The 57,210-nt window shown below is 72.0% G+C and carries 54 protein-coding genes, 1 other RNA gene and 1 pseudogene (2 of these 56 running past the window's edge); 34 read left to right on the top strand and 22 right to left on the bottom strand.

The window, feature by feature from the left end; translation table 11 throughout:
• The 4 genes from OMK64_RS01705 to OMK64_RS01690 all read right to left on the bottom strand — a co-directional run.
• Window positions 1-1,533, bottom strand: partial view of a hypothetical protein gene (locus OMK64_RS01705; protein WP_272726227.1) — the 5' portion only. 1,260 nt of this gene lie to the left of the window's left edge; 1,533 of the gene's 2,793 nt are visible here — the first part of the coding sequence; the start codon lies at window positions 1,531-1,533; its stop codon lies beyond the left edge, outside the window.
• The gene (locus tag OMK64_RS01700) at window positions 1,526-1,738 is read right to left on the bottom strand and encodes a hypothetical protein (RefSeq protein ID WP_272726226.1); all 213 of its coding nucleotides are present in this window, start codon (window positions 1,736-1,738) and stop codon (window positions 1,526-1,528) included. Before OMK64_RS01700 ends, OMK64_RS01705 begins: the two co-directional genes overlap by 8 nt.
• A complete protein-coding gene (locus tag OMK64_RS01695; RefSeq protein ID WP_272726225.1) occupies window positions 1,735-3,234 on the bottom strand; it encodes a hypothetical protein in 1,500 nt (499 codons plus the stop codon). The genes OMK64_RS01700 and OMK64_RS01695 overlap by 4 nt, the downstream gene beginning before the upstream one ends.
• A 555-nt stretch (window positions 3,235-3,789) precedes the next feature.
• The gene (locus OMK64_RS01690; RefSeq protein WP_272726224.1) at window positions 3,790-4,701 is read right to left on the bottom strand and encodes a hypothetical protein; all 912 of its coding nucleotides are present in this window, start codon (window positions 4,699-4,701) and stop codon (window positions 3,790-3,792) included.
• A 134-nt stretch (window positions 4,702-4,835) separates the two neighbouring features.
• Here OMK64_RS01690 and OMK64_RS01685 point away from each other — a divergent pair, with 134 nt between their 5' ends.
• Together OMK64_RS01685 and OMK64_RS01680 are read left to right on the top strand one after the other, a co-directional pair.
• Complete coding sequence (locus OMK64_RS01685; protein WP_272726223.1) at window positions 4,836-5,543, top strand: DUF2637 domain-containing protein; 708 nt, start codon at window positions 4,836-4,838, stop codon at window positions 5,541-5,543.
• Entirely contained in the window at window positions 5,540-5,755 is a 216-nt protein-coding gene (locus OMK64_RS01680; protein ID WP_272726222.1) for a hypothetical protein, read from the top strand. Before OMK64_RS01685 ends, OMK64_RS01680 begins: the two co-directional genes overlap by 4 nt.
• A 275-nt stretch (window positions 5,756-6,030) precedes the next feature.
• Here OMK64_RS01680 and OMK64_RS01675 read toward each other — a convergent pair whose 3' ends face one another.
• The 4 genes from OMK64_RS01675 to OMK64_RS01660 form a co-directional block, all read right to left on the bottom strand.
• Window positions 6,031-6,816, bottom strand: a complete 786-nt coding sequence (locus OMK64_RS01675) for a hypothetical protein (protein WP_272726221.1) — start codon at window positions 6,814-6,816, stop codon at window positions 6,031-6,033.
• A 232-nt stretch (window positions 6,817-7,048) separates the two neighbouring features.
• The gene (locus tag OMK64_RS01670; protein ID WP_272726220.1) at window positions 7,049-7,882 is read right to left on the bottom strand and encodes a hypothetical protein; all 834 of its coding nucleotides are present in this window, start codon (window positions 7,880-7,882) and stop codon (window positions 7,049-7,051) included.
• A complete protein-coding gene (locus OMK64_RS01665) occupies window positions 7,879-9,945 on the bottom strand; it encodes a DNA/RNA non-specific endonuclease (protein ID WP_272726219.1) in 2,067 nt (688 codons plus the stop codon). Before OMK64_RS01665 ends, OMK64_RS01670 begins: the two co-directional genes overlap by 4 nt.
• A 102-nt stretch (window positions 9,946-10,047) precedes the next feature.
• On the bottom strand, window positions 10,048-10,506 hold the full coding sequence (locus OMK64_RS01660; protein ID WP_272726218.1) for a hypothetical protein: 459 nt from the start codon (window positions 10,504-10,506) through the stop codon (window positions 10,048-10,050).
• A gap of 138 nt (window positions 10,507-10,644) precedes the next feature.
• Between OMK64_RS01660 and OMK64_RS01655 the strand changes: the two genes are divergently transcribed.
• The 3 genes from OMK64_RS01655 (at window position 10,645) to OMK64_RS01645 (ending at window position 14,223) form a co-directional block, all read left to right on the top strand.
• Window positions 10,645-11,526: a DUF8453 domain-containing protein gene (locus OMK64_RS01655; RefSeq protein WP_272726217.1), complete on the top strand. Its 882-nt coding sequence runs from the start codon at window positions 10,645-10,647 to the stop codon at window positions 11,524-11,526.
• 1,006 nt (window positions 11,527-12,532) lie between these two features.
• Window positions 12,533-13,072 carry a hypothetical protein gene (locus tag OMK64_RS01650; RefSeq protein WP_272726216.1) on the top strand — a complete coding sequence of 180 codons (540 nt, stop codon included), beginning with the start codon at window positions 12,533-12,535 and terminating at the stop codon, window positions 13,070-13,072.
• A gap of 419 nt (window positions 13,073-13,491) precedes the next feature.
• Window positions 13,492-14,223 (top strand): hypothetical protein, encoded by a 732-nt coding sequence (locus OMK64_RS01645; protein ID WP_272726215.1) that lies wholly within the window; start codon window positions 13,492-13,494, stop codon window positions 14,221-14,223.
• A gap of 48 nt (window positions 14,224-14,271) precedes the next feature.
• Here the strand turns inward: OMK64_RS01645 and OMK64_RS01640 are convergent, their stop codons facing one another.
• Window positions 14,272-14,832 carry a hypothetical protein gene (locus OMK64_RS01640; RefSeq protein ID WP_272726214.1) on the bottom strand — a complete coding sequence of 187 codons (561 nt, stop codon included), beginning with the start codon at window positions 14,830-14,832 and terminating at the stop codon, window positions 14,272-14,274.
• 213 nt (window positions 14,833-15,045) lie between these two features.
• Between OMK64_RS01640 and OMK64_RS01635 the strand changes: the two are divergent.
• From OMK64_RS01635 to OMK64_RS01610, 6 genes and pseudogenes are all read left to right on the top strand, one after another.
• Window positions 15,046-15,207 (top strand): annotated as a pseudogene (locus tag OMK64_RS01635) (type II secretion system F family protein); the annotation flags it as partial.
• 153 nt (window positions 15,208-15,360) lie between these two features.
• Entirely contained in the window at window positions 15,361-15,540 is a 180-nt protein-coding gene (locus OMK64_RS01630) for a hypothetical protein (RefSeq protein ID WP_272726291.1), read from the top strand.
• Window positions 15,537-15,947: a TadE/TadG family type IV pilus assembly protein gene (locus tag OMK64_RS01625; RefSeq protein WP_272726290.1), complete on the top strand. Its 411-nt coding sequence runs from the start codon at window positions 15,537-15,539 to the stop codon at window positions 15,945-15,947. Before OMK64_RS01630 ends, OMK64_RS01625 begins: the two co-directional genes overlap by 4 nt.
• A gap of 137 nt (window positions 15,948-16,084) precedes the next feature.
• Window positions 16,085-16,552, top strand: coding sequence for a pilus assembly protein (locus OMK64_RS01620; RefSeq protein WP_445292844.1), 468 nt, complete (start codon window positions 16,085-16,087; stop codon window positions 16,550-16,552).
• A 206-nt stretch (window positions 16,553-16,758) separates the two neighbouring features.
• Window positions 16,759-17,253: a pilus assembly protein TadG-related protein gene (locus OMK64_RS01615; protein ID WP_272726212.1), complete on the top strand. Its 495-nt coding sequence runs from the start codon at window positions 16,759-16,761 to the stop codon at window positions 17,251-17,253.
• A gap of 172 nt (window positions 17,254-17,425) precedes the next feature.
• Window positions 17,426-17,758, top strand: a complete 333-nt coding sequence (locus OMK64_RS01610; protein ID WP_272726211.1) for a hypothetical protein — start codon at window positions 17,426-17,428, stop codon at window positions 17,756-17,758.
• A 67-nt stretch (window positions 17,759-17,825) separates the two neighbouring features.
• Here OMK64_RS01610 and dinB read toward each other — a convergent pair whose 3' ends face one another.
• Window positions 17,826-19,028, bottom strand: coding sequence for a DNA polymerase IV (gene dinB, locus OMK64_RS01605; RefSeq protein WP_272726210.1), 1,203 nt, complete (start codon window positions 19,026-19,028; stop codon window positions 17,826-17,828).
• Window positions 19,029-19,134: 106 nt separating this feature from the next.
• Window positions 19,135-19,572, bottom strand: coding sequence for an NUDIX hydrolase (locus OMK64_RS01600; protein WP_272726209.1), 438 nt, complete (start codon window positions 19,570-19,572; stop codon window positions 19,135-19,137).
• Window positions 19,573-19,613: 41 nt separating this feature from the next.
• Here OMK64_RS01600 and prfB point away from each other — a divergent pair, with 41 nt between their 5' ends.
• The 12 genes from prfB to OMK64_RS01540 all read left to right on the top strand — a co-directional run bounded on the left by prfB (window position 19,614) and on the right by OMK64_RS01540 (window position 32,515).
• Window positions 19,614-20,726: a peptide chain release factor 2 gene (gene prfB / locus OMK64_RS01595; protein WP_272726208.1), complete on the top strand. Its 1,113-nt coding sequence runs from the start codon at window positions 19,614-19,616 to the stop codon at window positions 20,724-20,726.
• A 380-nt stretch (window positions 20,727-21,106) separates the two neighbouring features.
• Complete coding sequence (chvE, locus tag OMK64_RS01590) at window positions 21,107-22,234, top strand: multiple monosaccharide ABC transporter substrate-binding protein (protein ID WP_272726207.1); 1,128 nt, start codon at window positions 21,107-21,109, stop codon at window positions 22,232-22,234.
• A 77-nt stretch (window positions 22,235-22,311) separates the two neighbouring features.
• Entirely contained in the window at window positions 22,312-23,859 is a 1,548-nt protein-coding gene (gene mmsA, locus OMK64_RS01585) for a multiple monosaccharide ABC transporter ATP-binding protein (RefSeq protein WP_272726206.1), read from the top strand.
• Complete coding sequence (gene mmsB, locus OMK64_RS01580) at window positions 23,856-25,088, top strand: multiple monosaccharide ABC transporter permease (protein WP_272726205.1); 1,233 nt, start codon at window positions 23,856-23,858, stop codon at window positions 25,086-25,088. Before mmsA ends, mmsB begins: the two co-directional genes overlap by 4 nt.
• Before the next feature lie 39 nt (window positions 25,089-25,127).
• Window positions 25,128-26,339, top strand: coding sequence for an ROK family transcriptional regulator (locus tag OMK64_RS01575; protein ID WP_272726204.1), 1,212 nt, complete (start codon window positions 25,128-25,130; stop codon window positions 26,337-26,339).
• Between the two features lie 78 nt (window positions 26,340-26,417).
• Entirely contained in the window at window positions 26,418-27,197 is a 780-nt protein-coding gene (locus tag OMK64_RS01570) for an ATP-binding cassette domain-containing protein (protein ID WP_272726203.1), read from the top strand.
• Between the two features lie 177 nt (window positions 27,198-27,374).
• A complete protein-coding gene (gene ftsE / locus OMK64_RS01565) occupies window positions 27,375-28,064 on the top strand; it encodes a cell division ATP-binding protein FtsE (RefSeq protein ID WP_272726202.1) in 690 nt (229 codons plus the stop codon).
• 9 nt (window positions 28,065-28,073) lie between these two features.
• Entirely contained in the window at window positions 28,074-28,988 is a 915-nt protein-coding gene (gene ftsX / locus OMK64_RS01560; protein ID WP_272726201.1) for a permease-like cell division protein FtsX, read from the top strand.
• 2 nt (window positions 28,989-28,990) lie between these two features.
• Window positions 28,991-30,286, top strand: coding sequence for a peptidoglycan DD-metalloendopeptidase family protein (locus tag OMK64_RS01555; RefSeq protein WP_272726200.1), 1,296 nt, complete (start codon window positions 28,991-28,993; stop codon window positions 30,284-30,286).
• 141 nt (window positions 30,287-30,427) lie between these two features.
• Window positions 30,428-30,898 (top strand): SsrA-binding protein SmpB, encoded by a 471-nt coding sequence (gene smpB, locus OMK64_RS01550; RefSeq protein ID WP_124342253.1) that lies wholly within the window; start codon window positions 30,428-30,430, stop codon window positions 30,896-30,898.
• Window positions 30,899-30,980: 82 nt separating this feature from the next.
• Entirely contained in the window at window positions 30,981-31,766 is a 786-nt protein-coding gene (locus OMK64_RS01545; RefSeq protein ID WP_272726199.1) for an alpha/beta fold hydrolase, read from the top strand.
• Window positions 31,763-32,515, top strand: coding sequence for an esterase/lipase family protein (locus OMK64_RS01540; protein ID WP_272726198.1), 753 nt, complete (start codon window positions 31,763-31,765; stop codon window positions 32,513-32,515). Before OMK64_RS01545 ends, OMK64_RS01540 begins: the two co-directional genes overlap by 4 nt.
• A 45-nt stretch (window positions 32,516-32,560) precedes the next feature.
• Here OMK64_RS01540 and OMK64_RS01535 read toward each other — a convergent pair whose 3' ends face one another.
• The 6 genes from OMK64_RS01535 to OMK64_RS01510 all read right to left on the bottom strand — a co-directional run bounded on the left by OMK64_RS01535 (window position 32,561) and on the right by OMK64_RS01510 (window position 37,076).
• Complete coding sequence (locus OMK64_RS01535) at window positions 32,561-33,625, bottom strand: ATP-dependent DNA ligase (protein ID WP_272726197.1); 1,065 nt, start codon at window positions 33,623-33,625, stop codon at window positions 32,561-32,563.
• A gap of 49 nt (window positions 33,626-33,674) precedes the next feature.
• The gene (locus OMK64_RS01530; RefSeq protein WP_272726196.1) at window positions 33,675-34,472 is read right to left on the bottom strand and encodes a hypothetical protein; all 798 of its coding nucleotides are present in this window, start codon (window positions 34,470-34,472) and stop codon (window positions 33,675-33,677) included.
• A gap of 142 nt (window positions 34,473-34,614) precedes the next feature.
• Complete coding sequence (locus OMK64_RS01525) at window positions 34,615-34,914, bottom strand: hypothetical protein (protein ID WP_272726195.1); 300 nt, start codon at window positions 34,912-34,914, stop codon at window positions 34,615-34,617.
• 100 nt (window positions 34,915-35,014) lie between these two features.
• Window positions 35,015-35,287 (bottom strand): hypothetical protein, encoded by a 273-nt coding sequence (locus tag OMK64_RS01520; protein WP_272726194.1) that lies wholly within the window; start codon window positions 35,285-35,287, stop codon window positions 35,015-35,017.
• Window positions 35,284-36,756, bottom strand: a complete 1,473-nt coding sequence (locus OMK64_RS01515) for a hypothetical protein (protein ID WP_272726193.1) — start codon at window positions 36,754-36,756, stop codon at window positions 35,284-35,286. Before OMK64_RS01515 ends, OMK64_RS01520 begins: the two co-directional genes overlap by 4 nt.
• Entirely contained in the window at window positions 36,753-37,076 is a 324-nt protein-coding gene (locus OMK64_RS01510; protein WP_272726192.1) for a DUF6507 family protein, read from the bottom strand. Before OMK64_RS01510 ends, OMK64_RS01515 begins: the two co-directional genes overlap by 4 nt.
• A gap of 270 nt (window positions 37,077-37,346) precedes the next feature.
• On the opposite strand from OMK64_RS01510, the gene OMK64_RS01505 reads away from it, so the two are divergent.
• Together OMK64_RS01505 and OMK64_RS01500 are read left to right on the top strand one after the other, a co-directional pair.
• Window positions 37,347-38,978: a S1C family serine protease gene (locus tag OMK64_RS01505; RefSeq protein ID WP_272726191.1), complete on the top strand. Its 1,632-nt coding sequence runs from the start codon at window positions 37,347-37,349 to the stop codon at window positions 38,976-38,978.
• A 215-nt stretch (window positions 38,979-39,193) separates the two neighbouring features.
• Window positions 39,194-39,754: a GNAT family N-acetyltransferase gene (locus OMK64_RS01500; protein ID WP_272726190.1), complete on the top strand. Its 561-nt coding sequence runs from the start codon at window positions 39,194-39,196 to the stop codon at window positions 39,752-39,754.
• Between the two features lie 16 nt (window positions 39,755-39,770).
• Here the strand turns inward: OMK64_RS01500 and OMK64_RS01495 are convergent, their stop codons facing one another.
• Entirely contained in the window at window positions 39,771-42,497 is a 2,727-nt protein-coding gene (locus OMK64_RS01495; RefSeq protein ID WP_272726189.1) for an AAA family ATPase, read from the bottom strand.
• Between the two features lie 114 nt (window positions 42,498-42,611).
• On the opposite strand from OMK64_RS01495, the gene OMK64_RS01490 reads away from it, so the two are divergent.
• Window positions 42,612-43,700 carry a class I SAM-dependent methyltransferase gene (locus tag OMK64_RS01490; protein WP_272726188.1) on the top strand — a complete coding sequence of 363 codons (1,089 nt, stop codon included), beginning with the start codon at window positions 42,612-42,614 and terminating at the stop codon, window positions 43,698-43,700.
• A 104-nt stretch (window positions 43,701-43,804) separates the two neighbouring features.
• A complete protein-coding gene (locus OMK64_RS01485; protein WP_272726187.1) occupies window positions 43,805-46,156 on the top strand; it encodes an alpha/beta fold hydrolase in 2,352 nt (783 codons plus the stop codon).
• Between the two features lie 117 nt (window positions 46,157-46,273).
• Here the strand turns inward: OMK64_RS01485 and OMK64_RS01480 are convergent, their stop codons facing one another.
• Window positions 46,274-47,191: a hypothetical protein gene (locus tag OMK64_RS01480; RefSeq protein WP_272726186.1), complete on the bottom strand. Its 918-nt coding sequence runs from the start codon at window positions 47,189-47,191 to the stop codon at window positions 46,274-46,276.
• Complete coding sequence (locus OMK64_RS01475) at window positions 47,188-47,841, bottom strand: DUF6318 family protein (protein WP_272726185.1); 654 nt, start codon at window positions 47,839-47,841, stop codon at window positions 47,188-47,190. The genes OMK64_RS01480 and OMK64_RS01475 overlap by 4 nt, the downstream gene beginning before the upstream one ends.
• A gap of 185 nt (window positions 47,842-48,026) precedes the next feature.
• Between OMK64_RS01475 and ssrA the strand changes: the two genes are divergently transcribed.
• From ssrA to OMK64_RS01460, 3 genes are all read left to right on the top strand, one after another.
• Window positions 48,027-48,395: a transfer-messenger RNA gene (ssrA, locus tag OMK64_RS01470) on the top strand.
• A 179-nt stretch (window positions 48,396-48,574) separates the two neighbouring features.
• Window positions 48,575-49,222: a helix-turn-helix domain-containing protein gene (locus tag OMK64_RS01465; protein WP_272726184.1), complete on the top strand. Its 648-nt coding sequence runs from the start codon at window positions 48,575-48,577 to the stop codon at window positions 49,220-49,222.
• On the top strand, window positions 49,219-50,181 hold the full coding sequence (locus tag OMK64_RS01460) for a hypothetical protein (protein ID WP_272726183.1): 963 nt from the start codon (window positions 49,219-49,221) through the stop codon (window positions 50,179-50,181). The genes OMK64_RS01465 and OMK64_RS01460 overlap by 4 nt, the downstream gene beginning before the upstream one ends.
• On the opposite strand, the gene poxB is transcribed toward OMK64_RS01460, so the two are convergent.
• Window positions 50,100-51,818, bottom strand: coding sequence for a ubiquinone-dependent pyruvate dehydrogenase (gene poxB, locus OMK64_RS01455; RefSeq protein WP_272726182.1), 1,719 nt, complete (start codon window positions 51,816-51,818; stop codon window positions 50,100-50,102). The two genes, OMK64_RS01460 and poxB, sit on opposite strands and share 82 nt — an antisense overlap.
• A 34-nt stretch (window positions 51,819-51,852) precedes the next feature.
• Entirely contained in the window at window positions 51,853-52,470 is a 618-nt protein-coding gene (locus OMK64_RS01450; RefSeq protein ID WP_272726181.1) for a TetR/AcrR family transcriptional regulator, read from the bottom strand.
• Between the two features lie 157 nt (window positions 52,471-52,627).
• Between OMK64_RS01450 and arr the strand changes: the two genes are divergently transcribed.
• The 4 genes from arr to OMK64_RS01430 all read left to right on the top strand — a co-directional run.
• A complete protein-coding gene (arr, locus tag OMK64_RS01445) occupies window positions 52,628-53,056 on the top strand; it encodes an NAD(+)--rifampin ADP-ribosyltransferase (protein WP_272726180.1) in 429 nt (142 codons plus the stop codon).
• A 105-nt stretch (window positions 53,057-53,161) separates the two neighbouring features.
• Window positions 53,162-53,638, top strand: a complete 477-nt coding sequence (locus tag OMK64_RS01440) for a CoA-binding protein (protein ID WP_272726179.1) — start codon at window positions 53,162-53,164, stop codon at window positions 53,636-53,638.
• 204 nt (window positions 53,639-53,842) lie between these two features.
• Window positions 53,843-57,067 carry a [FeFe] hydrogenase, group A gene (locus OMK64_RS01435; protein ID WP_272726178.1) on the top strand — a complete coding sequence of 1,075 codons (3,225 nt, stop codon included), beginning with the start codon at window positions 53,843-53,845 and terminating at the stop codon, window positions 57,065-57,067.
• Window positions 57,064-57,210: the start of an ABC transporter substrate-binding protein gene (locus tag OMK64_RS01430; RefSeq protein ID WP_272726177.1), read on the top strand. It continues 906 nt past the right edge of the window; 147 of the gene's 1,053 nt are visible here — the first part of the coding sequence; the start codon lies at window positions 57,064-57,066; its stop codon lies beyond the right edge, outside the window. The genes OMK64_RS01435 and OMK64_RS01430 overlap by 4 nt, the downstream gene beginning before the upstream one ends.

The raw sequence follows: 57,210 nt of genomic DNA, 5'->3' as shown, positions 1-57,210 counted from the left end.
ACGGTGCGCCTTCGCCGCCTCGGCGTCCACCGCGTCGTACGCGGCCAGGGCCTCGGCCGCGCCGAGGTAGTTCATGCCACTCTTCTCGACGAGCGCCATGATGCGATCGTGCTGCTGCTGACCGCTCTCGATCAGGCGCAGCTCCCTGGCCGCCAGCGTTGCGACGGCCATCGCCTTCATCGCCTCACGCATGCTCATCCCGTTCGCCTCCGCGAACAGCGCGATGCGCGCCCTCGCGGACCCGGTGCGGGTGCGTCGTGCGGTCTCCCGCGAGCGGAGCCTCGCGTTGACCTTGTGCTGCGCCCACAGACCGCGGCTGCGGCCGGACGACCGGCGCATCGACGACGTGCTGGTGGCCGGACGGACCACCGGCGACCCGGCGACCCGCGGCGTCCGTGTGGTGCCCGTGTGCTCCCGTTGCCTGCTCGCGGTGTCCCGGCTACGCGTCCCGGCGACCCGACGACGGCCGGTGCTGGCTGGGCGAGTGACAGGGCGTGCCGACGGCGTCCCGGCCTCGGCGGCGGTCGGCAGGCCCGCTCCCACCTCGACCGCGCGACGACGAGCGACCTGCTCATCCTGCCGACGTGCGCGAGCGGCGCGCTGGCCCGCGACGTTGGCCCGGTAGGCGCGCTCGTTGGCCTCGAAGATGGCCCGGACGCGGGCGTCTCGTTCCGCGCGAGCGGTGGCCTGGGCCCGCTTCATCCCGAGGTTGGCCTGGTGCCTGCGCTCGTTCGTCTCGAACGTCGCCAGCCCCGCCAGGTGGCGCTCCTCGCTGGCGTTGGCCTGGGCGCGCCTGCGCCCCTCGGACGCGTGGTGCTGGCGATCGGCGAGCGCACGGTTATCAGCGCGCACCTCGTCGCGCTCGGCACGGCGGGTCTGGCGGACCTGCTCGCGCACGTTCCGCGCACGTCGCTCGCGGCGGTCCTGCTCGCCGCGCGCGTAGTCATCGCGGGCGCGCTGGTCGGAGCGCATGTCGTCAGCGATCTCGTTCTTGCGGTGTCTGCGTTGGTTCTCCTCGAAGACGGCCCGGCCGTGCGCAGCCTGCTCCTCGCGTCGCGTCTGGCGCTGTTCGTCCGCGAGCTCGCGGGCGCGCGCAGCACGGGTCTCCTCGTCCCGGCGGGCGGCTCGGCGACCCCTCTCGGCGAGCGCCGCCTCGCGCTTCTCGTGCTCGCGACGGGCCGCGTTGCGTGCCGCCTCGATGTCCCGATCGGAGACGTCCGTGGTCCGGCTCGGCGTCCCGCTGGGCCGCGGCGTCTGTCCCGCGCTGTCCCGCTGCTTCGGCCCACGCTGGCCCGTGTGGGCCACGGCGGGGCGTCCCGCCGGGACACCACGAGCCGGAGGAGTGGGCCGCGTCTGGCCCGCCGAGTTCCCGCCGGTGAGCGCGTCGAGCGCATCATCGAGCAGGGACGGGACGGGCTCGGCCGCGGCGGGCACGACGAAGGCCGCGCCGTCGGTGGCCTCGGGCGCGGTCTCCTCGATCCACGTCTGCACGTCGGGCTCGCCCGCCGCGTTGACCTGCGTCTCGTCAGTCATCGGTGCGCGTCTCCTCGTCGACGTCGTCCGGCTGGAGCGCTGGGTACCCGAGCCGACGCTGCCGGACGCGCTCCGGCGCGATGCGGTCACGCCAGGCGGCGAGCTGATCCGGCCCGTCGTGTTCGGTGTCGCTGTCCCACGGGTCGTTCTCGGTGTCCCACGGCTGCGAGGCGGTGGTGTCCCACGGGTCGTTCGGCTGGCTCATGCGGCGCGCTCCTCCTCGGTCTCGGTCTGCCTCTCCGGCCCGTGAGTGGGCCGAGGGTCCGGCACCCGGCCCGTCTCGCGACTCCACCGGCCGACGAACCTCTTGGCGTCGTCGTCATCCCAGCCATCACGCACGAGAACGCGACGGGCGGCGTTCGCCGCGACGCGGGGAGTGGCGGCGAGCTCCGCCTGGCCGTTCCGCAGCCACGCGGCGGTGGCCTCGTCGCTGCCCTCGCCGTGCTCGTCGTCCGCGGCGGCGGCGTCTGCCCGAGCGGCGAGCACCTCGTCCCCGGTCGCCTGGTCGGCGGCCTCCCATGCGACCGTGAGCCACGCGGCGGCGGCGTCGACGTCGTCCGGGCCGTCCGGCGCTTCACCAGCCGCCTTCACCATGACCCGCGCGACCGTCTTGACGGCGAGCCTGTACGCCTCGCGCTCGGCCTGCTGCTCGGCCTTCTTCTCGGCCGCACGCCTCCGGCGCTCGGCGAGAGCCTCGACGCGGTTAGCTGCGGTGGCGGCGCGACGCTCAGCGTCGCGCGCCTCAGCCTCGGCCCGGCACTCGTTCGCTCCCGTGCTCGCGGCAAGCTCGTCGAGCGTGGCGAACACGTCGAGCTCCGAGTCGTCGGACCAGCCTGGTAGGTGCGTGTCCAGGGCCTTGCGCAGCGCCCGTCGTCCCGTGACGCCGATGCCGTAGGCGGTCGGGTCGAGCCCGGCCGTCGTTGCGGCCCACAGGCACCACGCGCGCGGCGACAGGCCGCCGGGGGAGGCATACGTGATCGCCGCATGGTCGGCCGCGAGGATGATGTCGGCCAGCCGATCGATACCGCGGTCACCGCGGGCGAGCGCGACGACGGTCCGGTGCCGCGCGGCGACGGTCGCAGCCTCGACAGCTCGCGCGGGTTCGATCTTCCAGACCCACGCCCGGCCGCGAGACATCTGAGTGACGTGCAACCAGCGCTGCGCACGGGCGAGGTTCAGAGCCTTGCGCGCGGTGTTGTCGCTGCCGAGTCCGGCGAGGAACGCGAGCCGATCGCGACCCATGATCACCGTGTCGAAGCCTCGGTTGCGCGCTGTGTCGAGCGACGCGAGGGCGAGCACGGCGAACGCATGCCGTGCCGTCGAAAGGGCGCGCGGCGCGGGCACCTTCTCGCCGTCGAGAATGACGCGCGGGTACGCGATGAGTTTTGCCAGTGCGCGCTCGGCGACGAACTCAGCCACCCCACCCTGCCCCCCGCGGGAGGAGGAATGAGCGGCATACCGACGGGCTTCCCGGTCCAGTGCGTACCAGGCCGGGGAACCGATCAGCGCTTCGAGCTCCGTGCCGTGGGCGTGACGTCGGATGAACGATGCGACGTGTTCTTGGGTGGCTCCCTTGACGTGGGTCGCGGCGAGCAGCAGGGCGAGCGCACGGGGCTCCGGGAGCTTGGGAGCAGTCGCGGCGAGCAGGGGCAGCAGGGCAGCTTCGAGCTGCTCGTAGACGTTGGCTCGGCGATGGGGCATGGGGTACCTGGCCTCGCTGGTGTGATCGGGCTTTCGGAGGCTTACTGAGGACGTGTTATGCCGTTCCCTGACGGGAACGTCAGGTAGAACGGCATAGGTCACGGAGTTCAAGTAGGTCTCGCGCTTCGCTACCGCATCGCTTGCCTTGACGTGGTCCGGAGTGATCCTCGTGACGACGTCGTTGTGCGTGACGGTGTGCGTGCATGGCTAGGTGCTGGCCTCGCGTTCCACCTGTTCGTCCGAGGCCGTGCCTCACCGGGCTCCACATGGGTTGTGACGCGGGTCGATGGCCACGCTGATCGGTGTGCACCTCATCGGAGGAGGGTGACGTCCCGCTGGCTCACGGAGTGCTGTTGTGGATCTCCGGCTGTTGTGCCTTCGGCTCGATGCTCGTCGCGGTCGTCGGCTCGTTCGGCGGGGCGTAACGATGGTCGGATCGAAGAACACCCATTCGGAGAATGCTGCGCATTCCGACTCGCTCCTACCTCGCCTTTGACCTTTACCCCGCCCGTCGCGCGAAAATCGTCGCCGCCGCCGGGTCCGGCTGAACGACCGCTATCCCTCATCCGCCGTGCAGGCCCCATCGCCGAACACCGAACGGGCGAGCTCGACGTCCGAGGCCAGGTAGCCGTAGCCCTCCTTGGCGCTCGTCGTCCACGGGTAGCCCGGCGCGCGCATCAGTCCGTAGGCGGTTGCATCAGCCAGCCGCTCCAGGTTGCCGCCACTGACCTCGTCGCCCGCGTCGGCGCATCCGGCCTCGACGATCAGGACGTGCGCGAGCTCGTGCAGGACGGTCGAGACGAGGTGGTCGACGTACTGGCTTGCCTCGTCCTCGGAGAGCCCGGTCAGAGCGTCGAGGTCGCCACCCATCAGTTCGACGAACGGGGACTCGACGTCGATAGCCCACGCGCGACCCGCGACGAACAACGAGCCCGGCTCGGTCGAGCCCTCGATGTCGCCAACGGGCTCTCCCCACCACCACCGCACGCCGTATGCGTCAAGGATTACGTCGGCTATGTGGGTGGCCCCGTGCTTGTTGAGCGGGTAGCTCCAGACTCGCAGCGGGTGTCCCTCGCGCTGCCAGCGGATGACGGCCAGGCTCTCGTGGGCCAGGTCGAGCGCTACGTGAGCAGCGTCCGCGTCACCAGCGATGAAGGCGGCGCTGGCGACGGAGAGGCGCTCGTACAGCGTCGTCCGGAGTCGTGCGTAGCCCGGCCACGTGTCCTCCACAGGAAGGTCGTTCGCCCGCGAGCGAAGGTGCTCCAGTCGTGATCCGACCTCCGCCGGTTCGGCGACGGTGGTAGCCGACTCGCCAGGCGCGGGCGGCGCGGCAGGCGCGATGGTGGCCGCCGGGAGATGCTCCGGCCTCGGCTGGGTCGCCGTCGTCTCGGTGACCTCTGGCGCGAAGCACGCGACGGTGAGCGCGACGGCCGCGGCCCCCGCGATGACGCAGCGGCGGTGGTGCACGAGCGGTCTCCTCAGGTCGTGGGGTGGTCCGACCGGGGCTGTTCGGTGATGCCGAAGTGGGGTGCCGGTCCGACCTCCGGGTGGGACGGCGGCGCGCCGTCGGCACCGCATCGAGACTCCTGAGGACGCCCGCGATGAGCACCCAGACCGCCACCCGCAAGCCCGCCCGCAAGCCGCGCACCGGCTCGCCGATCAGCCGTCGCGCCCGCAACGCCGCGCTCGTCCTGACGGTCGTCATCGCGCTCGCGTCGATGGCCCTGTCGTACGTCGGGCTCGCCGGGCTCGGCGTCCTCATGGGCTGGTCGCCCCAGCTCTCGGTGCTGCTGCCGGTCCTGGTCGACGGGCTGCTGATCGCGGCGACGATCGCGGTCGTGGCCAAGGCCGAGCACCCGCGCCGGGAGCTCGCCTACTCGTGGGTTGTCCTCTCGTTCGCCGCCGTGCTCTCCGTCGTCGGCAACGCCGCGCACGCCGCCCTCACGTACTCGGGTGCGGCCCCGCTGGCGATGGTGCTCACGGTCCAGTCGCTGCCGCCGGTCGTCCTGCTTCTCTCGACCCACCTGCTCGTTGACCTGACTCGTGCGGCCAAGCCGAAGGCCGCCAAGAGTGCGCCTGTCGTCGTGAACGAGCCAAAGACCGACGTCGCGCCCGACGCTCCGGCCAACGCGGTAGCGGTGACCGAGCCGCCCGCCCGCCGGTCCGCAGCCGAGCTTCGCGCGGCCGTCGCCGAGGCTCTCGCCGCCGAACCCGACCTCTCGCGCCGTGCGCTCGCCGAGCGACTGGGGGTCGGCAAGTCCACGATCGACCGTGCCGTCGCGGCGCTGTCCGAGGCGGTGGCCGCGTGAACCTTAGATGGGACATCACGACGGAGGGTGCAGTCGAGTACGAGCGTCTGATCCGGTCGCTCGCGGCACGTCGGCCTGACCTGCACGACGCGCTCCTCGACGATGTCCGCGACCGGCTGGAGCGCGATGACGAGGACGAGGACGACGCGGCGTTCGAGGCACGTGCCCGCCACTGCCTCGCTTGCCTCGACTGCATGAGCACGCTCGACTGAGGCAGCGCTCGACGCGCAGTCCTCCTGCCTTAGCGACGACCGCCACGCCGACCTGGCCTAGCGGCCAGCGCGCGCCCGCGTCCGAACCGGCCACCTAGTCGGCAACCTGTCGGGCAGTGCACCTACCGTCGACCGATAACGAAGCTGCCCGGTCACGGACCGCGTGGCCCGTCGCGCTCGGACCGCGATCCGGCGATATCTGCGAATACGAGGCGACGGCTTGATTGCGGCCTACACGATCGAGCCTGGTGCTGCGAGACCGAAAGGCGGGGTGTCTAGCTGCTCAAGCGAGAGACCACGTTTACCGCGCGCGTCGCGAGGATCGCCTCCACGATCTCGTCGATCTCGCGCTTCCTCTGCTCGACGATCGGGCTCTGGATGATCTCGTGCGAGATCGCCGTCACGATGACGGCGCGGCTCGCGAAGAGTTTCGTCATGCCCTGCCAGAAAAGCAGCACAGCGACGACCACACCGAACAGCGCCCAGGGGGTCCACTCGAAGGCGAGCGCGACGGAGAGCACAGCGACCGGCAGCGCGAGGTTGAGCCGGAGGTCCGCCTCCGACTCCTCGCGGTCCATCTCGTCGTAGAGGTCGCGGCTCGCGACGAGCAGGCGAGGGCGGAGGCTCTCGGGGGTCGTCAGCGCTCGCTCGCCGTCGGCGGCGCGCAGGTCGAAGGACTCCGAGAGGCGTCCTCGCTCAGAGTCAGAGAGCTGGTTCTTCTCGCACACGCGGCGAAGGTGGGCGTCGAGCTCCCGCATGAAGTGGCGCTGGAGGATCGCCGCCTGGCGACGCTGTGAGAGCGAGACGAACCGCTTGATCGCCTGGCCAACGATGCCGACGTAGAGCGACCCGAAGAGGTAGCAGACGAACGACGCAACGGCGAGTGTGACCGTCGCGCCGAGGGCCCCGAACGTGTCGTAGGCACGTGCCAGGAAGCCTGTGGCCTCCGCCTCCGTCGGGAAGGCGTCACCCCACCGGATCCAGACGATCGCCCCAAGGCAGATGCCGACGGCGAGCGGTGTCCGCAGCTCGCGCGCGCCGGGCAAGATCGACGCCAGCACCTTGGCCCCCCTTCGAGGTTGTAACTCCGACCCACTCGATGGTCCTCGCCACGACCGGCGCCCGACAGGTTGAAGTTGCCTGCGAGCCGCCCGAGGCTACCGAGCCGAGCGCGGTCGACGGTCCTCGACACGGCGCGCGCTGCGCGGCGCGTCGTCCCGAGCCTCCGTCAGCACCTCTCTGAGGCGGCAGCGCTCGTCAGCTGCTCGATGTCGGGAACGGGCGCAGTGGCGGCTAGGCCGCGAAGCCCAAGAGTCGCTGCTCGTAAGGCGCTAGGGGCACGCTCGGTGCGTAGCCAGTGACCTCGCGGACGGAAGTCAGCACGGCACGCGCCGTCGCTATGAACGTCGCTTCGTCGACCTGATCGGCGAACACGTCGGCTGACCAGAAGATCAGGTCGCGCCAGAACGCCAGCGCCATGTAGCCCTCGCCAACGTCGACCACGAGTTCGTCGTACTGAACCTCATTGCCCTCGGGGTCCCGCCCAACGTCAGCGCCTCGCTCGACACCATGCCCGCCAGCGCGAAGTCGCGCAGCGATCAGGGTTGACCACTCGCGCGCCTCGGCGGTCGTCGTCGCGTCGAGCGGCCGAGAGGGGTCCCGATCCACTCCGCCAGGCGTGAGGTCGATCTGCCACCGGGCGCCGAGCCAGCCCGCGGGCTGTGCCTTTGCCGCGAGCCAATCCGGTGTGTTCTCAGGGGTCCGCGGGAACCGTTCGGCGTCTCGGCGCCATGAGTCCGGAGCGAACTCGTAGGTGGGTTCGTGGTCGTAGTCGAAGTCCGCGGTGATCCGACCGTCGGGTGTGACGCGGATCGTGGCCGTGTACCAAGCCCCGAGGCCCGGCCGATACATCCGCGAGCGCAGCTCCAGAAGCAGGTCAAGGAAGTCATCAGACGGTGGGGGTTCGAGGCGCGCCTGACCGTTGGGACCATCACAGATGAGCGTGTCGGTGAAGGCGTCGCCCACGCTTTGGTGGATATAGATCAACTCGCGCCAGCCGTCCGGCGCTTGCTCGACCAGTCCACGCGCGAGCGTGCCGTAGTCATTCGGCGTTGGCTGGATGGTCACTGGAGAGCACCTACTCGGGAGTGGAGGACGCCATTAACGTAGACCCTCGCTGTGAATCGGTCGGGTCGCAGCGAAGTCTCACTCGGGTAGCGAATGTCGACGACCAAATCGATCTGTGCCGTCGGGTTCTCCCGGGCGAGAGCGCGGATGGATGCCTCCATCTTCCCGTAGGCCCCTGACGAGCCGTTCAGGACCCGGTCCATCGCGACGATGTTCACGCGCTCACCTGGACCGCCACCACCCGCCGCTTGGATGTGCCCCCCGACGTCGGTGGCGCGCCGGTCCTGGCCACCGGCACCCGTCTGCGCATCCCGGTGGCGTCGATCGGACGCGTCGGCGCGGTCAGTCGGCTCCCATCGCGCTTCGACATGGTCGACCCGCCCGAGCTCGTCGGTGACGAAGACGGACCGTTCGTCGACGACGTAGACGGAGTTTGGTTGAGGGTTGTTCAGCGTCGCGTTCCACGAGCCCTTGTGGCCGCTGATCTCGGTGTGCAGCGTCTTGTCCGGGAACCGCGCGGCGGCGTCGTCTCTCAGCGACCGTACGTCCGCTGGGAGATCCGCCGGACTGGCCGCATCGGCACGGCCGGTGGGCGGCTCGTCCCTTCCCGGCGGGACGCCGTCGCCTCGCGAATCCCACAGCGATGGCCTGGGGTCGCTCGGAAGGGCATCCCTCGGGCCCGCCGTGCCTCGATCCCCTGAGGAATCGATCGTGCGTCCGTCGGGGCCGACGAGGTGTCGCTCGGAGGTGTGCGCGTGCTCTGACAGCGGTACAGCCTCGGCGACGGGGCTCTCCACGGTCTCGACGTCGCGCACGGCCACGTGACCAAGCTCGTCGTGCCTTGCGAGAGCCGGGGCGTCATCGAGTGTGCTGACCACCTCTGGGACGTCGAGTTTGGCGACCGACTCCAAATCCGCAGTCACGCGAAGACCGCCCGCAAGGTCGTCCAGTCGAGGCAGCGCGAACTGCGCCCCCTTGACCGTGGCCGAGAGCGGATCGGCCCAGTCGAGCACCTCGGCTCCGCGCGAGAGCCACGAGGACACCTTCGCGCCCTTCGCCGCTGCGTTGGCGGCGGTCGCGGCACTCTTCGTGCCGGACACGGCCGCGCCGACCGGGAAGAAGATCGTCGCGATGTTGAAGACCGTCCCGCCCGCAGCGCGTGCTGGGTCGTCCCCCCAGGTGTCCCAGGACACCATGCCCTTTCCGAGGCCCTTCCATGCATCGCCGGAGCGTCCGAGTGGCAGCAACCCGTGCCCTTCAGTCAGGTGCATCGTCAGACCGAAGTAGCTGAAGGGAACTAGGTCGGCGATCCCCATCCACGACTCGCGCAGCGTGGCCTCCGAGTAGCGCCAGTCCCGAAACCCAGCGAACTGCGCGAGCCCAGTGACCCCGCTCCACAGACCGTCAACGACGATGCCTTCCCAAACGAACCGCTTGACCTGGACCGCCGCCGCCTTCGGGCACTTGTCCTCGCGTGCGACCGCCGAGCCCCAGGGTATCGCCACCTCGATGGGAACCGCCGTGAGCCCGTAGCCGAGCGGGTCATCCTCGCCCGTCATTGCGTGCCACGGCGCGGCGCAGTACAGCGCGCGGATGGCATTCGCACAGGTTCGCTCGGCTTCCCACAGCGCGACCTGCTGGGCGTTGACCCGCGCTACCAGGGCCGCGTTCGCGTCGACGAGCTGCTGGTTCTCTTGCCAGTCCGGGTCCGACGCGATGCTCCGACGGAAAGCCATCGCATCCGTTTGCACCCGCGCGAGCGTCGCCTTGATTGGTCGGATCGCCTCGGCGTACACCCTGAGAGCCGCTGCTACCTTCTCGACGTCATCCCCGAAGTCCCGGGACCTCCCCTCGACCGGGTTCATCACCGCGAAGAGTTGATCGGCCTCGGGTGCCTGGTACGCAGCGGCGAGCCCGCGCCAATGCGCCACGATCCCCGCTCCGTGGTCTCTGACCGCTTCCCCGGCCTCCGCAAGGCAGTCCGCGGCAGCGATCACGCCATCCGGGTCCAGCATGTCGCCGGGGATCGCTGGTGGGTCTATCACGCCGCCGTGTGTCGACATCGAGCCCCCTCAGCAAGTCGGACAAAGCACGCGCGCCGACCCTAGTGGGTCACGCCCGAACGCTGTGCCGCGTGCTCGAATGTCCACACGAGCGGCGGATCGTTACGTGCCAGGCGACTGAACCACGATCGTCGGTACGGGTCCGGGTGTTTGGTGATCCCAGATCGCGACGCCAACGACCGCGAGGACGGAGGCCACCGTAGCCACGACGACGGCCCATGCCGCCCACGCCGCCGAGTGCGCGGCTCGGGTCGCGGCGGCTGCCTGGCGCTCAGCAGTTAGCTGAGCGATGCCCTGACGAAGATTGGCCTCAACGACGTCAAGCCCCTTCACGGCCTCCGCGGCTGCGGTTGCCAGCTTGGTGACGTCCTCGACCCGGCGCCTGATCGGCGCGGGATCACCGACGTCTTCTCCGCTCTCGGCACGTTGGACGAGTTCAGAAGCCTCCGTCAGGATCGCCACCATCGACTCCGCGGTGCGCGTCGCAGCATCCTCAAGCGCAGGCCGATTGGTCGTGACGTTCGCGAGTCGGCGCCGGAGCTCGACCTCGTCCTCGCTCATGGAGGTTGATGAGGTTCGATACGGCCATCGCATGCCGGGAGCGTGGCACGGCGCACTACGGGGGAGTTTCAAGGCGCGCCGGTCACACGCCGCTCGGAGACTAGCCCCGACGCCGCGGCTGACTACTACCGTTCGAGCATGTCGCGTCGGACGAGTACCCGAACCACTCTCACCGTCGTCGCGGCGCTCATAGTCATAGCCCTGGCTTTTCTAGCGGGCTACGCAGCCAGCCCTGCCAGCCCGGCACACCTGTTCGCGCGAACGGCTGACGAGTGGGTCGCCTTCGGAACGTGGGTTGCCGTCATGATCGCCGCTGTCGCCGCGGCCGTCGGTCTGTTCCAGGCACGCGAGGCTCGCGCCCTGCGCATCTCGCAGGCGCAGGCGTACGTCGTAGCGATCATGGAGACCAACCCTCACCAGAACGAAGTCGTCGAGGTCGCGATCAAGAACATCGGCGCTACCGAGGCTCGGGACATCCGCATTTCGGTCGACCCGCCGCTACGGCGCACCGGCAACAACGGCATCGGCGTCGAGGAGGTCTGGCTCCCCGAGACCATCCCCTCCCTGGCGCCGGGGCAGGAGTGGCGCACGTTGTGGGACATTGCCCGCGACCGGATCAAGTCGCCCGAGCTCAAGGCCGAGGATCGCCACGTGATGACCATCGGCTACACCGGCGTGGAGGTCGCCGGGCCGCAGCAGTCAACCGCGGTACTGGACTGGTCTCCGTTCAAGGGACGGATGTGGATGGAGGTGCGTACGAGCCACCACCAGGCCAAGGCCGTCGAGAAGATCGCGAAGACCTTTGTGGAGATTACGGAGGGTCCTAAGCAGCGACGCAGCCTGTCGGTGACGGGCCGTGACGGTGCCGCTGCCGACGAGGCGCGCGCCGCCCGCCAGGCCGACTTAGTCGCTCGGCTGCACGGGCGATTCGCCCAGCCAGACGCGCCCGTCCTCAGCAACGAGGAGGGCGACCCGCCTGAGACTGGGGCGGACTCCACGGCGTCGGCGGGGACGCCTTGACCGACTGACGACTAGCCGTGCCGTAGCTCCCCGTTAAGACGCGGGGTGCCGACATGTGGGCGAAGGGGCGCGCGGGCCAGTAGCGGTGCTCGTGCCGACGGAAGGCTGGAAGCGGCGATCGCGACAGCTTCCCAAGGGCCCGCGGGGACGACCCTCGCCAAGCCCTCCTGTATCTGAGGGCGACGCGATCGGCACCTGATGCTGCGAATATCCCTAGCCGAAAGCCCCGATTCGAGCGTCTTACTGAGAATGGTAATGAGAAGGGTTCTACGCGGTCCGGGCCGCGCAGTCGCGCCCCTGCCGTCCCCAGGTTCTCGCTGCCGCTCCAACCTGACGCAGCCAGCGGAGCTGTCTGCTGCCGCCACGCTCCGCGCGGCGAGGGACGCTCCGCCCACAGCAAGCTGTGGGCTCCGGCAACCCTGATCGCTCCGGGCACCGGAGCGCTCAGCGTTGCTGGTGGGGTCGCCCCAGGAGGTGACCCTCTCGTCGGCCGACACCCACGAAACGCAACCCGCAGGTCACCTCTGCGAGGTGAGACGCCAGCGAAAAGCCCGCACCACCTCACGTTCGCGCCGCCGCCGCCGGGCAGTTCGTCTCGGTCCCAGCCACGTTGCCGTCGCACCGGTGTCTGCGCTGCGCGGACCCTCACGTCGCACGTCACGGACAGCCAGCATCCCGACGTCCGCTACGCCCAACACATCACCTGTCGCACAGCAACGCTGGCTCCGGCGGGCCATTCGCCTCCGGCTTCATGACCGGCCCGCCTACGCAACGACACCCCACAACGGCGAACACACCGACCAGCCGAACACCACGACACCGTCACGCCATAGACACCCGCACCGGACAGCGAACGCACCACCGAAACGGCGAGGCCGCGTCAGCGGCCGAGCCTCATCTCTCCCATCGCCCGCCGGGGCAGAGGTTCGGCCTAGCGGCCAGCCACCGGCCCGCGCTATCGCGCGGACGGCGCATGCTGGCCAGCCGGAGCCGCTACTTTCGGGCCATGTTCGGTTCGATCGCGCAAGGGGCCAACGCAGTGGTCGCCTTCGTCGGCGCGTTCGGACTGCTCGCTGCGATCGTCATCGGCGGCGAGGACTTCTCGCCGCAAGAGGTCGCCTACTACCTGGGCAGGGGAGGCGTCTGGGTCGTCATGGTGGTCCTGGCCATCAGCGTCGTCGACGGGCTGCGGAGCGACGTGAGCTCGTGGCGTCCCAACTGGTTCTTCTCCGCGCTGCTGGTCATCACTGCGGCGGGTTCCGCAGCGATCGCGTTCGCCGACGAGCTGGAGCAGGGAATCATCCAGACGTACGACGAGGCTTCACGAACGTCGCGAGTGGTATGGGCGGCCGTCGGGCTCCTCGTCGTGCTCTACACCGTCTCCCTGGCGACGCTCCAACAGCGCCAGCGGACAAGGCTTGCCGAACGTCCACCCCCGCGCGGGGCGATTTACCGCAGCCGAGGACGCCGCCGTTGGCAGGAGCCGGTCCGGGCGAGCCGCGCGCTGCGCTCGTTGCGGCGCTCAGGCCGACACCCGTCCACTTAGCCGGACCCCGGTCGCCGTCTCGACGAGGGCGGCTACACCCGCGGCAGGCGTGGCGCTCGGAACGTCGCCCTCACCAGCGCTCGTCACCCGCTCGCCGCCGGACCTCCCCGAACCGGTCCATCACTTCCTCGCGGACGGCAGGTGCCTCTTCCGGGGGCACGGAGAGGACACCAGCCGAGCCGCAGCGATCGCACTCGGGTGCGTCTCCCAGGTGTAGCCCTGCGAACGAGCAGACAGGGCATGGAACGAGCACTCGTCCGTCGGACGGCGATCCCTCGTCCACGCGTCTACCTCCTTCGCTCGCACGAATCGTGCCAGCGCGACGGGTGCTTAGCCCACATGATGTCTGCGGTCGTCGTGCTTGGTGTGCCGGGGCGGTAGCGCCAACGTTGGTGGGCGCCCCACGTACTATCCGCGCTGTGACTTCCCGACCGCTTCCTGAGCGTGCACTCCTCGTGGCTGCGCTGCGCTCCGCCGACCTCCACTTCCAGCGGTGGGCGTCCGCGGCCGACTGGAGCACCGACGTCGGGCGCGGGCTGACGAGGTGGCGCATCGACGCTCGGCTCATCCCCGACGGGGACGAAGACGACCCGGTAACAGCGGTCGTCGGCGCTGAGGGTGCGGGACTTGGTGATCCCGAGCCCGACGGGACGCTGACGATCCTGTCGATGACGGGCTACACGGTGCGCCCTGCGACCGTGAGCTCGGTGTTCGACGCGCTCGACTCCATCGACTCGGCCACCGCCGAGTACCTCGCGCTGATCGATCCGAGCTCTGATGACTGGTCGGACGATCTGGTCGAGGTCGTCGACGACGCGGAGATGGCAAGCCTCGCGCACATCGTGCACTCCGTGCGCGTCGCCCCGCTGTGGCGCGGGCTCGCCCCGACGCCTGAGCTGCCCGGCGCCGGGTCGTTCCTCGTCGAGCGTGCACTAGAGCTCCTCAGTGGTGAAGGATTCGCACTGCTCGCCCTCAAGCCCTGGCCTGTGGACACCCCTCGCGAAGACGGTGCGGAGCCTGACCCTGTTGCTCTCGCGCAGGTCGAGCGCGTCTGGGGCCGTCTTGGCTTTCTACCGTTCAGCGGCGGGCTCTGGGTCCGGGCGACATGGCACCGCGCGCCGGACAACATCACGGAGTTCTTCGACGCGTAGCGCGCCGTCTTACGAGCGCTGGCGACCGGCTTCGGAAGCGTCGGGCTGCTAGTCCGTAGGGCCGTCCGCGGCGGGCAGCAAGCCAGACGAGAGCCAGCCGTCGATGTTGATGCGAACCACGTCAAGCACCCTCTCGGCCTCGGCCGTCCAGTGCCACAACGAGTGCTCGACGAACGTGCGTCCCATGCTCTCGTAGTTGAGCCACCGGTCGTAGTCGCCGTGCATGTAGGCGCCGTACAACACGTCCACAACCAGCTCCTGAGCCGTCCGGTCATCCCCTTGGTCGGACCCGTACATCACGATCGGCGGCTGCTGATCGACGAGTGACTTGAGTGCTAACGCGAACGCCGAAGCCTCGTCATCGCACAGCTCGGCCGCGACAGCATCGAGGACCTTAGGCACGTAGACGGAGTCCGACTTCCCGAACATGAACTTGCGCAGGCTCATCGCGCGCACGAGCCGGTGCCAACGGTCCGACGCATCGCGAGGCGCGCCGAACGTGAACTGCTCCTGGTTGACCGGAAAGGCTTCCGCCATCGAGCGGTATTCGTCGTGGAGCGCGATGAAGAGCCGGATGCGATCCGCAGGTGTCGGCGGCGTCCTGGTCACGTGTCGAGTTTGCATCAGCTCCGCGGCCAGCAGATGCACTGTCACCCGCTCTGGATGGAAGTAGCCCCCCCGCTGGTGAAGCGGGAGGGCTACCGCACAGCGGCCGATCGTTTGCCGAGCTAGGGGGGCGCGGGGCTTGTCCTCGGTCGTCGTACCGCTGTGCCCCTAGGTGGGCCAGGTCGTCGGCAACGGCATCACGCCTGTTGCGCATGCGCCCAGGCGCAGGACGTGCGCGAGGAGGTCCGCCGCGACCTGATGGAGACCGGCGGCCGCAAGGAGGTCGCGATGATGGTGCCGGTCGTGTTCCTCATCCTGCCGGTCACCGTGGCGTTCGCCGTCTTCCCGTCCCTGCTCGTCCTCCGGATCGGGCTGTGACCGGGCGAGCAGTACGTCCCGACCCCGGGCGGTCCGACCGGCCGCCCGCCGAGCCGCGAGGAGCGACCCCTGATGAACACCGGACCGAGCACGAGCGCGCCCGTCCGACGCGCGACACGTCGTCGCCGCCCGAGCCCGGCCGCCCGGCTCGCGATGCGGCTGGCCCACCGGTGGGGCGTCGCGGTCGCATCGGGGAGAGACCGCGGCGACGTGCCGGGCTGGGTCCTGGTCACGCTCATGACCGCCGGACTCGTCACCGCGCTGTGGCTGGTCGCCGAGCCGGCGCTCAGCCAGGTCTTCGACGACGCCATCGCGAGCGTGACCGGCGACTGACGCGCGACGCGGCGCGGCCGTGGGACGATCCGCCGTTTCACGACGGCGGGTCCGCGGTCGTCGACTTCGTGCTCGTCGGGGCGCTCGTCACGGTCCTGTTCGTGGCGGTCGTGCAGCTCGCGCTCGCTCAGCACGTGCGGAACACGCTCGTCGACTGCGCGGCCGAAGGAGCGCGGTACGGGGCGCTCGACGGGCACGATCCCGCCGACGCCGTCGCCCGGGCGCGCGACCTGGTGACGCAGTCGCTGTCGGCCACCTACGCCGCCGACGTGAGCGCCGTCCGCACGACGCTCGACGGGATCGAGGTCGTCGAGGTGACGGTGCGGGCACCGCTGCCGGTCATCGGCCTCGTCGGTCCGGGCGGGGCGCTGACGGTCCGCGGTCACGCGTACGCGGAGGACCAGTGACGGGCCCCGACGTCCTGCCGGCACCGGCCCCGAGTGACGGGACCGCGTCGGGCCCGGGACCGTCCAGGCGTCGCGCGACCGTCTCCTGCCCGGGCGCGACCGGGTGCGTGCTTCCGGCCCGGCGGGCAGTGACCGCAGTGCGAGGACGCATCACCGCGCGTCTGCGGGCCGCCGGTGGGACGGACGACGGGAGCGCGGTGCTCGAGTTCCTCGGGGTGTCGCTCGTGCTGCTAGTGCCGACCGTCTACCTCGTCCTCGTGCTCGGCCGCCTGCAGGCCGCGACGTTCGCGGTCGAGGGTGCGGCGCGGGAGGCGGCACGCACTGCGGTGGCTGCCGACACCCCGCAGGACGCCGCTGCGCGTGCGGCGCGGGCGACGGGCGTCGCGCTGCGCGACCAGGGGTTCGACGACGACCCGGCGGACGCGCTCCTCCTCACTTGCACCTCGACCCCCTGCCTCGCGCCCGGCTCACGGGTGACGGCGCGCGTGGAGGTCGTCGTGCCGCTGCCGTTCGTGCCGGACATGGTGCGCGACGTGGTGCCGCTGGAGGTCCCGGTCAGCGCGGAGCGTGTCGCGCCGGTCGACACGTACCGGGCGCGCGGATGACTCGCAGGGGCGCGGGTGCCGGGTCCGCCCTGGCTTGCGCAGCCGTCGTCAGGACGGGCGAGGACGACACGCGCGTCTCGACCGTCGCGGAGCGGCCGCGGAAGCGACCGTCGGCGCGTGTGCGGACGGGGACCCGGCGCGTGCGGGCGCGACCCGGGATCTGGCTCGTCCGGACACCGACGGGGATCCGGCTGGTGCGTGCGCGGGTGGACAGCGTCGTTTCGGCCGTGCGGGCGCGGGCCGGCGACCACGGTGGGGACGACGGCCAGGTCCTGCTCCTCACGCTCGGCTTCGTCGTCGTGGCGCTGCTGCTGGTGCTGGTCGTCGCGGCGGCGACGGCGGTGCACCTGGACCGCAAGCGGCTCGTGGCCCTCGCGGACGTGGTCGCGCTCGACGCGGCGGACGCGCTCGCGAACCCGGCGTACTTCGCTCCCGGCGCCGGTCAGGGCGACCCGGCGCGCGGCGGCCTCGACCTGAGCGACGCCGGGGTGCGCGCGGCGACGGAGGCGTACCTCCGCGAGAACCCGGCCGCGACGGAGCCGTTCGTGACCGTGCGCGTCCTGGAGGCGACGAGCCCCGACGGACGCTCCGCGCACGTGCGCCTGGGCGCGGTCGTCCGGGTCCCGGTGGTCGGCGGCGTCCTGTCGACGTGGTCGGACGGCGTGACGGTCGAGGCCGAGTCGTCCGCTCGCGCCGAGTGAGGGACGTCGGCCGGCAGCGTCGCGCGGTGTCCCTCGTGCGGGTGCTGGACCGGGTGAGATCGGAGGCGGCGGGTGTCCGGCGGCTCGTGACGGACCTAGCGTGAAAGCGGGCGAGCCGGGCAGGGGGCGACGGCCGGCGGTCCACGGCATGCACACCCACAAGGAGACGAAGATGTCACGCATCGCCACCACGCTGGCCGCCACCGCGCTCGCCGGCGCCGCGTTCGCCCTGCTCGCCTCGCCCGCCTCGGCCAAGAGTCCGGTCGACCCGTCGTGGAACAAGCCCGACAGCTGGGAGAGCGGCGGCGTCTACACCTGCACCAAGGAGGAGCTCTCCGACGGCATGACGACGTGGACCGTCGGCGACGGCGTCGCGTTCGTCGTCGTCAAGACGGGCACCACCTACACCGTGCTCGACTCCGACCCCTACGGCACCGAGCACGTCTTCGACCAGGACATCTCCTTCGTCATCTCGTGCGTGCCGAACGGCGGCCCTTCGAGCTGACGCCCACCCGCACCCACCCCGGTTCTCGCGGCCGGGCCCTTCCCGTGGGTGCGTGGGCAGGTCGGCGCTAGTCCGGGAGGAGCGGGACGGCGATGCCGTCGCCCGTGCGCAACAGGCTGGCGCGCGTGACCGAGCGCTTGCCGAACCGGTCGGCGACCGAGTCGAGGGTCGTGTCGAGCGCGCCGAGGTCGGGGCCGTCGAGCGCGAGCTGGGGCTGCACGACGTCGTCGGACTCGAGGTTCGTCAGGGCGACCCCGACGAGGGTGAGCCCGCGCTCGCGGATCAGCGGGGCGACGGAGTCGAGCAGCGCGACGGCGGCGGCCGCGAGGTCGGTGCCGGACGACGTCGCGTGCCGGAACGATCGCGACCGGGTGGCGCGCGTGTAGTCCTCGAAGCGCAGGCGCAGCACGACGGTACGGGCGGTGCGGTGCGCGGTGCGCATGCGGCGCGCGACGCGGTCGACGAGGCCGAGCAGGGCGGCGTGCACGAAGGCGGGGTCGTGCGGGCCGCGGCCGAGCGCGCGCTGCGCCCCGATCGAGCCGCGCCGTCGACCGGTCTCGACCCGGGCGGGCGTGCGTCCGTGCACGACGGCGTGCAGGTGACGCCCGGCGGCGGGGCCGAGCGCACCGACGAGCACCGACTCGGGAAGCATCGCGACGTCGCCCGCCGTCCGCAGCCCGTACCCGTGGAGCTTCGCGGCGGTGACCTCGCCGACGCCCCACAGCAGCTCGAGGGGGAGCGGATGCAGGAAGGCGTCCTCGCGGTCGGGCGGCACGTGCACGAGGCCGTCGGGCTTGCCGACGCGCGACGCGACCTTCGCGAGGAACGGGGTGCGGGCGACGCCCACGGTGATCGGCAGGCCGACCTCCTCGCGGACCTGGCAGCGCAGCCGTGCCGCGATCTCGACGGGCGGCACGTCGATCCGGTGCAGGCCGGCGACGTCGAGGAACGCCTCGTCGATCGACACGCCCTGGACCTGCGGCGTCGTCGCGTGGAAGAGGTCGAACACGGCGCGGCTCGCCTCGACGTAGGCGTCGAAACGGGGTCGGACCTCGATGAGGTCGGGGCACAGCGCCCGCGCCTGACGGCCGCTCATGGCCGTCTTCACGCCGCGTCGCTTCGCCTCGTACGAGCACGCCAGGACCACGCCGCCGCCGACGGCGACGGGGTGGCCTCGTAGCCGCGGGTCGTCACGCTGCTCGACCGACGCGTAGAACGCGTCGAGGTCGGCGTGCAGGATCGCCGCGCGTCGGACGGTGGGCTCGCTCACGAACACATGTTCGAACGAGCCACCCACACGGCGCCAGAGGCGTCCTCCGAGCGGTGGCCCCGGCTGGCGCGACGGGTGCGTGAGACGCCGTCGGCGAGCGGCGCCGTCAGGCGGGGTCGAGGAGCAGGCCCGCCCAGCGGCGGGCGATGTCGACGAGCTCCACGCGGTAGAGGTCGTCGAGCCCGTCGAGCGGCTGCCACGCGGCGAGGTCGGTCGACCCGTCGACCTCGTGCCGCAGGTCCCCGCCGACGACGTGCGCGCGGTAGACGACGCGCAGCAGCTGGGTCTTCTCCGGCATGGCGGTGGGAGCGAGCGCGGGGTCGACGACGAGCGAGGAGATGCCGAGCAGCTCGTCGAGCGCGATGTCGTAGCCCGTCTCCTCGCGGACCTCGCGCACGGCGGCGTCGGCGGGGTCCTCGTACGGGTCGATCCCACCGCCGGGCATGGTCCACTTCGGGCCGACGCCGACCGCGGGGGCGAGGCGGGACAGCAGCATCCCGCGCTGGTCGACGACGACGGCGTACGCGCTCACCCGGATGGCCACCGTCCGAGGCTAGGGGACGACTGCGGGTAGCCTGGACGGTCGTGGCCACCACCGACTTCCCCGCCGAGATCCGCGAGCTGCGCACCACCCTGGAGTCCATCCAGGCGGTGAGCGACCCGACCGCGCTCAAGGCGAAGATCGCCGACCTGTCGGAGCAGGCCAGCGCCCCGAACCTGTGGGACGACCCGGACGCCGCGCAGAAGGTCACGAGCGCGCTGTCGGCAGCGCAGGCGGAGCTCGACCGCGTGGCGAAGCTCGGCGGCCGGATCGACGACCTCGAGACCCTCGTGGAGCTCGGCGTCGAGATGGAGGACGCGGACAGCCTGGCCGAGGCGGAGGTCGAGCTCACGGCGATCCGCAAGGACCTGGGTGAGCTCGAGGTCCGCACGCTGCTCAACGGCGAGTACGACCAGCGTGAGGCGGTCGTGACGATCCGCTCGGGTGCGGGCGGCGTCGACGCGGCGGACTTCGCCGAGATGCTGCTGCGGATGTACCTGCGCTGGGCGGAGCGGCACGGGTACCCGACGACGGTGCTCGACACGAGCTACGCCGAGGAGGCGGGCCTGAAGTCGGCGACGTTCGAGGTGAAGGCGCCGTACGCGTTCGGGCACCTGTCGGTCGAGGCCGGCACGCACCGTCTGGTGCGCATCTCGCCGTTCGACAACCAGGGGCGCCGGCAGACGTCGTTCGCGGCGGTCGAGGTGATCCCGCTGATCGAGGGCACCGACTCGGTCGAGATCCCGGAGTCGGAGATCAAGGTCGACGTGTTCCGGTCGTCGGGCCCGGGCGGTCAGTCGGTCAACACGACCGACTCGGCGGTCCGGATGACGCACATCCCGACGGGCATCGTCGTGTCGATGCAGAACGAGAAGTCGCAGATCCAGAACCGCGCCGCGGCGCTGCGCGTGCTCCAGTCCCGCCTGCTGCTGGTCCGCAAGGCCGAGGAGGACGCGAAGAAGAAGGAGCTCGCGGGCGACATCAAGGCCTCGTGGGGCGACCAGATGCGCTCCTACGTGCTCCAGCCGTACCAGATGGTCAAGGACCTGCGTACCGAGCACGAGGTCGGCAACCCGGCCGCGGTGTTCGACGGCGACATCGACGACTTCATCGAGGCCGGGATCCGCTGGCGCCGCTCGCAGTCGGTCGAGGCCTGACACGCGGTCGACGACGCGGCCGCGGCCGCCGACCCCGCCGTCCCGCGCTCGCCGGGACGACCCTCCGCAGCCGAGGTCGTCGCGGCGAGCGCTTGCCGTCCGGGCCCGCGGGACGAAGGTCCCGAGGCAGGTGCCCAGGTCACCCGATGCCTTCGCATCGCGAAGTTAACCCTCCCGGAGTACGTGGGAGCGCGCCCACGCGTCCGGAAGACACAGGTTGGTAACGGAACTTGCACCATGCTTGGCTTCGGGTCTTGAATTCAAGGGACATGACCGGACGCGCGGCCAGCGCGGGCCACGCAGTGGTCCCGCGGGGGTGTCGACGGGCAGAGACGCCCCGGACGACGCGACCGGACGGTGCAAACAGGGAGCGGACAACGATGTCTTTTGCATGGAGGAAGGTTGCCGTCGGCGTCGCCACGGCCGGCCTGATCGTCGGACTCTCGGCCTGCAGCCAGGAGCGTGAGCCGAGCGGCGACGAGACCGGCGGCGGGGCTGCCGAGGACACCCTCATCGGCATCGCGATGCCGACGAAGAGCCTCGAGCGGTGGAACCGTGACGGCTCGCACCTCGAGGAGCTGCTGCAGGACGCCGGCTACGAGACGACGCTGCAGTACGCCGACAACAAGGTCGACCAGCAGATCACCCAGATCCAGAACATGATCAACCAGGGCGCCGACGTCCTGGTCATCGCGTCGATCGACGGCACGGCCCTCGCGCCGGTCCTCGAGGACGCGGCGGCGGCCGACATCGCGGTCATCGCCTACGACCGCCTCATCAACGACACGCCGAACGTCGACTACTACGCGACGTTCGACAACGAGAAGGTCGGCACGCTCCAGGGCCAGTTCATCGAGGAGGCCCTCGACCTCAAGAACGCCGCGGGGCCGTTCAACCTCGAGCCGTTCGCGGGCTCGCCGGACGACAACAACGCCAAGTTCTTCTTCTCCGGCGCGTGGGACGTCCTGCTGCCCTACGTCGAGGCGGGCAAGCTCGTCGTCCCGTCGGGCAAGGCTCCGGCGTCGAACGACGACTGGGCCTCGATCGGCATCCAGGGCTGGGGCTCCGACACCGCCCAGGCCGAGATGGAGAACCGCCTCAACTCGTTCTACGGCGGCGGCCAGAAGGTCGACGTCGTCCTGTCGCCCAACGACTCGCTGGCCCTCGGCATCGCCCAGGCCCTCGAGGGTGCCGGCTACGCGCCGGGCGAGGGCTACCCGGTCCTCACCGGGCAGGACGCCGACCAGGCGAACGTGCTCAACATGCTCGCCGGCAAGCAGTCGATGACGGTCTGGAAGGACACCCGTGCGCTGGGTGACCAGGTCGCCAAGATGGTCGACCAGATCGTCAAGGGCGAGACCGTCGACGTCAACGACGAGGAGACGTACGACAACGGCAACAAGGTCGTCCCGACCTACCTGCTCGACCCGGAGGTCGTGACCCCCGACACGGTCGAGTCGGTGCTCGTGGACTCCGGCTTCTACAAGGCCGAGGACCTCGGTCTCTGATCCCGCTCGGGCCGCCGGCGCGCACACCACGCGTCGGCGGCCCGCACGGCCGTGACGGACCATCCAGCGAGGGGCACATGACCACCGACCACATCCTCGAGATGCGGAGCATCACCAAGAAGTTCCCCGGCGTGATCGCGCTGCAGGACGTGAACCTCTCGGTGAGCCGCGGCGAGGTGCACGCGATCTGCGGAGAGAACGGCGCCGGGAAGTCGACGCTGATGAAGGTGCTCTCGGGCGTCTACCCGCACGGCACCTACGAGGGCGACATCGTCTTCGACGGCCAGGTCGTGGAGTTCAAGGGCATCCGGGACTCCGAGCACCACGGCATCGTCATCATCCACCAGGAGCTCGCGCTCAGCCCGTACCTGTCGATCGCCGAGAACATCTTCCTCGGCAACGAGCAGGCCGAGCGGGGCGTCGTCGACTGGAACAAGACCAACTCCGAGGCCGCGAAGCTGCTCACCCGCGTCGGCCTCGACGAGCGGCCCGACACGAAGATCGTGGACATCGGCGTCGGCAAGCAGCAGCTCGTGGAGATCGCCAAGGCGCTCTCCAAGGAGGTCAAGCTGCTGATCCTCGACGAGCCCACGGCGGCGCTCAACGACGAGGACTCCGCGCACCTGCTCGGTCTCATCGACGGGCTGCGCGAGCACGGCATCACCTCGATCATCATCAGCCACAAGCTGAACGAGATCGAGGCCATCGCCGACACCACGACGATCATCCGCGACGGCAGGACCATCGAGACGCTCGACATGCGCGGCGCCGAGAAGGTCAGCGAGGAGCGGATCATCCGCGGCATGGTCGGGCGCTCGCTCGACAACCGGTTCCCGGACCACACGCCGAACATCGGCGAGGAGGTCCTGCGGATCGAGGACTGGACCGTCCACCACCCCATCGACCAGACCCGCAAGGTCGTCGACAGCGCGTCGCTCAACGTGCGCCGCGGGGAGATCGTCGGCGTCGCGGGTCTCATGGGCGCCGGGCGGACCGAGCTCGCGATGAGCCTGTTCGGCCGGTCCTACGGTGCCCGCGTCAGCGGTCGCGTCTTCAAGGACGGCAAGGAGATCGACCTGCGCAACGTCGGCGCGGCGATCCGGCACGGCATCGCCTACGCGACCGAGGACCGCAAGCGGTTCGGCCTCAACCTCATCGACACGATCCAGCACAACGTGTCCGCCTCCGCGCTCGGCAAGCTCGCGCGGCTCGGTGTCGTGGACCGCCGGCAGGAGGAGAAGGTCGCCGAGCGGTACCGCAAGGAGCTCAACATCAAGACGCCGACCGTGTCGGCGCTCGTCGGCAAGCTGTCCGGCGGAAACCAGCAGAAGGTCGTGCTGAGCAAGTGGATCTACGCGGATCCGGACGTGCTCATCCTCGACGAGCCCACGCGCGGCATCGACGTGGGCGCGAAGTACGAGATCTACGGGATCATCAACCGGCTCGCGGACGCGGGGAAGGGCGTCATCGTCATCTCCTCCGAGCTGCCGGAGCTGATCGGGATCTGCGACCGCATCTACGCGCTCAGCCAGGGCCGGGTCACGGGTGAGGTCGCCCGCGACGAGGCCACGCAGGAGCGCCTCATGCAGTACATGACCATGGAGAAGGACGTGACGGCCCGATGACCACGGACACCAACCTCGCACCGGCGGCCCCTCCGGGCTCGCAGCCGCGCGTGCCGCTGTCGCAGCGCATGCAGGGCCTCGGTGGGAACGCTCGCCAGTACGGCATCTTCGGCGCGCTCGTCGTGATCGTCCTGCTGTTCCAGGTGCTCACCGACGGCAAGCTGCTCCTCGCCAACAACGTCGCGGCGCTGTTCCAGCAGAACGCGTACGTGATGATCCTGGCCATCGGCATGGTCATGGTGATCGTCGCCGGGCACATCGACCTGTCGGTCGGGTCGGTGGTCGCGTTCGTCGGCGGCATCGTCGCGGTGACCATGCGCGACTTCGACATGCCGTGGGTCGTCGCGATCCTCATCGGCCTCGCGGTCGGCGGTGTCGTCGGCGCGTGGCAGGGCTTCTGGGTCGCGTACGTCGGCATCCCGGCGTTCATCGTGACGCTCGCGGGCATGCTCGTGTTCCGCGGCCTCGCGCTCGTCATCGTCGGTGAGACCGTCGCCGGCCTGCCCTCGCAGTTCATCGCGATCTCGAAGGGGTCGCTGCCGAACTTCCTCGGGTTCGCCAACAACATGGACGTCGTGACGCTGCTCATCGGCGCGCTCGCGATCGTCGCGATCGTGGTCTCGCAGCTGCGGGCGCGGTCGTCGCTGCGCAAGCACGAGCTGTACGTCGAGCCGATGGGTGCCTTCGTCGCGAAGCTCGTGCTCGTCGCGATCGGCATCGGCATCCTCACGGTGATCCTGTCGTTCTCCGCGGGCGGCACCCCGATCGTGCTCGTCATCGTCGGCGTGCTCGTCGTCGCCTACACCTTCCTCATGGGGCGCACGGTGTTCGGTCGGCACATCTACGCGATCGGCGGCAACCGCCTCGCGGCGGGCCTGTCGGGCGTCAACACGCGTCGTGTCGACTTCTGGATCTTCGTGAACATGGGGCTGCTCGCGGGTGCGGCGGCCATCGTGACGACCGCCCGTGCCGGCGCGGCCATCGCGGCGGCCGGCCAGAACTTCGAGCTCGACGCGATCGCCGCGTGCTTCATCGGCGGTGCGGCGGTCACCGGCGGCATCGGCCGGATCTCCGGCGCGATCGTCGGTGCGCTCATCATGGGCGTGCTCAACATGGGCCTGTCGATCATGTCGGTCGACCCGTCCTGGCAGATGGCCATCAAGGGTCTCGTGCTGCTCCTCGCGGTCGCGTTCGACCTGATCAACAAGCGGCGTGCCGGGACGCAGTAGCGTCCTGACGGTCCCGACGGCGCGGTAGGTTCTGGCCCCGTGAGCAGGCGAGCAGCGGCAGCCGGCTCGCAGTCGTCCCTGCGCGAGGCCAACCGACTCCTCGTCGTCGAGACCGTCAAGCGGTACGGCGGGCTCACCCAGGTCGAGCTCGCCACCGCCACCGGCCTGTCGCAGGCCACGGTGTCGACGATCGTCCGCGAGCTGCTGGCCGCGGGCGTCGTCGACACCGCGAACACCACCCGCAGCGGGCGGCGTGCCCAGATGGTCACGCTCGCCCGCCGCGTGGGTCTCGCGGTCGGTGTGCACGTCGGGCACCGCAGCATGCGGGTCGTGCTCGGCGACTTCACGCACGAGGTGATCGCGGAGCAGTCGCTCCCGCTGCCGTCCGGGCACCGCGCCGACACCAGCCTCGACCGGGTGGCGCTGCTCGTCGTCGACCTGCTGGAGCGGGTCGGGGCGACGCTCGACGACGTCGTCGGGCTCGGGGTCGGCGTGCCGGTCCCCGTCGACTCGTCCACCGGCATGGTCTCGGTGGCGGGCCTCATGCCGGGCTGGGACGACGTGCACGTCGGCCAGGTGCTCTCGAAGCGCCTCGGCCTCCCCGTCTACGTCGACAACGACGCCAACCTCGGCGCGATCGCCGAGTCCACGCTCGGCGCCGCCCGTGAGCACGACGACTCCCTCTACGTGCGCGTGTCGCACGGCGTCGGTGCGGGCATCGTCATCGGCGGGCACGTGCACCGGGGGGCCGGCGGCACGGCCGGCGCGATCGGGCACCTCCCCGTCGAGTTCCCCGGCGAGCCGTGCCGCTGCGGGAACGACGGCTGCCTCGACACCGTCGTGGGCGCACAGGCGCTGCTCGGCCGGCTCCGCAACAGCCACGGGGTGCTCGCGCTGCGCGACGTCGTCCAGCGCACGAACGACGGGGACCAGCGCTGCGCGCAGGTCGTCGCGGAGGCGGGCACGGCGATCGGCCGCGTCGTCGCCGGGCTGGGCGTGGCCGTCAACCCGCAGGTCGTGGTCGTCGGCGGCGAGCTCGCGGACACGGGGGAGGTGCTGCTGCGCCCGCTGCGGGAGGCCGCCCGCCGCAAGGTCCGCCTCAACCCGTTCGTCCCGCTCGAGGTCGTCGCCGCCGCGCTCGGCTCGCGCGCCGAGGTGATCGGCGCACTCGCGCTCGCACTGCGCTCGACGGACGTACCCTTGCGGGTCGACACCGACGAGGACGTCGACGCCGCGGCAGGAACGGCATGACGGTGCGCGCTCTTGACGACGCGGCGTGGCCGCCATTCACTGCACGCAGGGCGTGCTCGACGGGGAGCAGGTGAACAGATGAGCGGCGACGTCCCCCTGCTCTCGATGCGGGGCATCACCAAGAGGTTCCAGGCCGTCGAGGCGCTCGTCGACGTCGACCTCGACGTGCACGCGCACGAGATCGTGGCGCTCGTCGGTGACAACGGGGCCGGCAAGTCGACGCTCGCGAAGATGATCTCCGGCGTCATGGCGCCCGACACGGGCCTCATCGAGATCGACGGCGAGCAGGTGACGATCCCGTCGGCGACCGCGGCCCGGGCGCTCGGGATCGCGACGGTGTTCCAGGACCTCGCGCTGTGCGAGAACCTCGACGTGACCTCCAACCTGTTCCTCGGACGCGAGCTGCGCAGCGGACCCGCGCGCGACGACGGCCGCATGGAGCTCATCGCGCGCCAGGTGCTGCGCGACCTCAACAGCCGCATCCCGTCCGTCCGGTCGCCGCTGTCGACGCTGTCGAAGGGCCAGCGGCAGTCCGTCGCGATCGCCCGCACGCTCATCGGCAGCCCGCGGCTCGTCGTGCTCGACGAGCCCACGGCGTCGCTGTCGGTCGGCCACACCGCCGAGGTCCTCGTGCACATCGAGCGGCTGCGGGACCTCGGCCTCGGCGTCCTGCTGATCTCCCACAACATGAACGACGTGCGTGCCGTGGCGGACCGGATCGTCGTGCTGCGCCACGGGCGCAACAACGGGGAGTTCGACGCGGCGACCGTCAGCCACGAGGTGATCCTGGCCGCGATCACGGGTGCCACCGCGTCGGAGGTCGAGTCGGGGCCGCTGTCCACGCTGCTGCGCCGCTGACCCCCGCCTCGCCCGGTTCGGGCCGTTCGTCCGGGTCGTCCCGCGAGTCGTCGTCCAGGGCGACGAACTCACAGGTGCCGTGCGGCGTGTCACACCGGGGGAGCTCCTGCCGCGCTGCCTACGCTCGACGAGGCCAGCAGCAGCACCCCGTTCCCCGACCCTGGCCGCACCGGTGCAGTGATCCGATTCGAGAACGTCACCAAGGTCTACGCGCGCGGCGCCCGCCCCGCGCTGGACCGCGTTTCCCTGGACGTCGAGCGCGGCGAGTTCGTCTTCCTCGTCGGCGCGTCCGGCTCCGGCAAGTCCACGTTCCTGCGCCTCGTGCTGCGCGAGGAGCGCGCGTCCGCCGGTCGGGTCTTCGTCGCCGGCAAGGAGCTCGGCACGCTGTCGTCGTGGCGAGTGCCGCACCTGCGTCGCCAGATCGGCGCGGTGTTCCAGGACTTCCGGCTGCTGCCCAACAAGACGGTGTTCGAGAACGTGGCGTTCGCGCTGCAGGTCATCGGCAAGCCGCGGCACCACATCCTCACGACCGTCCCCGACGTGCTCGAGATGGTCGGGCTCTCCGGCAAGGAGAAGCGTCGCCCGCACGAGCTGTCCGGCGGTGAGCAGCAGCGCGTCGCGATCGCGCGCGCGTTCGTGAACCGGCCGAGCATCCTGCTGTGCGACGAGCCCACGGGGAACCTCGACCCGACGACCTCACTGGGGATCATGCGCCTGCTGGACCGCATCAACCGCACCGGCACCACGGTCGTCATGGCGACGCACGACGACGAGATCGTCGACCAGATGCGCAAGCGCGTCATCGAGCTCTCGACCGGCCAGATGGTGCGCGACCAGTCGCGCGGCGTCTACGGCTCGGACCGCTGAGGGGGAGCCGTGCGCGTCCAGTTCATCCTCTCGGAGATCGCCCAGGGCCTCCGCCGCAACCTGTCGATGACGGTGTCCGTCATCCTCGTCACCTTCGTCTCCCTGACGTTCGTCGGCTCCGCGGCGCTGCTGCAGCTGCAGATCGGCAAGATGAAGGACGACTGGTACGACAAGGTCGAGGTCTCCGTCTTCCTGTGCCCGCAGAACTCGTCGGAGCCGACGTGCGCGTCCGGTGAGGTGACCGAGGACCAGCGCGCCGACATCCGCTCCGCGCTCGACGCCCCCGAGATCGCCCCGTACGTCGAGCACGTGTACGAGGAGACGAAGGAGCAGGCGTTCGCCGCGTTCCAGGAGCAGTTCGCCGACCAGTTCTGGGCGTCCGCCGCGACGGCCGACGACATGAACTCGTCGTACCGCATCAAGCTGACCGACCCGCAGAAGTACCAGGTCGTCGCCGACGTCGTCTCCGGGCGCCCGGGCGTCGAGGAGGTGCAGGACCAGCGCCGGCTGTTCGACAAGCTGTTCCTCGTCCTCAACCGCGCGACGCTGCTCGCCGGTGGGCTCGCGGCCGTGATGCTGCTCGCCGCCGTCCTGCTGATCACGACGACGATCCGGCTGTCCGCGCTCAGCCGCCGCCGCGAGACCGGCATCATGAAGCTCGTCGGCGCGTCGACCATCTTCATCCAGCTGCCGTTCATGCTCGAGGGCGCGATCGCCGCGACCGTCGGCGCCCTGCTCGCCGTCGGCGGGCTGTGGCTCGGCGTCGAGTACCTCGTCACCGACTGGCTCGGCGCGTCCGTCGGCTGGATCCCGTACGTCAGCACCGCCGACGTGCTCACGGTCGCACCGGCGCTCGTCGCCGTCGCGATCCTCCTCGCGGCGATCTCGTCGCTCGTGACCCTCAGCCGCTACACGAAGGTGTGACCGTGGCCCGACGTCGCCTGCCCGCAGTCCTCGCCGCCTTCGCGCTCGTCGCGGGGATCGCCGTCGCGTCGCCGGCCCTCGCCGACCCGATCGACGACCGGCGCAAGGCCGCCGAGCAGAAGGCCGCCGCGAACGCCAAGGCGCAGGCCGACGCCGAGGCCGCGATGGAGGGCCTCGACGCGAACCTGCAGGCGACGGCTGCGCGGCTGCTCGAGCTGCAGGCGCAGATCCCCGCCGCCCAGGCGAAGCTCGACGAGGCGAAGGCCGCGCTCGAGAAGGCGCAGCGCGAGGCCGCGCTCATCGCCGCACGGCTCGTCGACGCGCAGGAGCAGCAGGTCACGCTCTCCGCGAAGATCCAGACCGACACCGACGAGGCCGCCAAGATGCGCGCCGCGATCGGCCAGATGGCGCGCGAGGCGTACCGCGGCGGGGGAGAGGTCTCGGGCGTCAGCGTCATCCTCGACGCGCAGAGCACCGAGGACTTCGTGCAGAAGTACGGCCTCGTCTCGACCGCCCTGCGCACCCAGGCCCAGGTGCTCGACGCGCTCAAGGCCGCCGAGGCCAGCAACCGCAACGCCCAGGCGCGGCTCGACGCGGTCGAGCAGCGCATCGCCGAGCTCAAGGCCGAGGCCGACCAGAAGGTGGTCGAGGCCGACCAGGCGCGGCAGGCCGCCGCCGACGCGAAGGCCGGACTCGACGCGCTCGTCGCCGAGCAGCAGTCGCAGCAGGCGTCGCTCGAGTCGCAGAAGGCCGCGCTCGCCGCGTCGCTCGCGCAGATGGACGCCGAGGCCAAGGCCATCGAGAACGAGCTGCGCGCCGCGATCGAGGCGCAGCGGGCACGCGACGCGGCCGCAGGCAAGCCGCAGCCCGCGCCCGGACCCGTCGGCGGCGGGCTGTTCTCCAACCCGACGAGCACCAACCCGATCTACGTGACGTCCGAGTACGGCATGCGTCTGCACCCGACGCTCGGGTACGTCCGCCTGCACGCCGGGATCGACCTGCGCACCTACTGCAACACCAAGGTCTACGCGGGCCGCGCCGGCACCGTGACGTGGGCGAAGACGCGCTTCGGGTTCGGCAACCAGGTGATGATCGACAGCGGGTTCGTCAACGGCAACGCGCTGTCCGCGTCGTACAACCACCTCACGTCGTTCGCGGTGTCGACCGGGCAGCGCGTCGAGCGCGGGCAGCTCATCGGGTACTCCGGCAACACGGGGACGTCCGCCGCGTGCCACCTGCACTTCGAGGTCTACGTCAACGGCGCGACGACGAACCCGCGGCCTCTGCTCGGCCTCTGACGGCCCTGCGGTTCGTGGCCGCTGCGCCGGTGGCGTAAAGCGGTGGTGGGTGCCGGGTCGGCAGGTAGGCTGCTGCGGCACTGCTGAGCGGCCGGGCGGCATCCGTCGCCCCGCTCGACGATCGACGGAGGAGGCCGGGACGTGGCCAAGGAGACAGGGCGCAAGCTCGTGGCCGCGAACCGCAAGGCCCGCCACGACTACACCATCGAGGACGTGTTCGAGGCCGGCGTCGTCCTCACCGGCACCGAGGTCAAGGCGCTCCGCGCCGGACGCGCGTCGCTCGTCGACGGGTGGTGCGAGATCGAGGGCTCCGAGGCCTACCTGCACGGCGTGCACATCCCCGAGTACTCGCAGGGCACCTGGACGAACCACGCGCCGCGACGCAAGCGCAAGCTGCTGCTGCACCGCGAGGAGATCGACCGCCTCGAGTCCCGCACGCGCGAGAAGGGCCACACGATCGTGCCGCTCGCGCTCTACTTCCTCGACGGCCGCGCCAAGGTCGAGATCGCCCTCGCCCGCGGGAAGAAGGACTGGGACAAGCGGCAGGCGCTGCGCGAGCGGCAGGACAACATGGAGGCGCAGCGCGCCATGCGGGAGCTGCGCGACCGCTGACGGGCGCCCGGTCGCGTCGCCGACGGGTGTGATCCGTGCCGCTCACCGTGCGCCACGTGCCGCCGACGGCGACGATCGGAGGATGACCAGCAGCGCCGCCCGCACCGCCGCGGCCCCCGACTGGGCGGTCGAGGAGCACGGCACCGGACGCGGCACCACCACGCACGTCCTCGTGCACGGCATCGGCGCCTCGGCGCGATACTTCCGCCCCCTCGCCCGGTCGCTCGCACGCCCGCCTGCCGGAGCGCCGGGCAGCGGTGGGCTCGTCCTCGTCCCCGACCTGCCAGGGTTCGGCCGCTCGCCCCGTGCCGACCACGCGCCCACGATCGCCAAGCTCGCGGACGGGCTCGTCGAGCAGCTCGCCGCCCGAGGCGTCGACCGTGCGGTGCTCGTCGGGCACTCCATGGGTGCGCAGGTCGTGACCGAGGTCGCCCGGCGCCACCCCGCCGTCGCGGAGCGCGTCGTCCTGCTCGGGCCGGTCGTCGAGTCCGACGCCCGCTCCGCGGTCGCCCAAGCCGTGCGCCTCGTCCGCGACACGCCGCACGAGCCGCTGCGCGCCAACGCGATCGTCTTCAGCGACTACGCCCGCGCCGGCGTGCGCTGGTACGCCCGGCAGCTGCCGCACATGCTCGGCTTCCCGACGGAGACCGCCGTGGCCGCGGTGCGGTGCCCCGTCCTCGTCGTGCGCGGCGAGCAGGACCGCGTCGCGTCCGACGGCTGGGTCGAGCGCCTCGCCCGGATCGCACCCGACGGCCGCGCCGTCGTGGTCCCCGGCGCCGCGCACGTCGTCCAGTACTCGCACCCGGACGTCGTCGCCGAGCTGTGCCGCGGCGGGTCGCCCGCGGGCGTCCGCTGGGTGGGTCCGTGAGCGACGCGCCGGCGCAGGACGACGACGCCGGCGGCCGTGACGCCGTCGGACGGGCCGTACCCGGCGACGCGGCCCGTCGCAGCTGGTGGCGGGTCGCGGACTACCTCTACGCGGGCTGGTACCAGGTGCTCGGTGTGCTGCGACCCGGCGAGCCGGACCGCTACCTGACCCCGTCGAGCCCTGTCGCACCCGACGTCGTCCTCGTGCCCGGCGTGATGGAGCCCTGGCCCTTCCTCCAGCCGCTCGCCCAGCGACTCTTCGAGGCCGGGCACCCGGTGCACGTCGTGCCCGGGCTCGGCTACCACGTGCAGGACCTCGCGGAGGCGGCCCGGGTCGTCGCCGAGCTGATCCTCGAGCGTGACCTGCGCGACGTCGTCGTGGTCGCGCACTCCAAGGGCGGTCTCGTCGGCAAGCGGCTGCTGAGCGAGCCCGCCGTCGCCGACCGGGTGTGCGGGGTCGTCGCCGTCGCCACGCCGTTCGCCGGGTCGCGGCTCGCCCGGCTCCTCCCGCTGCGGGCCATCCGGATCTTCCGGCCCGACCACCCGGACATCGTCGGGCTCGCGCGCGTCGTCGACGTCGACGAGCGCATCGTGTCTGTCTTCTCACGCTGGGACCCCCACGTGCCGGAGGGGTCGATGCTCGCCGGCGCGCAGAACGTCGAGCTCCGGACCCCCGGACACTTCCGCGTCCTCGCCGACCCGCGCCTGCCCGACGTGGTCCTCGACGCCGTCCGCCGCCTCGCCCGCTGACCCGTGCACCCTTGCTGCCGGCGTGCGGCGGCGGATCGCCGACTGTCAGCGGGACCTGAGGATGTCCGCGAGGTCGAACGTCACCGGCGTCTCGAGCTGCGCGTACGTGCACGACTCGGGGTCCCGGTCCGGGCGCCACCGGCGGAACTGCGCGGTGTGCCGGAACCGGTCGCCCTCCATGTGGTCGTACGCGACCTCGACCACGAGCTCCGGCGACAGCGGCACGAACGACAGGTCCTTCGTCGCGTTCCAGCGGCTCACCGCTCCTGGCAGCCGGTTGCCCGCGTGCGCCTCGGCGTCTGCCCACCGACCCCAGGGGTGCTCGGCGAGCGACACGTTCCGGTAGGGGGCCAGATCGTCGAGCAGCGTCTTGCGGCGTGCCATCGGGAACGACGCGCTGACGCCCACGTGCTGCAGGTCGCCCGCCTCGTTGTACAGGCCCAGGAGCAGCGACCCCACGACGTCGCCGGACTTGTGCCAGCGGAACCCCGCCACCACGCAGTCCGCCGTCCGCTCGTGCTTGATCTTGAACATCGCGCGCTTGTCCGGCTGGTACGTGCCGTCGAGCGGCTTCGCGACGACCCCGTCGAGTCCCGCACCCTCGAACCTCGTGAACCAGTCCTGCGCCTCCGCCATGTCGCCCGTCGCGGGCGTCACGAACACAGGGTCGTGCGCGTCCTTCAGCGCGTCGACGAGCGCCGCGCGCCTGTCGCGGAAGGGGCGCTGCGTGTAATCCTCGTCGCCGAGCGCCAGCAGGTCGAACGCGACGAAGCTCGCGGGAGTCGTGCCGCTCAGCAGCTTCACGCGGCTCGCGGCCGGGTGGATGCGCTGCTGCAGCGCGTCGAAGTCCAGCCGGTCGCCCGTGACGACGACGATCTCCCCGTCCAGCACGCAGCGTTCCGGCGTGTTCGCCTTGATCGCTTCCACGAGCTCGGGGAAGTAGCGCGTCATCGGCTTCTCGTTGCGGCTGCCGAGCTCGACCTCGTCACCGTCGCGGAACACGATCGTCCGGAACCCGTCCCACTTCGGCTCCACGTGGCCGACGTCGGGGATCGTCGGGACGGACTTCGCGAGCATCGGCGCGACGGGTGGCATCACGGGCAGGCGCATGCGCCCATCGTGCCCGTCCCCGCCCACACCGGCCGGTCGAACGTGCCGGTCACCGTCGCGTCGACGCGGCATCCCAGCCGAGTCGCGCCGCCACGACGTCCGCCGCCCGCGACGGGAACGCGTCCCAGCCGGGTTCGAGCACGTCGCGCGCGAGCGCGTGCAGCCCGCGCGCTGCCTCCTCCACGGGCGACGCGAGCGCGGCCGTCAACCGAGCGCCGATCTCCGGGTAGGCCTTCTCGAACCGGCGCGAGGGGTCGATGGACTCCCGAGTCGTCACCTGCGTCGGGATGCGGGCGCGGATCGCCAGCACGAGGTGCTTCACCGCCCACTGGCGCACCATCTCACCGCCGCTCAGCACCTCCCCCCGACGGGCACGACCGACGCCCACCATGAGCTTCACCAGCGCGAGGGCCGTGTCGTTCGCAGGGTCCGCCTCGGGCTCCGCCGCCGCCCGACGGTCCGCCGCCTCGACCATCGCCGCGAGCGTCCCGTCGCCGTCGAGGACGACGTCGTGGTGCACGAGCACCGCGCCGCCGAGCTCAGCGCCCGTCGCCGCAGCGAACTCCATGAGGTGCCCGTCGTCGTAGAGCACCGCGAACCCGATCGCGCCCTCACGCGCGACGGACACGATCCGATGGGCGTCCGGCAGCCACGCGCGGACGTCCCGCACCTCGTCGCCCTTGCCGTCCGCGGCGATGACGAAGAAGTCGTGGTCCGACCACTCGTCACGACGTGCGGCCTCGGACCGCGCCGCCGACCCGAGCAGCACCAGGCCGACCGCCGAAGGATGGGCGCGGACCGCCTCCAGCAGGGCGGCGCTGAGATCGTCGAAGCTCCCGACGGGCATCCGTCTTCCTCCGGGGGCGTGCACGAGACGGGACGTCGGGACGCTAGTTCACCCCGGGAGGAGTGCGACGTGCGACATGCCGATCCTCACCCGCGCAGGCCCATCGCGGAGCAGAAGGCACGCTCGCTCGAACCTGCGCCGGTCATTCCAGGTTCTTCAGCTCCTCGAGCTTGGGCAGGGTGATGTCGTGGTGCTCAGCCGGGAGCTCCCGTCGGCCGACCTCCGTCATGGTGTGGAGGAGCGCGATGACGGCGTCCTGCTCGGCGGGCGAGAACTCGGTGAGGTCGAGCCATGGCACGCCCGCGTCGGCGTGCTCGCGCGCGAGGCGTCGCACGTCCTCGCTCTCCGCTGACTCGGCGATCTTCTCGAGCAGCCAGAAGAACAGCCCGTTCCGGGCCTCCCACCAGGTCTCGTTCCTGCCGTCGATCGTTCCCCAACCCATGCCGGTCTCGCTGCTCCTACCTCGTGAACCGCCGCGCCCACGAGGCCGACCGCGGTAACGAGGTCAGCACGACGCGCTCATCTATCGCGTCGAGGTCGGCTCATGCGTCGTGCCACGTGAAGGTTCGCCACGCGTCGGGCAGGTCGCGGGCATCAGCCCATCGTGTCGTACCGGGCATGACGGAAACCCCGTCCGTCACCCTCCAGTCGGGCTGCCACGGGTAGATCGCCGACTCCTCGGAGACCGAGGCGGGGTCGAGCCATGCCTCGCCCCCGCTGTCGCAGAAGAGGATGACGCGACCGCTCGACGTCACGAGCGGACACACGAGTCCCTGGTCATCGTTGGGGCACTCAGCGAGCCAGATCACCTTCACCGCCCCATCGGGATGCCGGCGACTGGATAGGACGAGATCACGTGGTCTCCCTCGGTCACGATCTTGATGTAGGAGACGGGCGGATTCCCCGACGTAACGCCGCTCTGCCCGCCGACAAACCCGACGTCACGCTGCATGTTCACGAAGTAGACCGTACGGGGACCCTGGACCTGAACCACAGCATCCCCCCGGCGTGCAGCCCTCCACGCCTCGTCCGTCGTCCGAAGCGGGTCGACGATGAAGACACCATGGGCACCGGGCCTCGTCGGCACGTCGGCCGCATGGTGGAGAACGTGGTCGACCCTCGAGTCGAAGCGGGTGTCCGGATCAGGTCCGAAGAGCAACCCCGCCGGGGAGCGATACGTGCCGTCCGGGAGCATTGCGAGCGCGAAGTCGTCACGTGCGGGAACGTCGGCCTCGAGGACGACTGTCGCTGAGGACGGTATGTCGTCCATCGCCAAGGTGGTCCTGGCGGGCGGAAGGATGCGCGCAGGCAGCGTCGCGTCGTGGAGAACGGAGCCGGTGCGGCTCATCACCGTCGTCGCGCGAGCGCCCTTCAGCAGTGAACCCGCTGCACCGGAACCAGGAAGCAGGAACATCGCGATGGTCCCTGTGGCACGGGCGGGGTCGTCCTCCCACAGATCCCACGCAACCAGCGACTTCGCCGCCACGTAGCGTGCGTCCGAGCCCCGAGCGCCTGACCCGAAGAGGTCGCCGATCAGCGCCCACGATGTCGCGGCGTACGACCAGTCGTGGTGCCACGACTCGTCGAAGCCGACGAGGCCGGCGGTTCCGACGACGCCGCCCCACACGCTGTCGACGGCGATGCCGTCCCAGAGGAACCGCTTGATCTGGACCGCGGCGGACTTGGGGCAGGGGTCGTGGCGGCGGACGACCTGGCCCCACGGCTGGTCGTCCGCCGGGAGCGTCATCGCGCGGGAGACGTGGAGGCCGTCGGGGGTGCACTCGCGGAGGGCGGTCTCGCCGCGGGTCGCCGCGCGGATGCGCAGCGCGCAGACGCGAGCCGCCTCGTCGACCAGCGACTGCTGGACGCCGACCTCGTGCACGAGTCGGGTGTTCTCGTCGACGAGGTGCTGGTTGTCGTCCCAACGCTCTCTCGTCGCAGCTCGCGCGTGGAAGGAGTAGGCGTCGTTGCGGAGGCGGGCGAGGGTGCGCTGGAGCGTTCGGATGGTGTCGGCGTACTGGCGGACCGCGGCGGCGACCTGGCCGAGCCCGTCGGCGTAGCGGGCGGTGGCGGGCTCGACGGGGAGGACGCCGTCGAGGAGGGTCGGCGCCTCCGGGGCGTCGTAGACGGCGGCCAGGGCGCGCCAGCGGTCGACGACGTCGGCACCGCCCGCGCGTACGCCGCGTGACGCGGTGACGAGGTCCGCCGCCAGCCGTTCCAGCGCGTCGGGGCGCAGGTCGCGGCCCGGGATCATCTCGGGGTCGATGCCCGCGTAGGTCGTCACGACGTCCAGCCCCAGGCGGTCTGGGCTGTGCGCAGGGTGTCGCGTGCCATCTGCTCGTCGCCCGCCTGGTAGAGCGCCGAGGCCTCCGCGGCCGCGGACGCGACGGCGGCGACGCGCGCGAGGTTCGCCGCGGTGAGTGCGGTGTACGTCTCGACGAAGGCGACGAGCTCGGTCGCGATGACGACGTCGCCGGCCGCGTCCATGATCTCGACGCACGTGTCGGTGGCACGGCCTGCGACGACGGCGAGGTCGGTCGACGCGGAGTCCACGCGCTCCAGCACCCCGGTCACGCCCGCAGGGTCTATCTGCCACCCGGTCATCGGCCGCGCCTCGCGGTCGTCGTGACCGTGACGTCGGTCGTCGTGCCTCGCGTCGTCCGCATCGCGCCCCCTGCGTCCGGCCCCGCCCGGTCGGGGGAGGGTCGTGGTCCTGTCGAGCGCCGAGCGTGCCCGAGTCCCGCCCGTCGGCGTCGGAGTTGTGCACAGGCCCACGTCTCACAGGTGGCGCACGGGTGTGCTCCAGTGCCCGTCCGGGTTCGCGGCGTTGTGTGGTCCTCGACGACGAACGACGCGTGAGCCGAGGAGGACACGATGGACGACACGACCCGCACCGGCGGCACGCCCGGGGACGAGACGCCCCACCCGACGCAGGACGCGAGCGGGCAGCCCACGACGGACGGCGCTGCTCCCGACAGGACCGACGCGACGGCCCAGCCCGCCAGCCCCACTCGCACGGACGACCAGCCGACGCCGACGGTGGCGCTGCCGCAGCATCACGCCGTTCCGGCGGCGTCACCGGCCGCCGCACCGGTCGCTCCGGCCGGTGGAGCTGCCGCTGCGCCGGTCGCTCCGGCGGGTGCACCCGCCCCGGGGCCAGGCGACCCGGCCGGCGTACCCGGCGCGGTGCCCGTAGCCGCGGGCTACCCGACCGTCCCGGGCGCGGCTCCGACCGGTCCGTACCCGCCGGGTGCGAGCTTCGGGCCGTTCCGCTCGCCGAGCGCTGCTGCGCCCGGCCAGCCGCGGTCGCCCAGGCCGCCGCTCACCGTCCGCCGCGGGGCCGCCGCCGGCGTGGTCGCGGGCGCGCTCGCGCTCGGTCTGGTGCTCGGCGGAGGCACCGCGTGGGGGATCACGAGCGTGCTCGACAGGCACGACCGCACCGAGGTGTCCGACGCCGAGTGGCCGCCGCGGCCCTGGTCGGACGGCGAGCGACCGGCCATCCCCGACCTGCCGGACCGCCAGGCACCCGGTGGTCGCACGGGCCCGGGAGCGAGCGACGACAGCAGCGGCACGGGCACGACGAGCGCGCAGACGGCGACCCCGGCGAGCGACGCGCAGCAGGTCGGCGTCGTGACGATCAGCAGCACGCTCGGCTACCAGGGCGGCGAGTCGGCGGGCACCGGCATGGTGCTGACGACCGACGGTCTCGTCCTGACGAACCACCACGTCGTCGAGGGCGCGACCTCCATCAGCGTCACCGTCGAGTCGACGGGGCGGACGTACGAGGCGACCGTCGTCGGCTACGACGCGTCCGCCGACGTCGCGCTCCTGCAGCTCACGGACGCGTCAGGGCTCGCGACGGTCACCCTCGACGACGACGGTGGCGCGCAGGTCGGCGACACGGTCACGGCGGTCGGCAACGCCGAGGGCACGGGCGACCTCGTGGCCGCGTCGGGTGCGGTCACCGGCACGGACGAGACCATGACGGCGTCGACGTCGTCGTCTGGCAGCTCCGAGACGCTGAGCGGGCTGCTGGAGTTCTCGGCGGCCGTCGTCGGCGGCGACTCGGGCGGGCCGGTCCTGGACGACGAGGGCGAGGTCGTGGGCATGACGACGGCCGCGTCGGTCGGCGGCACGGCGACGGTCGCGTACGCGATCGACATCGTCGACGCGGTCGCGGTGGTGCAGCAGATCGAGGCCGGGCACGAGGGCGACGGCGTCGTCCTGGGCTACCCGGCGTTCCTCGGGATCGGGCTCGGGACCGACGACGGCACGGGCGCGCGCGTCGCGGGCGTCCTCGACGGGACCCCCGCCGCCACGGCCGGGCTCGCGGCGGGCGACGTCATCACGGCGGTCGACGGCACGGCCGTGACCGGCGCCGACGCGCTCACGGCCGCGCTCGCGGGCCACGAGCCGGGCGACACGGTCACGCTCACGTGGACCTCCGCCGCGACGGGCACCTCGACGCAGGCGGCGGTCACGCTCGCGCAGGGGCCGGTCGGCTGACCGGAGACGACCGACGCCGATCGGCGGGGGAGGACGGGCGGTGCCGCCGGAGGGGACGGCACCGCCCGTCGGCGCGCGCCGGACCCCAATCGACCGGCCCCGCCCGTGCGCGTGCGCCGGACCCCGTACCGAGCGGCACCGCCCGCAGGCGTGCGTCGGACCTCGTGCCGACCGGCGCGTGGGCGTGCGTCGGACCCCGTCCCTACCCTGGGGCGATGACGACCGACGTCCGCCCCGCGCACGGGCGCTTCGACGACTTCCGCCTGGTCGTCGGCACGAAGAGCCCGACGGCGGGCGGCTGCTGGTGCACGGCGTACCGCGACTCGTCTGTGCCCAACGACCAGCGTGCCGACTACATGCGGCAGCAGTGCGCGACCGACCCGGGTCCCGGCGTCCTCGTCTACGTCGACGACGAGCCCGCGGGGTGGTGCTCGGTCGCGCCGCGCTCCTCGTACAAGCGGCTGATGCGCTCGCGGACGATCCCGTTCGTCGACGACCGCGACCCGTGGAGCGTCGTCTGCTTCGTCGTCCGGCCGCCGTTCCGCAAGCGCGGGCTGATGCACGTCCTGCTGGACGGAGCCGTGGAGCACGCGCGGGCGCACGGTGCCGAGGTCGTCGAGGGCTACCCGATCGAGGCGGGCGGCAGCCGCGTCGACCTCATCTCGGGCTACGTCGGTAGCGTCGAGCTGTTCGAGGCGGGCGGGTTCGAGGTCGTCGCGCCCACGTCGGGGCGGTCGGGGGGCCGTCCGCGCGTGATCGTCCGCCGCGAGCTGTGAGCAGGCGCCGGCGCGGTCAGGTCCGGTCGGCGAGCGCCGTCGCGAGGTCCGCGCGGGTCCGCACCCCGAGCTTCGTGTAGACGTTCCGCAGGTGGTACTCGATCGTCTTCGGGCTGAGGAACAGCGCGGCCGCGGCCTCGCGGGTCGTGCGGCCCGCGGCGAGCGTACGGGCGACCTGCAGCTCCTGCGGGGTCAGGTGGTCGAGTCCGGTGACGTCACGACGGTGTGCGGTCGCCCCGGTCGCGCGCAGCTCCGCGACGGCCTGGTCGGCCCACGGTGCGGCGCCCAGCGCGTCGAACGTCGTGAGCGCCGCGCGCAGGTGCGTGCGCGCGTCCGTCCGTCGACGCGCCCGCCGCAGGCGTGACCCGTACGCGAGCTGCGTGCGCGCCGTCTCGAAGACGTCGGGCGTGCGCGCGTGCGCGGCCAGCGCGGCCCCGAACCACGTGTCGACCTCGGCGTCGGCCGCGACCATCCCGCGGGCGCGTGCCGCCCGGGCGACCGACCACGGCTGGCCCTTCTCCTGCGCGCGCCGCGCGAGGTCGTCGACGATCGGCGCGGCGTCCGCGGCGCGGTCGAGACGCACGAGCGCGTCGACCATGTCCGCGGCCGGGGACACGTCGACGTCGCCGAACCCGAGCTCCACGAGCAGCTCCAGGAGCCGCAGGTAGGCGTCCAGGGCCTCCTGCGCGTCGCCCGTGCCGAGCGCGAGGTCGCCGAGCGCGGCCATGGCCCAGGCACGGAAGAAGCCGAGGTGCAGCCGGGTCGCGAGGTCGAGTGCCTCGCCCGCGTGCGCGCGGCACGCGTCGAGGGCCCCCTGGCGTGCCTCGAGCCACGCGAGACCCGCGAGCCCGGCGGCGAGGTCCGACGCCTGCCCGGCCTCGCGCGCCAGCCCCACGCCCTCGGTGTACGTGGCGGCGGCGTCGTTCCAGCGGTCCGTCGTGGCCTGGTCGCGCGCGACGTAGAACAGCAGCATCGGCAGCACGCCCAGGTCGGCCCGGCGGCGCAGGTGCGCGACGACCGTCGGGATGACGGCGCGGGCCGTGCCCTCCTCGCGCAGGTAGAGCGGCCCGATGACGAGCCAGGGGGCGAGCGCGGGGTCCTCGAGGAGGGCGGGGTCGTCGGCCACGTGGGTGGTCGCGTCGTGCAGGCGGTCCGGACCGCCGGTGCCCGTGAGGATGTCCGCGACACCGACCGCCATCGACCCGAGCCAGCGGGCACGGTCCGTGGCCAGGTCCGGCAGCAGGCTCTCGATGCGGCGGCCCGCGTCGGCCGCGGTCGCCATGTCGCCCGCGAACTGGGCCGCGAGGACGCCCTCGGCCAGCAGCGGGACGGCCGTGTCGGGGTCGGCGGCGGTCGTCCCTGCCGCGAGCAGCACGTCCCGCGCACGTTCGACCGACCCCGTCCGCGCGGTGACGGCCCCCTCGAGGGCGGCGGCGCGCAGGACCAGGTCAGGCGTGCGGGGCAGCGTCGACGACGCCGCGAGCAGGTCGAGCGCCGTCTCCGCCTGGCCCGCCCGCCAGGCCGACTCGGCCGCCGTGACAAGCCGGCGCGCGCGGACGGTGGTGTCGGGGGTGAGCGTCGCTGCGCGTTCGAAGCCCGCCGCGGCGACGGCGTGCGCACCGCGCCCACGGGCAGCAGTCGCGGCGGCGTCGAGGACCGCGGCGACGGCCTCGTCGGGCGTCGTCGTCGCCTCGCCGAGGTGCCAGGCCCGCCGGTCCAGGTCGCCGGGCGGGACGACGGAGGCGAGCGCGCGGTGCACCTCGCGGCGTCCGGCCGGAGCCGCTTCCGTCCACACCGCCGACCGCACGAGGTCGTGACGGAACGCGACGCGTCCCGCGTCGACGGTGACGAGCCCGGCCGCCGCGGCCTCGTCGAGGTCGGCGGTGTCGACGCCGAGCAGCGTGCACGCCGCTGCGGTCGCCGCCGGGTCGCCCGCGGCCGCCGACGCCACGAGGAGCGCGGTCCGGGCAGCGGACGACAGGGCGTCGGCCCGGGCCGCGAACGCGCGCGCGAGCGACGCCGGGACGGGGATCGGCGCCCCGTCCGGCAGTGCGCCGAGCGTGGCGTCGTCGGGCAGCTCGAGCAGCGCGAGCGGGTTGCCGCCCGTCGCGGCGAGCAGGCGGTCCCTCTCGTGCGCACCGAGCCGCCGGCCTGCGCTCCGGAGCAGCGCGTCCGCGTCTGCGTCCACGAGGCCGGTGACCGCCATGGTCGGCAGGCCCGCCTCCGTGATGGTCGACGGCTGGCCCGCGCGGACCGCGAGGAGGACGGCGACGGGGTCCGACGTGAGGCGGCGTGCCGCGAACGTGAGGGCGTGCGCGGTCGGTGCGTCGAGGAGGTGCGCGTCGTCGACCACGAGCGCGAGCGGCGCGTCCTCCGCGGCCCGGCTCAGCAGACCGAGCACACCCGCGCCGACGGCGAACCGCTCGCTCGCCGACCCGGGCCGCAGCGCGAGCGCCGCCCCGAGCGCGTCGGCCTGCGGCCCCGGCAGCCCGTCGAGGTGGTCGAGCACCGGACGCAGCAGCTGCAGCAGCCCGCCGAACGGCACGTCGCGCTCGCCGACGACGCCCTGCGCGCGCAGCGTGGTCATGCCGTGCGCAGCCGCGTCGTCGGCCGCGTCGTGGAGCAGCGCCGACTTGCCGATCCCCGCCTCGCCGACGACGACGAGGGTGCCGCCCTGCCCGACGCGCGCGCCGGCCGCCAGGGAGCGGATCACCTGGCGCTCGTGCTCGCGGCCGACCAGCACCGTCCCACTCTAGGGAGACCCCAGGGGGACCCCCTGATGCGACGCGGGGTTCGTCACCGGGAAGGTCGATCTCGGACAAACCGTCCACGACGTTTCCGAACAAGGAGCACCACCGTGACCCTCCAGGCCGATGCGCCGCAGCGCACCATCGACCCCGACAAGCTCATGTCCTTCGTCTTCCGTGCCGTCGACGAGGTCGGCGCCACCCTCAACACCGCGCTCGTCGTCATGGGCGACAAGCTCGGCTACTACCGCACGATGGCCGACGGTGAGCCGATCACGCCGGCGTCGCTCGCCGAGCGCACCGCGACCGCCGAGCCGTACGCGCGCGAGTGGCTGTCCGCGCAGGCCGCGGGCGGCTACGTCGAGTACGACCCGGCGACGCGCCGCTACACGCTGCCCGCCGAGCACGCCGTCGCGCTCGCCGACCCGTCCAGCCCCGCGTACCTGCCGGGTTTCTTCCAGCTCGCCGCCGGCACGGTCCGCGACGCGCCGGAGATCCTCACCGCCGCGACCGACGGTGACGGGCTCGGGTGGCACGCGCACAACGGCGACGTGCACCACGGGTGCGAGCGGTTCTTCCGCACCATGTACAACGGGCACCTGCTGAACGAGTGGCTGCCCGCGCTCGACGGCGTCGTCGACAAGCTGACGGCCGGAGCGCGGGTCGCCGACGTCGGCTGCGGGCACGGGGCCTCGACGATCCTCATGGCGCAGGCGTTCCCTCGCTCGACGTTCGTGGGGTCGGACTACCACGCGGGGTCGATCGCGGTCGCGCGGGCTCGGGCCGAGGAGGCGGGCGTCGCCGACCGCGTGACGTTCGAGGTCGCGTCGGCCACGGAGTTCACCGGCCGTGACTTCGACCTGATCGCGATGTTCGACTGCCTGCACGACATGGGCGACCCGGTCGGCGCAGCGCGCTACGTCCGCCAGGCCCTGGCCGACGACGGCACGTGGATGGTCGTCGAGCCCAAGGCCGGCGACCGCGTCGAGGACAACCTCAACCCCGTCGGCCGCACGTACTACGGCTTCTCGACGCTGCTGTGCACGCCCGCGTCGCTGTCGCAGGACGTCGGCCTCGCGCTCGGCACGCAGGCCGGGCCGGCGCGCATCCGCGACGTCGCGACCGCTGGCGGGTTCGGCGGCTCGTTCCGGACCGCGGCGACGACGCCGTTCAACAACGTGTTCGAGATCCGGCCGTGAGCAGTCCGCGTGCCCCGCGCCCGTCGGGTGCGACCCCGGCGGCGGGTGCGGTCGGTCCGGGGCGAGGGGGTGACCTGGGGGCCGTGGCGGCGCAGACTGCGTCTGTGAGCCACGGCCCCCGGGCCACGCCCGAGCAGTCGTCGCCGGTGTCGCGTCCTGCGGCCGGCGGTGGTCCCGCGTCGACGACGTCGGCCGAGACCGCCGCGCTGGGCGGCGGAGCGCCGTCGTCCGCTCTGCCGCGCGGCCACCACCCGAGCCGGTCGGCCGCCCCGGACGTCGAGGGCGTCGCGACGCGCGGCGACGTGCGGATCGCCTGGGCCGTCTACGGCGACCACCACGACGCGTCCGTCCCGACGGTGGTGCTCGTGCCCACGTGGTCGATCGTGCCGTCCCGGTTCTGGAAGCTCCAGGTCGGTTACCTCGCGCGGCACTTCCGCGTCGTCACCTTCGACGGGCGGGGGAGCGGTGCGTCGTCACGACCTGTCGGCGCCGCCGCCTACACCGACGCCGAGTACGCGGCCGACCTGCTCGCGGTCCTCGACGCGACCTCGACGTCGGCGCCCGTGCTCGTGACGCTGTCGTGCGGTGCCGCGTGGGCCGTCCACCATGCCGCTCGGCACCCGTCGCGCGTCAGCGGCATCGTCGCGATCGCCCCGTCGTGCGGGCTCGACGTCGCGACCCCCGGTCGTGATGAGGTGCCGTGGGACCGTCCCCTCGACACGACGCACGGCTGGGCGAAGTACAACAAGCACTACTGGCTCGGCGGCGGGTACGACGACTTCGTCGACTTCTTCTTCCGGCGCATGTTCCCCGAGCCGCACTCGACGAAGCAGATCGAGGACTGCGTCGGGTGGGCGCACGAGATCACGCCGCAGGTTCTCGCCGACACCACCGCCGGTCGGCTGGGGTGCGACGGAGCCGTGTGCGAGTCGATCGTGCCGCTCACCCAGGCCGTGACCTGCCCGGTGCTCGTCGTCCACGGATCCGACGACCGCATCCGCCCGCTCGCGTTCGGCGAACGTCTGGCTGAGCTGACCCGCGGGTCGCTCGTCGTCCTCGACGGAGCCGGGCACGGCCCGCCCGCGCGTGACCCCGTGAAGACGAACCACCTGATCCGCTCGTTCGTCGAGCGCGTCGCGGGCCCCTCCGGCGCGCCGCGGGTCGAGGGACCGGAGGTCGTCGCGGACGCGTCGCTCTCTGCGTCCTCGGGCGTCACCGCCCGTCGCACGTGGACCCGAGCCCGCAACCGCCCTCGACGCGTTCTCTACCTCTCGTCGCCCATCGGGCTCGGGCACGCCCAGCGCGACGTCGCGATCGCCGCCGCGCTGCGCGAGCGTCGGCCCGACCTGCAGATCGACTGGCTCGCGCAGCACCCCGTGACCCGCGTCCTCGCCCAGCACGGCGAGCGCGTCCACCCGGCGTCGGCGTGGCTGCGCAACGAGTCGGGGCACGTCGAGCACGAGGCCGGCGAGCACGACCTGCACGCGTTCCAGGCGATCCGACGCATGGACGAGATCCTCGTGAGCAACTTCATGGTGTTCTCCGACGTCGTCGAGTCCGGCGCCTACGACCTGGTCGTCGGCGACGAGGCGTGGGACGTCGACTACTTCCTGCACGAGAACCCCGAGCTCAAGCGGTTCGCGTTCGCGTGGATGACTGACTTCGTCGGGTGGCTGCCGATGCCCGACGGGGGAGCGCACGAGGCCGCGCTGACGGCCGACTACAACGCCGACATGATCGAGCAGCGGGCTCGCTTCGCGCGGGTTCGGGACCGGTCGGTGTTCGTCGGGTCACTCGACGACGTCGTCGACCAGCCCTTCGGCCCGGACCTGCCGTCGATCCGCTCCTGGACCGCGGACAACTTCTCGTTCGCGGGCTACGTGACCGGCTTCGACCCGGCCGCAGCCGCCGCCGAGGCGCCCGCCGTCCGCGCCTCGCTCGGTGTCGCCCCCGACGAGCGGCTGTGCGTCGTCACCGTCGGCGGCTCCGGCGTCGGCGGCCCGATGCTGCAGCGCGTGCTCGACGCCGTCCCCGCCGCCCGGTCGCTGGCCCCCGACCTGCGGTTCGTCGTCGTCGCGGGACCGCGCATCGACCCCGCGTCGCTGCCGGCGCCGGACGGGGCGACCGTGCTCGGCTACGTCCCCGACCTGTACCGGCTGTCCGCCGCGTGCGACGTCGCGGTCGTGCAGGGTGGCCTGACGACCTGCATGGAGCTCACGGCCCTGCGCAAGCCGTTCGTGTACGTCCCGCTCCGTCACCACTTCGAGCAGACGTTCCACGTCCGCGCCCGCCTCGACCGCTACGAGGCCGGCCGTCACCTCCCATACGAGGAGGCGGTCGACCCCGACGGCCTCGCGGAGGCCATCGCCAAGGAGGCCGGCCGCGAGGTCACCTACCGCCCCGTCGAGACCGACGGGGCCGCCCGCGCCGCCGACCTCCTCGCCGACCTCGTCTGACCGACACGACCTGCTCGCAGACGTCTGACCGACGCGCGCTGCCCTCAGACACCGTTCGGTCGGCACCTCCCGGTGGCACCGGCGGGACGGCGAGCGTCGGCCCTCGGCCGAACGACCTCAGCAGTCGTCGGGCCTGGGGATGTCGGTGCAGAGGTCGTCGACCAGCCGCGAACGGCGCTCCTCGACGGTGAACGGTGCGCTCGTCGTCGCGGTCGTCGCCGTGCCGTTCACGTCGCGCCACACCGTCGTGCCGTCGACCCGGTACCGACCCTGCCACGTCGTCGTGAGCGTGACCTGCACCGTGCCGAGCCGCTCGTAGAAGTGGAACGTGTCATGGTCCGGCCACGCATGCCCCGGGCTGGTCGTGACCAGGTCCGCCGAGCCGTCCCCGAAGTCGTACCGGTAGCTCGCCGGCGTCGCGACGACGTCGACCCCGTACCCGAGCAGATCCGTCCGCAACGTCTGCTCGGCGGGATCGGTCATGACGATCGTCTCCTTGTTGACCAGCACCCACCCCCGATCGGGCTGCAACCGCAGCACGGGCGCCGCCAACGGCAACCGCCGGAAGTCCGCCGCCGTCATCGTCGGCACGGCATCCTCCGGACACGAGTACCCGAACGCCAACGTCCACAGCTCCGGCCAGGGCTGAGCCGCATCCGCGCGTTCCTGGCGCCAGAGCGGGAGCAACGGCGGACCGTCGACGCATACAGGAACGGGCACCGTCGTGTTCGATGCGCCGCATGCGATCAGCCCGTCGCCGTCTGTGTCGCCGTCGCCGAAGGCCTCGTCGTCGTCGCCCATCTCGACGCCACCACCCGTGCCCACGTTGCACATGGGCGCCCGCGTGTACCTGACGAGTGTGATCGCCGGATCGGCAGACCGAGATCGCCGCAGCTCTGCCTCTGCCTCGAATGCGTTCACGACGTAGGCGTCGTCCTCGGCCTGGGCACCCCAATCACCGGCTCGGGCGACCTCGGGCGTGACAACGATCAGCAGCACGGCGGCGACGATTGAGAGAGACCGGCGCCCCGTCATGCTGAGGTGGCTTCGGAGGAGACTGCGCGGACGAGCCACCGATCGTCGTCGAAGACGACGGCCATCTCGACTGCGAACGTCTGCGCGTCTGGGTTGTCGTCGACGCGCATGCCGAACTCGTTCTCCGAGTGGGACGGCGCCTCGTCGATCGTGAGGTAGATCGCAAAGTGGCGTCCAGGTACGACCTCTGTCCCGCGGGCCGCCGTCACGCCGATCCCGCCACCGACTGTGTGTTCTCGCCTCTCGACCTGGCCGGCAACATCTGCTTGCGTGCTGCTGCAGAACGCGCAGTCCGGGTGGCTGAGCGCCGCGAAGTCCGCGACGTCGTTGGTCTGCATCGCATACGGGAAGAGTTGAACAAAGTACGTCGCTACTGCCGTCGCGCCCTCGAGCGTCGGCGGTGAGTCGACCGCCGTGGGGCGCGTGGGCTTCTCGCCGTCGGGTAGGGGTGCCGTAAGGCTCTGCGTTGTGGGGCTAGGCGTCGACGATGCGCTCGGCGGTGGTCTGTGCGTAGCCGTCGGTGAGGCGTCAGGAGTGCTCGGCGGCGCCGGGTCCACCGTGCACGCCCCGAGGAAGGGAGCCGTCAACGTGACGACCAGTGACATGACGGCGATGCGGAGTTGGCCGTGCCCCCTTGCGCGGTTCGACATGCGGCGAAGGTAGTCGAATCGGACATCTCGGCGTCGGCCTCATCCACAGCCCGGTCGCCTGCCCACCGCGTGCAGGCCGCAGCGGTGTGCCGGGGAATGAGTGCGACGGGGGCGGTGTTGGGCAGTAGGCTGGGACGTGCCGCTCCGCAGGTGAGCCTCGGACCGGCAGCTTGAAAACTGAACATGGGGGTGATCGGTTTCGACGGTGATCGTCGAGCCAGGAGAAGCGGGTCGAGGACGCACGGTTATCTCGTCAACGCTCCGTGCAAATCATAGGTGCCGATAACAAGCGCACCGACTTCGCCCTCGCCGCCTGAGCGAGCTTCGAAGTCCGTCGGCCTAAGTACGCTCTCGACTTAGTTCCCGGCGTCATCTAGAGAGCCACTGCTGATCCTCATCGTCAGTGTGAGGATCGGGACTTCTAGCTGACTGGGCCTGTCCACCTTCTCGTCCGTGGGAGTGGTGGAGGCCGAGAAAATCCATCACGGACTGCACCCGGAGAATCCCTGGTTCCACGTCATCGGACGCGGGTTCGATTCCCGCCACCTCCACAGATCGAAGGGACTCATCCGCACGGATGGGTCCCTTCGTCGTTCGTGGACATCCGTTCGCTTCCCCCGCGCGTCCTCCCGCTTCCGATCAGCGACGTACCGCCCGGTTCAGCTGCCGATGACGCGCTTGAGCAGCGCCCGGCCATAGGCACACGCCTTCCTTCGGCGGTAGGGTTGTGCCTATGGAAGTGTCGGTGGCCGAGGCTGCAGAGCTCCTCGAGGTGTCGCCGCGACGCGTGCGCCAGCTGATCGAGGCCGGCCGTCTGCACGCCCGGCGGGTCGGGCGGCAGTGGCTCGTCGAGGCCGCGTCGCTGCCGTCGCGTCCACGTCGGGTCCGGCCGATGGTCGCCGACGTGGCCTGGGCGATGCTCGCGGACGTCGTCCCTGACGACTACGCGCCGGACGAGGCGTATCGGTGGCGTCAACGGCGCAACCGTCTCGTGCGCGACGCGGAACCCGAGCAGCTGCTGGCATCGTGGGTCAGCTCGCGCGCGTGCCGTCAGGTGTTCGAGGCTCGTGCGCCGCACGGGCTGCTCGACGACGAGCGGGTCGTGCCGTCGGGGTTGTCGGACAGGCGTGCCGGCATCGCCGCGGGCAACCTCGTGGAGGGATACGTCCGGGCCGCCGACCTGGATGCCGTGCGGCGCGAGTACCTGCTGCGGCCGGGAGGAGTCGCGGCGAACGTCGTACTGCACGTCGTCGACGAGCTGCCTCGCCGGCCGGTGCCTCGCCTCGTCCTGGCGGCGGACCTGGCCGAGCACGACGAGCCCAGGGCGCTGGCCCGCGCCGGCGCCCTCATCCAGGAGACCCTCGCGGGGGGAGGGGTGTGAGCGTCGTGATGCCCGTCATGCGGGAGTCGCAGCGGGCTGGATGGCACGCGCTGTTCGACGTCGACGACTCGCACCCCACGGGCTGGACGCTCGTCGGCGGCCAGATGGTGCACCTGTGGTGCGCCGAGCGAGGGCGGTCACCGATGCGGCCGACCGACGACCTGGACGCCGTGCTGGACGTCCGAGGAGAACCGAGCGACCCGGGCGTCCTGATGACATTCACGACCGTTCTCGACCGTCTCGGATTCGTTCCCGCCGGTACGTCGCCGACCGGGCATCAGCACCGGTGGGTCAAGGGCGACGCGCAGATCGACGTGCTCATCCCGCGGCATGTCGGCGAGCGGGCCGCCCAGCGCAGAGGCGCCGGTGGCGGGACCACGCTGGAGACGCCCGGTGCGCAGCAGGCGCTGGACCGGACCGAGAACGTGCAGGTCACCGTCGGGGAGCGTCACGGGAGCGTGCGACGACCAAGCCTGCTGGATGCGTTGGTGGCGAAGGCTGCGGCGCACACGGTCACGTTGGACACCGCTCGGGCGCGACACCTCGACGACTTCCTCGTGCTGACCACGCTGATCGAACCCGCTGACCGCGTCGATGCGGCGACGCGGCGGGACCGCGATCATCTGCACGGGATGCTGGGAGCCATCGCGAAGAGTCGCCGCTCGTTGCTCGCGGTCGACGGTGCGCAAGACGGCGTCTACACGCTCCGGCTCGCGCTCGGCCTCGAGGTGTCGGCCGCGGACTCGAGCGCCTGCGCCGGCCCATGCGCCGCTCGTCGGCCGGAACGGAGCGGACCGCGGGCCGGCGCGGCGTGGAACCGCTCGGACGCGTCGACGGGCCTACCGCGGCGGCAGGCCCGTCGTGCGTCACGCAGGTGTCAGAACACCTGGCGGAGGTTGGCGCGGGTGAGGTCGAGGAGCTCGTCGCCGCGGCCGGACAGGAGGGTGCGCAGGGCGTAGAGCGCGAAGCCCTTCGCCTGGTCGAGCTTGACCGACGGCGGGATGGTGAGCTCCTGACGCTCGGTGACGACATCGATGAGCGCGGGCCCGTCGTAGGCGAACGCCTCCTTCAGCGCCCCGTGCAGGTCGGCGGACGCGTCGACCCGGAACGCCTTGAGCCCGGCGGCCTCGGCGATCGCGGCGAAGCTCGGGTTCTCCAGCCCGGTCGCGTTGGTGACGAAGCCGGCGGCCTTCATCTCGAGCTCGACGAAGTTGAGCGACGCGTTGTTGAACACGACGACCTTCACGGGGAGGCGGTTCTGCGTGAGGGTCAGGAGCTCGCCGAGGAGCATCGCGATGCCGCCGTCGCCGGAGAGTGCGACGACCTGGCGGCCGGTGGCGGCGGCCGCGCCGACGGCCTGCGGGAGCGCGTTGGCCATCGAGCCGTGGATGAACGAGCCGATGAGCGAGCGGCGGCCGTTCATGCGCAGGTAGCGCGCGGCCCAGATGACGGGGGAGCCGACGTCGGGGATGAAGACGGCATCGTCAGCGGCGAGCTCGTCGATCACGCGCGCGACGTACTGCGGGTGCAGCGGCTGCGTCCCCTTGCGCGGGGTGGCGAGGTCGTCGAGCTTCGTGCGCGTCTTGGCGTAGTGGGCCAGGGCCTCGTCGAGGTGCTCGCGGTCGGTCTGCTGCGGGAGCAGGGGGAGCAGGGCGTCGACGGTCTCGGCGACGTCGCCGACGAGGCCGAGGGCGAGCGGCGTGCGGCGGCCGAGGTGCTCGCCGCGCAGGTCGATCTGGACGACCTTCGCCTTCTCGGGGATGAACGCCCGGTACGGGAAGTCGGTGCCGAGCATGATCAGGGTGTCGGCGGCCTCCATCGCCTTGTAGCCGGACGCGAACCCGAGCAGGCCGGTCATGCCGACGTCGTAGGGGTTGTCGTGCTCGACGAACTGCTTGGACCGCAGCGTGTGGACGACGGGCGCGGCGAGCTTGCCGGCGAGCGCGACGACCTGGTCGTGCGCGTGCTCGGCCCCGGCACCGGCGAGGATCGTGACGCGCTTGGCGTCGCGCAGGATGCTCGCCGCCTCGGAGAGCTCGTCGGTGGACGGCAGGACGCGCGGGCGGGTCGCGCGGACCGGGGTCGCGGTGGTGTCGAGCGCCTCGGCCAGGGCGATGTCGCCGGGGATGACGACGACGGCGACGCCGCGCTTCTCGAGCGCGGTCTGGATCGCGGTGCGCAGGATGCGCGGCATCTGGGTCGGCGACGACACGTACTCGGAGTAGACGGAGGCCTCGCGGAACAGCTCCTGCGGGTGGGTCTCCTGGAAGTAGCCGCTGCCGATCTCCTCCGTGGGGATGTGCGCGGCGATCGCGAGGACGGGCACGCGCGAGCGCTGGGCGTCGTACAGACCGTTGATGAGGTGGAGGTTGCCCGGGCCGGCGCTGCCGACCGCGACGGCGAGCTCGCCCGTGAGGGCGGCCTCGGCGCCGGCGGCGAACGCGGCGGCCTCCTCGTGGCGGACGTGCACCCAGTCGATGCCCGAGCCGCGCAGCGCGTCCGTGAAGCCGTTGAGCGAGTCCCCGGGGATGCCGTACACGCGCTGGACGCCGGTGGCGACGAGGGTGTCGACGATGGTCTTGGCGACGGTGGTCATGGTCCTTCTCTCGGTGGTGGTGTCGTCGCGAAGGTCAGGACGCGGCGGTGGGTGCGGTGGTCGGGGCGGCGACGGCGGGCCAGACGAGGTCGCAGACGTGGCGGGCGAGGTCGTCGTCGAGCGGGGCGTGCCCCCAGACCAGCCGGTGGTAGACGGGGGCGAACAGCACGTCGACGACGAGGGCGATGTCGACGTCGGCGCGGACGCCCCCCTGCTGGACGCCGCGCTCCAGGTGGTGCGCCGCGGTCGCGCGCCGTGGCTCGAGCCAGCGCTCGAGCATCGCGACGCCGACCGCACGGTCGCTCGCCGCGGCCGCGAGCAGCTGGCGGACGAGCTGCCCGGCGGGGGTGTCGCGCAGCAGCGTGACGAGCGCGCCGACCTGGAGCGTCAGCGCCTCGCGGACGGGGAGCGTGTCGTCGAACTCGATGCTCTCGTGGAACCGGTCGAGCAGCCCCTCCGCGAGCACCGCGGCCGGCGACGGCCACCACTTGTAGATCGTCGTCCGGGACACGCCCGCGCGCGACGCGACCGCGTCGATGGTCGGGACGCGGCCGCCCTCGAGCGCGAGGTCGGTCGCGGCGTCGAGGATCGCGTGCCGCGTCCGCTCCGAGCGCGGTCGGCCGGCACGGCTCGCGGACGTATTACTGGACACGCTGTCCACTATAAACCTGAGACTGATCGGCCGCGCGCTGGGGTGGTCGACGTCACGCACCTCCGCCGGACCCGTCCGTCGACCGCCATGGGCGAGGGCGCGGGACGGCGCAGGGCGTGCCAAGGTGCACTCGGCAGACGTCGACGAGGAGAAGGCGATGGCGGACGCACCGATCCCGTTCGAGGTGCACCCCTCGGGGGCCTACCTGCACGGCACCAAGGCCGACCTGCGCGTCGGCGACCTGATCGAGGCGGGTCGTCGGTCGAACTACGGCGCCGGCCGTGCGGCGGGATTCGTCTACGTGACCCAGACGCTCGACGCCGCGACGTGGGGCGCCGAGCTCGCGGCGGGTGAGGGGCGCGGGCGGATCTACGTCGTCGAGCCGACGGGCGACCTCGAGGACGACCCGAACGTCACCGACCAGCGCTTCCCGGGCAACCCCACCCGGTCGTACCGCACGCGCGAACCCGTGCGGGTCGTCGGCGAGATCGTCGACTGGGTCGGCCACCCCGCGGAGCAGCTCGCGACGATGCGCGCGCACCTCGACGAGCTCGCGCGGCAGGGCGTCGAGGCGATCGAGGACTGAGAGGGACGAGACCCGCGTCGGGCCGCTCAGGTCGGGTCCATGGTCCCGGGCTGCGGCAGCCCGGACGTCGCTAGCGTCGAGAGGACGACTCGGGGTGGAGCGACCATGACCAGCATCAAGGAAGCAGCGGACACGTTCCTGCAGTCGAAGCGGATCGCCGTCACGGGCGTCTCGCGGACGCCGGAGAGCCACGGCGCGAACGTCGTCTACCGACGGCTGCGCGAGGTCGGCTACGAGGTGTTCGCGGTCAACCCGAACGCGTACACCGTCGAGGGCGACCCGGCCTACCCGACGTTGGCCGCGATCCCGGGCGGCGTCGACGCGGTCGTCGTCGCGACCCGGCCGGATCGCGCGCGGGCGACGGTGCAGGAGGCCGTCGACCTGGGCGTGGACCAGGTCTGGATGCACCGGTCGGTGGACCGGGGGAGCGTCGACGACGAGGCGACGCGGCTGGGGCGTGAGCACGGGCTCACCGTGATCGACGGTGGGTGCCCGCTGATGTACGGGCGGCCGTCGGACCGCGCGCACCGCGTGATGTGCCGGCTCATGACCCTGACCCGACGGGTCCCGCGGCAGGTCTGACGCCGCCCTGGCACCGCGACGTCCGCGACGTCGCCGGCGCCCCCGTCGTGGCGTCGTGACCTGAGCGGACCTGGGCCGGAGGTCCCTAGGTGACGGAGGTCACGCGGCCTAGCGTCGGGCTCGAGAGCCAACGGCGGCTGTCGTGGCGCAGCGGCCCGTCCGGGCCGGCCGCGCGCAGCCTGGCCACGGACCGCGGGAGGTCGTGTGCACGAGGTCGGCGAGTCGGGGCGCGTCACCGTCACGGTGGACGGCCGGCGGATGCGGCTGCGCGCGGGGACGACGCTCCTGCGCGCGCTGCAGGCGGAGGGCGTCGACGTCCCGTCGCTCTGCCACGACGGGCGGCTCGTGCGCGCGAACGGGAGCTGCGGGCTGTGCGTCGTCGAGGTGGGCGCCGACGGCCAGGGCACGCGTGACGTGAAGGCGTGCATCACGCCGGTCGTCGAGGGCATGGTCGTCACGACGACGGACGAGAGGCTGCGCGCGTACCGGGCGGTGCGCCTGGAGCAGCTGCTGTGCGACCACAACGCCGACTGCGTGGCGCCGTGCGTCCAGACGTGCCCGGCGAACATCGACATCCAGACGTACCTGCACCACGTCGCGACGGGGAACTTCGAGGCGGCGATCCGCGTCATCAAGGACCGCAACCCGTTCCCCTCGGCGTGCGGCCGGGTGTGCCCGCACCCGTGCGAGGCGGAGTGCCGGCGCAACCTCGTCGACGAGCCGGTCGCCATCAACCACGTCAAGCGGTTCGTCGCGGACTGGGACCGCAGCCGTCCGGCGCCGTGGACGCCGCGCCTCGCGGAGCCGAGCGGCAAGCGGATCGCGGTCGTCGGCGCGGGCCCGTCGGGGCTGTCGGCGGCGTACTACGCGGCGATCGCGGGTCACCGGGTGACGGTGTTCGAGAAGCAGGACCGGCCGGGCGGGATGATGCGCTACGGCATCCCGGAGTACCGGCTGCCGAAGGCGACGCTCGACGAGGAGATCGCCTTCATGCAGGCGATCGGCGTCGAGATCGTCACCGGGACGGCGCTGGGCACGCACGTGCGGCTCGAGGACCTGCGCCGCGAGCACGACGCGGTCTACCTCGCCGTCGGGTCGTGGCGCGCGACGCCGCTCCAGCTCGACGGGGAGCACCTGCCGGGCGTGCACCTCGGGATCGACTGGCTGCGCGGGGTCGTGCAGGGCGTCGACGACCCGGTGGGAGACACGGTCGTCGTCATCGGCGGCGGCAACACCGCGATCGACTGCGTCCGGACCGCGCTGCGCAAGGGTGCCCGCGACGTCCGGCTCGTGTACCGGCGCACGCGCGACGAGATGCCCGCCGAGCCGTCCGAGATCGAGGAGGCGCTGCGCGAGGGCGTCGAGATGGTGTTCCTCGCCGCGCCTACCGCGATCAGCGCGGTCGACGGGCGGCTGCGCGTGGAGCTCGTCCGCATGGAGCTCGGCGAGCCGGACCGGTCGGGGCGGCGGCGTCCCGTGCGGGTGCCGGGTTCGGAGCACGCGATCGACGCGGACACCGTCATCGGCGCGATCGGTCAGACCACCGACACCGGGTTCCTGTGGGACGACCTGCCGGTGCGGCTCAACGAGTGGGGCGACGTCGACGTCGACGGCCGCACGCTGCAGAGCTCCGAGCGGAACGTGTTCGCGGGCGGCGACTGCGTCACCGGCCCGGCGACCGTCATCCAGGCGGTCGCGGCGGGACGGCGCGCCGCGCAGGCGATGGACGAGTACGTGCGCGAGGGAGCCGTCCGGCCGTCGCACGAGGACTACGCGTGCAGCCGCGGGACCTTGGAGGACCTGCCGCGCGACGAGTTCGCGGTCGTGCCGCGCGCCCGCCGGGTCGCGATGCCCGAGCTGCCGCCCGCGGAGCGCACCGGGAGCTTCGTCGAGGTCGAGACCGGGCTGACCGAGGAGCAGGCGCGGGCGGAGGCGGCGCGCTGCCTCGAGTGCGGGTGCTCGAAGCAGAACCGGTGCGACCTGCGTGACCAGGCGACGGCCCACCACGTCGAGTTCGCGACGCCCCTGCACGTCCGCCCGTACACGCCCGTCGTGCAGGACCACCCGTTCATCGTGCGCGACCACAACAAGTGCATCTCGTGCGGGCTGTGCGTCGCCGCGTGCGCGCAGGTCGAGGGCGTCGACGTCCTCGCGTTCCAGTTCGACGCGGGCCGCCTGACCGTGGGGACGCGCGACGACCAGCCGCTCGGGCTCACCGACTGCGTCTCGTGCGGGCAGTGCGTGCGCGCGTGCCCGTGCGGCGCGCTCGACTACGTGCGCGAGCGCGGCGGCGTGTTCTCCGCGATGCACGACCCCGAGAAGGTGGTCGTCGGCTTCGTCGCGCCGGCGGTGCGCAGCGCGATCGCGGCGTACTACGGCCTGACGCCGGCGGAGGCGTCGCCGTTCCTCGCGGGGCTCATGCGGCGCGTCGGCTTCGACAAGGTGTTCGACTTCGCGTTCGCGGCCGACCTCACGATCCTCGAGGAGACGACCGAGTTCCTCGAGCGCGTCGGCAGCGGCGACCGGCTGCCGCAGCTGACCTCGTGCTGCCCCGGCTGGGTGAACCTCGTCGAGCGGCGGTTCCCCGAGCTCATCCCGCACCTGTCGTCGTGCCGGTCGCCGCAGCAGATGATGGGCGCGACCGTGAAGCACCACTTCGCGCAGCGCACCGGGATCCCCGTCGAGCGCCTGTACACGGTGTCGGTCGTGCCGTGTCTCGCGAAGAAGTACGAGGCTGCGCGCCCCGAGTTCGCGCCCGACGGCGTGCGGGACGTCGACGCCGTGCTCACCACGACCGAGCTGCTCGAAATGGTCGACATGCTGCGACTGACGCCCGAGGACGTCGAGCCGTCCGACTTCGACGAGCCGTACGCGCGCGTGTCCGGGGCGGGCGTCCTGTTCGGGGCGTCCGGCGGCGTCGCGGAGGCCGCGCTGCGGATGGCCGTCGAGAAGCTCACCGGGACGCCGCTCCACGACCTCGACGTGCACGAGGTGCGCGGGCTCGACGGCATCAAGGAGGTGACCGTCGAGGCCGGTGGGACCACCGTGCGGGTCGCCGTCATCAGCGGCCTCGGCAACGTGGACGCGCTCGCGCGGCGGATCCGCGACGGCGAGGACGTCGGGTACGACCTCATCGAGGTCATGGCGTGCCCCGGCGGGTGCGTCAACGGCGCCGGGCACCCTGCGCCGCGCGACGCCGCCGAGACGCGCGCCCGGCAGCAGGTCCTCGTCGACATCGACCGCACCTCGACGGTGCGGCGTTCGCAGGCCAACCCCGACGTGCTGCGGCTGTACGACGAGTGCTACGGCTCGCCGGGGTCGGAGCTCGCGCACGAGCTGCTGCACACGACCTACGCGCCGTTCCGGCCGGTCGGTGACCGCCCCGTCCAGGGCGGCCTTGCAAACTCCTCCGCGGTCGGTGCGCCGTGAGCCGCCGAGCCGTGCGCGCGCTCGCGACGGTCGCCGCGCTCGTGGGCCTGCTCGTCGGGTGCACCGCCGACCCCGGGGCCGCCCCGGCCGCCGGCGGAGCCTCCGCGGGGCCGTCGGCCGCCCGCCCCACGGCCGCCGAGCGC

The sequence above is a fragment of the Cellulomonas fimi genome (genome assembly GCF_028527925.1).
GTDB classification, from domain to species: domain Bacteria; phylum Actinomycetota; class Actinomycetes; order Actinomycetales; family Cellulomonadaceae; genus Cellulomonas; species Cellulomonas fimi_C.
This window is presented reverse-complemented; position numbering and strand designations above follow the sequence as displayed.

What these genes read in the sequence shown, in the direction of transcription:
- OMK64_RS01700 (WP_272726226.1), bottom strand. Translation starts at nt 1,738, where the DNA reads ATGAGCCAGCCGAACGACCCGTGGGACACCACCGCCTCGCAGCCGTGG.
- OMK64_RS01695 (WP_272726225.1), bottom strand. Translation starts at nt 3,234, where the DNA reads ATGCCCCATCGCCGAGCCAACGTCTACGAGCAGCTCGAAGCTGCCCTG.
- OMK64_RS01685 (WP_272726223.1), top strand. Translation starts at nt 4,836, where the DNA reads ATGAGCACCCAGACCGCCACCCGCAAGCCCGCCCGCAAGCCGCGCACC.
- OMK64_RS01665 (WP_272726219.1), bottom strand. Translation starts at nt 9,945, where the DNA reads ATGTCGACACACGGCGGCGTGATAGACCCACCAGCGATCCCCGGCGAC.
- OMK64_RS01660 (WP_272726218.1), bottom strand. Translation starts at nt 10,506, where the DNA reads ATGAGCGAGGACGAGGTCGAGCTCCGGCGCCGACTCGCGAACGTCACG.
- OMK64_RS01655 (WP_272726217.1), top strand. Translation starts at nt 10,645, where the DNA reads ATGTCGCGTCGGACGAGTACCCGAACCACTCTCACCGTCGTCGCGGCG.
- OMK64_RS01650 (WP_272726216.1), top strand. Translation starts at nt 12,533, where the DNA reads ATGTTCGGTTCGATCGCGCAAGGGGCCAACGCAGTGGTCGCCTTCGTC.
- OMK64_RS01630 (WP_272726291.1), top strand. Translation starts at nt 15,361, where the DNA reads ATGCGGCTGGCCCACCGGTGGGGCGTCGCGGTCGCATCGGGGAGAGAC.
- OMK64_RS01610 (WP_272726211.1), top strand. Translation starts at nt 17,426, where the DNA reads ATGTCACGCATCGCCACCACGCTGGCCGCCACCGCGCTCGCCGGCGCC.
- chvE (WP_272726207.1), top strand. Translation starts at nt 21,107, where the DNA reads ATGTCTTTTGCATGGAGGAAGGTTGCCGTCGGCGTCGCCACGGCCGGC.
- mmsA (WP_272726206.1), top strand. Translation starts at nt 22,312, where the DNA reads ATGACCACCGACCACATCCTCGAGATGCGGAGCATCACCAAGAAGTTC.
- mmsB (WP_272726205.1), top strand. Translation starts at nt 23,856, where the DNA reads ATGACCACGGACACCAACCTCGCACCGGCGGCCCCTCCGGGCTCGCAG.
- OMK64_RS01570 (WP_272726203.1), top strand. Translation starts at nt 26,418, where the DNA reads ATGAGCGGCGACGTCCCCCTGCTCTCGATGCGGGGCATCACCAAGAGG.
- OMK64_RS01545 (WP_272726199.1), top strand. Translation starts at nt 30,981, where the DNA reads ATGACCAGCAGCGCCGCCCGCACCGCCGCGGCCCCCGACTGGGCGGTC.
- OMK64_RS01535 (WP_272726197.1), bottom strand. Translation starts at nt 33,625, where the DNA reads ATGCGCCTGCCCGTGATGCCACCCGTCGCGCCGATGCTCGCGAAGTCC.
- OMK64_RS01530 (WP_272726196.1), bottom strand. Translation starts at nt 34,472, where the DNA reads ATGCCCGTCGGGAGCTTCGACGATCTCAGCGCCGCCCTGCTGGAGGCG.
- OMK64_RS01525 (WP_272726195.1), bottom strand. Translation starts at nt 34,914, where the DNA reads ATGGGTTGGGGAACGATCGACGGCAGGAACGAGACCTGGTGGGAGGCC.
- OMK64_RS01510 (WP_272726192.1), bottom strand. Translation starts at nt 37,076, where the DNA reads ATGACCGGGTGGCAGATAGACCCTGCGGGCGTGACCGGGGTGCTGGAG.
- OMK64_RS01505 (WP_272726191.1), top strand. Translation starts at nt 37,347, where the DNA reads ATGGACGACACGACCCGCACCGGCGGCACGCCCGGGGACGAGACGCCC.
- OMK64_RS01500 (WP_272726190.1), top strand. Translation starts at nt 39,194, where the DNA reads ATGACGACCGACGTCCGCCCCGCGCACGGGCGCTTCGACGACTTCCGC.
- OMK64_RS01480 (WP_272726186.1), bottom strand. Translation starts at nt 47,191, where the DNA reads ATGACGGGGCGCCGGTCTCTCTCAATCGTCGCCGCCGTGCTGCTGATC.
- OMK64_RS01475 (WP_272726185.1), bottom strand. Translation starts at nt 47,841, where the DNA reads ATGTCGAACCGCGCAAGGGGGCACGGCCAACTCCGCATCGCCGTCATG.
- OMK64_RS01465 (WP_272726184.1), top strand. Translation starts at nt 48,575, where the DNA reads ATGGAAGTGTCGGTGGCCGAGGCTGCAGAGCTCCTCGAGGTGTCGCCG.
- poxB (WP_272726182.1), bottom strand. Translation starts at nt 51,818, where the DNA reads ATGACCACCGTCGCCAAGACCATCGTCGACACCCTCGTCGCCACCGGC.
- arr (WP_272726180.1), top strand. Translation starts at nt 52,628, where the DNA reads ATGGCGGACGCACCGATCCCGTTCGAGGTGCACCCCTCGGGGGCCTAC.
- OMK64_RS01440 (WP_272726179.1), top strand. Translation starts at nt 53,162, where the DNA reads ATGACCAGCATCAAGGAAGCAGCGGACACGTTCCTGCAGTCGAAGCGG.